At 72.1% G+C, this 57,671-nt stretch carries 42 protein-coding genes and 1 rRNA gene (1 of these 43 running past the window's edge); 29 read left to right on the top strand and 14 right to left on the bottom strand.

Features of this window, described 5'->3' with window-relative positions:
- Positions 1-413: the 3' portion of a proline--tRNA ligase gene (locus tag ACIPRD_RS00215; RefSeq protein WP_356410568.1), read on the top strand. 1,291 nt of this gene lie to the left of the window's left edge; only the last 413 of its 1,704 coding nucleotides appear in the window; the start codon falls outside the window, past its left edge; it ends in the stop codon at positions 411-413.
- A 127-nt stretch (positions 414-540) separates the two neighbouring features.
- Here the strand turns inward: ACIPRD_RS00215 and ACIPRD_RS00210 are convergent, their stop codons facing one another.
- The 3 genes from ACIPRD_RS00210 to ACIPRD_RS00200 all read right to left on the bottom strand — a co-directional run bounded on the left by ACIPRD_RS00210 (position 541) and on the right by ACIPRD_RS00200 (position 2,634).
- The gene (locus tag ACIPRD_RS00210) at positions 541-1,458 is read right to left on the bottom strand and encodes an aminoglycoside phosphotransferase family protein (protein ID WP_356410571.1); all 918 of its coding nucleotides are present in this window, start codon (positions 1,456-1,458) and stop codon (positions 541-543) included.
- A gap of 76 nt (positions 1,459-1,534) precedes the next feature.
- Positions 1,535-2,047, bottom strand: a complete 513-nt coding sequence (locus tag ACIPRD_RS00205; protein ID WP_356410574.1) for a ferritin-like domain-containing protein — start codon at positions 2,045-2,047, stop codon at positions 1,535-1,537.
- Positions 2,044-2,634 (bottom strand): hypothetical protein, encoded by a 591-nt coding sequence (locus ACIPRD_RS00200; RefSeq protein ID WP_356410577.1) that lies wholly within the window; start codon positions 2,632-2,634, stop codon positions 2,044-2,046. Before ACIPRD_RS00200 ends, ACIPRD_RS00205 begins: the two co-directional genes overlap by 4 nt.
- A gap of 341 nt (positions 2,635-2,975) precedes the next feature.
- Between ACIPRD_RS00200 and rimP the strand changes: the two genes are divergently transcribed.
- From rimP to truB, 7 genes are all read left to right on the top strand, one after another.
- The gene (gene rimP, locus ACIPRD_RS00195) at positions 2,976-3,485 is read left to right on the top strand and encodes a ribosome maturation factor RimP (RefSeq protein WP_356410581.1); all 510 of its coding nucleotides are present in this window, start codon (positions 2,976-2,978) and stop codon (positions 3,483-3,485) included.
- A gap of 2 nt (positions 3,486-3,487) precedes the next feature.
- Positions 3,488-4,474 (top strand): transcription termination factor NusA, encoded by a 987-nt coding sequence (gene nusA / locus ACIPRD_RS00190; RefSeq protein ID WP_356410584.1) that lies wholly within the window; start codon positions 3,488-3,490, stop codon positions 4,472-4,474.
- Positions 4,475-4,577: 103 nt separating this feature from the next.
- Positions 4,578-4,871 carry a YlxR family protein gene (locus ACIPRD_RS00185; protein ID WP_356410587.1) on the top strand — a complete coding sequence of 98 codons (294 nt, stop codon included), beginning with the start codon at positions 4,578-4,580 and terminating at the stop codon, positions 4,869-4,871.
- A 143-nt stretch (positions 4,872-5,014) separates the two neighbouring features.
- Positions 5,015-8,101, top strand: a complete 3,087-nt coding sequence (gene infB, locus ACIPRD_RS00180) for a translation initiation factor IF-2 (protein ID WP_401558672.1) — start codon at positions 5,015-5,017, stop codon at positions 8,099-8,101.
- Between the two features lie 258 nt (positions 8,102-8,359).
- On the top strand, positions 8,360-8,653 hold the full coding sequence (locus ACIPRD_RS00175) for a DUF503 domain-containing protein (RefSeq protein ID WP_356410592.1): 294 nt from the start codon (positions 8,360-8,362) through the stop codon (positions 8,651-8,653).
- 38 nt (positions 8,654-8,691) lie between these two features.
- Complete coding sequence (gene rbfA, locus ACIPRD_RS00170) at positions 8,692-9,141, top strand: 30S ribosome-binding factor RbfA (RefSeq protein ID WP_356410595.1); 450 nt, start codon at positions 8,692-8,694, stop codon at positions 9,139-9,141.
- The gene (gene truB / locus ACIPRD_RS00165; RefSeq protein WP_356410598.1) at positions 9,138-10,043 is read left to right on the top strand and encodes a tRNA pseudouridine(55) synthase TruB; all 906 of its coding nucleotides are present in this window, start codon (positions 9,138-9,140) and stop codon (positions 10,041-10,043) included. The genes rbfA and truB overlap by 4 nt, the downstream gene beginning before the upstream one ends.
- 3,797 nt (positions 10,044-13,840) lie before the next feature.
- Here the strand turns inward: truB and ACIPRD_RS00160 are convergent.
- Positions 13,841-14,797 (bottom strand): hypothetical protein, encoded by a 957-nt coding sequence (locus tag ACIPRD_RS00160; protein ID WP_401559972.1) that lies wholly within the window; start codon positions 14,795-14,797, stop codon positions 13,841-13,843.
- A 602-nt stretch (positions 14,798-15,399) separates the two neighbouring features.
- On the opposite strand from ACIPRD_RS00160, the gene ACIPRD_RS00155 reads away from it, so the two are divergent.
- Positions 15,400-16,347 (top strand): bifunctional riboflavin kinase/FAD synthetase, encoded by a 948-nt coding sequence (locus ACIPRD_RS00155; RefSeq protein WP_356410601.1) that lies wholly within the window; start codon positions 15,400-15,402, stop codon positions 16,345-16,347.
- A 102-nt stretch (positions 16,348-16,449) separates the two neighbouring features.
- Here ACIPRD_RS00155 and ACIPRD_RS00150 read toward each other — a convergent pair whose 3' ends face one another.
- From ACIPRD_RS00150 to eccE, 3 genes are all read right to left on the bottom strand, one after another.
- Positions 16,450-20,130, bottom strand: a complete 3,681-nt coding sequence (locus ACIPRD_RS00150) for an SCO5717 family growth-regulating ATPase (RefSeq protein ID WP_401558668.1) — start codon at positions 20,128-20,130, stop codon at positions 16,450-16,452.
- A 366-nt stretch (positions 20,131-20,496) separates the two neighbouring features.
- Positions 20,497-21,294, bottom strand: a complete 798-nt coding sequence (locus tag ACIPRD_RS00145) for a hypothetical protein (protein ID WP_401559970.1) — start codon at positions 21,292-21,294, stop codon at positions 20,497-20,499.
- Positions 21,295-21,296: 2 nt separating this feature from the next.
- Positions 21,297-22,634 carry a type VII secretion protein EccE gene (eccE, locus tag ACIPRD_RS00140; RefSeq protein ID WP_401558665.1) on the bottom strand — a complete coding sequence of 446 codons (1,338 nt, stop codon included), beginning with the start codon at positions 22,632-22,634 and terminating at the stop codon, positions 21,297-21,299.
- Positions 22,635-22,830: 196 nt separating this feature from the next.
- Here eccE and eccB point away from each other — a divergent pair, with 196 nt between their 5' ends.
- On the top strand, positions 22,831-24,360 hold the full coding sequence (eccB, locus tag ACIPRD_RS00135; RefSeq protein WP_356410611.1) for a type VII secretion protein EccB: 1,530 nt from the start codon (positions 22,831-22,833) through the stop codon (positions 24,358-24,360).
- An 11-nt stretch (positions 24,361-24,371) separates the two neighbouring features.
- A complete protein-coding gene (mycP, locus tag ACIPRD_RS00130) occupies positions 24,372-25,667 on the top strand; it encodes a type VII secretion-associated serine protease mycosin (protein WP_401558662.1) in 1,296 nt (431 codons plus the stop codon).
- A gap of 9 nt (positions 25,668-25,676) precedes the next feature.
- Here mycP and ACIPRD_RS00125 read toward each other — a convergent pair whose 3' ends face one another.
- From ACIPRD_RS00125 to ACIPRD_RS00115, 3 genes are all read right to left on the bottom strand, one after another.
- Positions 25,677-26,090, bottom strand: a complete 414-nt coding sequence (locus tag ACIPRD_RS00125; RefSeq protein ID WP_356410620.1) for a hypothetical protein — start codon at positions 26,088-26,090, stop codon at positions 25,677-25,679.
- A gap of 122 nt (positions 26,091-26,212) precedes the next feature.
- Positions 26,213-28,519: a hypothetical protein gene (locus ACIPRD_RS00120; protein WP_401558659.1), complete on the bottom strand. Its 2,307-nt coding sequence runs from the start codon at positions 28,517-28,519 to the stop codon at positions 26,213-26,215.
- A 9-nt stretch (positions 28,520-28,528) separates the two neighbouring features.
- Complete coding sequence (locus tag ACIPRD_RS00115) at positions 28,529-29,002, bottom strand: hypothetical protein (protein WP_401558657.1); 474 nt, start codon at positions 29,000-29,002, stop codon at positions 28,529-28,531.
- Positions 29,003-29,592: 590 nt separating this feature from the next.
- On the opposite strand from ACIPRD_RS00115, the gene ACIPRD_RS00110 reads away from it, so the two are divergent.
- The 8 genes from ACIPRD_RS00110 (at position 29,593) to ACIPRD_RS00075 (ending at position 39,654) form a co-directional block, all read left to right on the top strand.
- On the top strand, positions 29,593-30,072 hold the full coding sequence (locus ACIPRD_RS00110) for a hypothetical protein (RefSeq protein ID WP_401558654.1): 480 nt from the start codon (positions 29,593-29,595) through the stop codon (positions 30,070-30,072).
- Entirely contained in the window at positions 30,069-31,859 is a 1,791-nt protein-coding gene (locus ACIPRD_RS00105) for a hypothetical protein (RefSeq protein WP_401558652.1), read from the top strand. The genes ACIPRD_RS00110 and ACIPRD_RS00105 overlap by 4 nt, the downstream gene beginning before the upstream one ends.
- A gap of 23 nt (positions 31,860-31,882) precedes the next feature.
- Positions 31,883-33,151, top strand: coding sequence for a S8 family serine peptidase (locus tag ACIPRD_RS00100; RefSeq protein WP_401558649.1), 1,269 nt, complete (start codon positions 31,883-31,885; stop codon positions 33,149-33,151).
- 111 nt (positions 33,152-33,262) lie between these two features.
- Positions 33,263-33,601 carry a WXG100 family type VII secretion target gene (locus ACIPRD_RS00095; protein WP_356410692.1) on the top strand — a complete coding sequence of 113 codons (339 nt, stop codon included), beginning with the start codon at positions 33,263-33,265 and terminating at the stop codon, positions 33,599-33,601.
- A 38-nt stretch (positions 33,602-33,639) separates the two neighbouring features.
- Positions 33,640-33,942 (top strand): WXG100 family type VII secretion target, encoded by a 303-nt coding sequence (locus ACIPRD_RS00090; RefSeq protein ID WP_356410636.1) that lies wholly within the window; start codon positions 33,640-33,642, stop codon positions 33,940-33,942.
- 118 nt (positions 33,943-34,060) lie between these two features.
- Complete coding sequence (locus tag ACIPRD_RS00085) at positions 34,061-35,209, top strand: serine/threonine protein kinase (protein ID WP_401558647.1); 1,149 nt, start codon at positions 34,061-34,063, stop codon at positions 35,207-35,209.
- 14 nt (positions 35,210-35,223) lie between these two features.
- The gene (locus ACIPRD_RS00080; protein ID WP_401558644.1) at positions 35,224-37,440 is read left to right on the top strand and encodes a protein kinase; all 2,217 of its coding nucleotides are present in this window, start codon (positions 35,224-35,226) and stop codon (positions 37,438-37,440) included.
- A gap of 99 nt (positions 37,441-37,539) precedes the next feature.
- Entirely contained in the window at positions 37,540-39,654 is a 2,115-nt protein-coding gene (locus tag ACIPRD_RS00075) for a protein kinase (RefSeq protein WP_401558641.1), read from the top strand.
- A 198-nt stretch (positions 39,655-39,852) separates the two neighbouring features.
- Here ACIPRD_RS00075 and eccCa read toward each other — a convergent pair whose 3' ends face one another.
- Complete coding sequence (gene eccCa, locus ACIPRD_RS00070) at positions 39,853-43,818, bottom strand: type VII secretion protein EccCa (protein WP_401558639.1); 3,966 nt, start codon at positions 43,816-43,818, stop codon at positions 39,853-39,855.
- Positions 43,819-44,128: 310 nt separating this feature from the next.
- Here eccCa and eccD point away from each other — a divergent pair, with 310 nt between their 5' ends.
- Positions 44,129-45,628: a type VII secretion integral membrane protein EccD gene (gene eccD, locus ACIPRD_RS00065; protein WP_356410695.1), complete on the top strand. Its 1,500-nt coding sequence runs from the start codon at positions 44,129-44,131 to the stop codon at positions 45,626-45,628.
- Between the two features lie 131 nt (positions 45,629-45,759).
- Here eccD and ACIPRD_RS00060 read toward each other — a convergent pair whose 3' ends face one another.
- The gene (locus ACIPRD_RS00060; protein WP_356410652.1) at positions 45,760-46,056 is read right to left on the bottom strand and encodes a DUF397 domain-containing protein; all 297 of its coding nucleotides are present in this window, start codon (positions 46,054-46,056) and stop codon (positions 45,760-45,762) included.
- Between the two features lie 497 nt (positions 46,057-46,553).
- Between ACIPRD_RS00060 and rpsO the strand changes: the two genes are divergently transcribed.
- The 5 genes from rpsO to ACIPRD_RS00035 all read left to right on the top strand — a co-directional run bounded on the left by rpsO (position 46,554) and on the right by ACIPRD_RS00035 (position 51,988).
- The gene (gene rpsO, locus ACIPRD_RS00055; RefSeq protein WP_356410655.1) at positions 46,554-46,841 is read left to right on the top strand and encodes a 30S ribosomal protein S15; all 288 of its coding nucleotides are present in this window, start codon (positions 46,554-46,556) and stop codon (positions 46,839-46,841) included.
- A 298-nt stretch (positions 46,842-47,139) separates the two neighbouring features.
- Complete coding sequence (locus ACIPRD_RS00050; RefSeq protein ID WP_401558635.1) at positions 47,140-49,356, top strand: polyribonucleotide nucleotidyltransferase; 2,217 nt, start codon at positions 47,140-47,142, stop codon at positions 49,354-49,356.
- The gene (locus ACIPRD_RS00045) at positions 49,353-50,732 is read left to right on the top strand and encodes a pitrilysin family protein (protein ID WP_356410661.1); all 1,380 of its coding nucleotides are present in this window, start codon (positions 49,353-49,355) and stop codon (positions 50,730-50,732) included. Before ACIPRD_RS00050 ends, ACIPRD_RS00045 begins: the two co-directional genes overlap by 4 nt.
- A gap of 38 nt (positions 50,733-50,770) precedes the next feature.
- Positions 50,771-51,523 carry a 4-hydroxy-tetrahydrodipicolinate reductase gene (dapB, locus tag ACIPRD_RS00040; RefSeq protein ID WP_356410664.1) on the top strand — a complete coding sequence of 251 codons (753 nt, stop codon included), beginning with the start codon at positions 50,771-50,773 and terminating at the stop codon, positions 51,521-51,523.
- Positions 51,524-51,535: 12 nt separating this feature from the next.
- Positions 51,536-51,988, top strand: coding sequence for a hypothetical protein (locus ACIPRD_RS00035; protein ID WP_356410667.1), 453 nt, complete (start codon positions 51,536-51,538; stop codon positions 51,986-51,988).
- 72 nt (positions 51,989-52,060) lie between these two features.
- Here the strand turns inward: ACIPRD_RS00035 and ACIPRD_RS00030 are convergent, their stop codons facing one another.
- Both ACIPRD_RS00030 and ACIPRD_RS00025 read right to left on the bottom strand, forming a co-directional pair.
- Positions 52,061-52,615, bottom strand: a complete 555-nt coding sequence (locus ACIPRD_RS00030) for a hypothetical protein (protein ID WP_356410670.1) — start codon at positions 52,613-52,615, stop codon at positions 52,061-52,063.
- A gap of 123 nt (positions 52,616-52,738) precedes the next feature.
- Positions 52,739-52,975: a hypothetical protein gene (locus tag ACIPRD_RS00025; protein WP_356410673.1), complete on the bottom strand. Its 237-nt coding sequence runs from the start codon at positions 52,973-52,975 to the stop codon at positions 52,739-52,741.
- Between the two features lie 200 nt (positions 52,976-53,175).
- Here ACIPRD_RS00025 and thyX point away from each other — a divergent pair, with 200 nt between their 5' ends.
- From thyX to ACIPRD_RS00005, 4 genes are all read left to right on the top strand, one after another.
- Positions 53,176-53,916 carry an FAD-dependent thymidylate synthase gene (gene thyX, locus ACIPRD_RS00020; RefSeq protein WP_356410676.1) on the top strand — a complete coding sequence of 247 codons (741 nt, stop codon included), beginning with the start codon at positions 53,176-53,178 and terminating at the stop codon, positions 53,914-53,916.
- 230 nt (positions 53,917-54,146) lie between these two features.
- Positions 54,147-55,046, top strand: coding sequence for a 4-hydroxy-tetrahydrodipicolinate synthase (gene dapA, locus ACIPRD_RS00015; RefSeq protein ID WP_401558630.1), 900 nt, complete (start codon positions 54,147-54,149; stop codon positions 55,044-55,046).
- Between the two features lie 166 nt (positions 55,047-55,212).
- Entirely contained in the window at positions 55,213-56,898 is a 1,686-nt protein-coding gene (locus ACIPRD_RS00010) for a ribonuclease J (protein ID WP_356410682.1), read from the top strand.
- A 698-nt stretch (positions 56,899-57,596) separates the two neighbouring features.
- Positions 57,597-57,671, top strand: a 16S ribosomal RNA gene (locus tag ACIPRD_RS00005); the annotation flags it as partial.

Here is a 57,671-nt window from a genome sequence, read left to right as displayed (position 1 = left end):
TCCTCGGCCAGAACGGCAAGCCCGTCCGCGTCACCATGGGCTCCTACGGCATCGGCGTCTCCCGCGCCGTCGCCGCCCTCGCCGAGCAGACCGCCGACGACAAGGGCCTGTGCTGGCCCAAGGAGGTCGCCCCGGCCGACGTGCACGTCGTCGCCGCCGGCAAGGCCCTGCAGACCGAGGTCGCGCTCGACGTCTCCGCGAAGCTGGCCGCCGCGGGCGTCCGCGTCCTGGTGGACGACCGTGCCGGGGTCTCCCCGGGCGTGAAGTTCACCGACGCCGAGCTGATGGGTGTGCCGCAGATCCTGGTGGCCGGCCGCCGTGCCGGTGAGGGTGTGCTGGAGCTGAAGGACCGCCGGACCGGCGAGCGCGAGGAGCTGACGGTCGAGGAGGCCGTCGCCCGCCTCACCGCCTGATCCGTGAGGTGAGGCCCCCGCGCGGGGGCCTCACGACGACGCCGGGTGTGCTGGTCCGCGACCGGCACACCCGGCGTCGTCATGTCCGCTGCCGCCCGTCGCAGGCCCGTTCCGGCGGCCCCGCGGGCTACAGCCAGGTCGCGAACTCCAGCAGCAGCTCGGCGTCCTGTTCGCGGCCCACCCGGCGGGCCCGCACCCCGGACTCCACCGCGCGGAACAGGGTCCAGCCGCGCAGCCGCTCCTGGTCCACCTCCAGCGACTCCGCGAGCTTCTTGATCCGGCGCCGGGTGATGGACGGTCCCGAGGAGGTGGCGATCAGGTCCTCGACCCGGTCGCGCACCAGACGGGCCAGGTCGAAGGCGCACTCGCCGACCACCGGGTCCGGGCCCACCGCGAGCCACGGCAGACGCTCCCCGCGCAGCACCTTGCTCTGCCGGAGCGTGCCGTGCAGCAGCCGGTGCTCGGGCGGCGCGGCCAGCAGCTCCTCGCGGACCGCGAGCGCCGTGTCCACCAGCGGTCCCGCCTCGGCGTCGGTCCGGGCGCTCGCCCGCATCGCCGCGGCCTGCCGTCCGGTGCGCTCGGCGACCGTCTCGAAGACCTGGGCCGCCTCACCGGGCGGCGGCTCCACCCACAGGCGTCGCAGCGTGCCCGCGGCCTCCAGCAGGGCCTTGGCCTCGGGCAGCGAGCGCACCGACATGTCGGGGTGCAGCCGCTCCAGCAGCAGCACGCCCTCGGCGGTGTCCGCCGGATCCGTCTCCAGCAGCTGTACGGCGCCCAGGCCGCCCCAGTGCGCCAGTGCCGCCCGCTCGCTCTCGGGCCGGGCCCGGGCGGGGGCCAGCTTCAGCACCGCCGGGGTGCCGTCGTCGCGCCGTACCAGCATCACCAGGCTGCTGCGGCCGCCCGGGACCTGGATGCGCTCCACCGTCAACCCGCGCCGTGCCAGGGCCTGTTCGGCCGCTGCGGGCAGCCTCTGCAGCCACTCGTCCCCGGGCGGCGCCGTCTCACCGGTCGCCCGCACCAGGCGCTGCGGCGGTTCGAAAGCCATGCGCGAGTCGTTCCTTCCTGCTGGTCTGCTGCACGCGGGCCGCCGTACGGATGCCTGCGAGGTCACGCCGGCGGTGTCACGCCGACGGGGCCGCGGAACCGGGTGCCATGGTCGTTGCGGCCGCGTCCGTCGTGCCGGCCCGGCCGGCCGGGCCGCCGGCCCGCTCGGCGAGCCCAGGGAAGGCTACGCCGTCCCCGCTCCAGCGCACCGCCCGCACCGCTGCCTCGCGCAGCGCCGCCGCCGCGGCGCCGCGGCGCGCGCCGGACGTCGCCCGGACCAGGTCCGAGCAGACCCCGGCGATCCCTTCCTCCAGATGCGCGGCGAGCCGTACCGCGGAGGCCGGGTCGGTCACGGGGTAGGGCAGCGCGTACGCGGCGTTCGCGGCCACCGGCGCGGCGCCGAGGTCGCGCACCTGGCGGACCAGCGCGTCCCGGCGGGCCCGGTGGGCGTCGTACGCGGCCTGCGCCTCGGCTCGGCGCTTCCCGCCGATCCGGCCGCCCACCACGCCGTACCCGTACACGGCCGCGTGCTCGGCGGCCAGCGCCGCCTGGAACGCGGCCAGTTCGGCCTTCTTGGCCTCGTCGCTCACTGGTCCCCCTCGCCCGGCGCGGCCGGTGCGGTCAGCAGGTACGCGTGCACGGCTCCCGCGGCGGCCACGGAGGCCATCAGCCGGGCCAGCTCGGCGGGCATGTCCAGCAGGTCGTGCGTCCTGCGGTCGGCGAGCGCACGCTCGGCCGCGGCGAGCGAGGCGAGGGCCTCCTTCGCGGTGGTCGCGCCGGAGGGACCTGTGGTCCCCGTCGCCGAGGGGGTGGCCGGCGCGGACGCGCGGGCGGCCCGGGACGCCGTGGCGGACGGCGTGACCGAGGGGGAGGCGGACGCGGTGGCCTTGGCCTCCTTGCCGCCGAAGGCCTCCACGTGCGCCGCGACCTGGGCGCGCAGCGGGCCAAGCCGGTCCGCGAGCGCGGGGTGGCCGGCGAGCACGACGTCGTAGCGCGCCAGCAGGTCCACGCTGTCCCGGGCCGCACGCGCGCGTGCGCGGGCGAACGCGGACGGGCCGCCGTCCCCGGAACCGGGGCCGGCCGAGCAGCCGGCCAGCAGCAGGGTGGCCCCCGCGGCGGCGAGCAGGGATCTTCTGCGCGGCCCGGAGGGGGTGCGCGACGGTGGGAGGTACGGCACTGCAGACGTCCTCGGGGAACTCGTTGCGGAAGGAAGACCGGCGACCGGCGGCACGCCCGTGATCACGGTACCCGCGCGGGGGTCCAACCGACGTCACCGGCTCAGGGCCGCCCCGGCGGTGCCCGTCCGGGGGTGCGGCGAGCCGGGCGGCCGGGCGCGGGCGGCCCGCTTCCGCCGCGGACCGGGGCCGCCGTCCGGGTCCGCCTCCCGGGCCGGACCCGGACGGCCGGGCCGCACCGCCGCGGGGGTGCGTGGACGGCAACACTCCCCGCGACCGGATACCCTTTGACCTGACACGCGATCCATCCCACAACAGCACACGCGGCCGAGGAGTCACCCGGATGAGCACCACCCAGAGCGAGAGGCTGCGAGAGCTGCTGGAACCGCTCGTCACCTCGCAAGGGCTGGATCTCGAAGAGATCGCCGTGGACTCCGTGGGACGCAAGCGTGTACTGCGCGTGGTCGTCGACTCCGACAACGGAGCGGACCTGGACGCCATCGCCGATGTGAGCCGCGCGCTCTCGGCGAAGCTCGACGAGACCAACGCGATGGGCGACGACGCCTACGACCTGGAGGTCGGGACCCCGGGCGCCGAGCGCCTCCTGACCGAGCACCGGCACTTCGTGCGGGCCGTCGACCGGCTCGTGAAGTTCCAGCTGACCGAGGGCGGCGAGCTCGTCGCGCGGATCCTGGACGTGGACGACGAGGGCCTGGACGTCGAGGTGCCGGGGGTCAAGGGCCGCAAGGCCACGACCCGCAGGCTCGGCTTCCCGGAGATCGACCGGGCGCGGGTGCAGGTCGAGTTCAACCGCAAGGACAAGAAGGACATGAAGGAAGAGGAGGAGGCGTAGCCGTGGACATCGACATGAGCGCCCTGCGGGGCTTGGTCAGGGAGAAGGAGATCTCCTTCGACCTGCTGGTCGAGGCGATCGAGTCGGCCCTCCTCATCGCGTACCACCGCACCGAGGGAAGCCGCCGCCGCGCCCGCGTGGAGCTGAGCCGGGAGACCGGCCACGTGACCGTGTGGGCGAAGGAGGACCCCGAGGACCTCGAGGAGGGGCAGGAGGCCCGCGAGTTCGACGACACCCCCTCCGGGTTCGGCCGGATCGCCGCCACCACCGCCAAGCAGGTGATCCTCCAGCGTCTGCGTGACGCCGAGGACGACGCGACGCTCGGCGAGTACGCCGGCCGTGAGGGCGACATCGTCACCGGCGTGGTCCAGCAGGGCCGCGACCCGAAGAACGTGCTCGTGGACATCGGCAAGCTGGAGGCCATCCTGCCGGTGCAGGAGCAGGTCCCCGGTGAGACCTACGAGCACGGCCTGCGCCTGCGCTCGTACGTCGTGCGCGTGGCGAGGGGTGTGCGCGGTCCGTCCGTGACGCTGTCCCGCACGCACCCCAGCCTGGTGAAGAAGCTCTTCGCCCTGGAGGTGCCGGAGATCGCCGACGGTTCGGTCGAGATCGCGGCCATCGCCCGCGAGGCCGGTCACCGCACGAAGATCGCCGTGCGCTCGACCCGTTCGGGTCTGAACGCCAAGGGCGCCTGCATCGGCCCGATGGGCGCGCGGGTGCGCAACGTGATGGCCGAGCTGAACGGCGAGAAGATCGACATCGTCGACTGGTCGGACGACCCGGCCGAGATGGTGGCGAACGCCCTGTCACCCGCCCGGGTGAGCAAGGTGGAGGTCGTGGACTTCGGTTCCCGCTCCGCACGGGTGACCGTGCCCGACTACCAGCTGTCGCTGGCGATCGGCAAGGAGGGCCAGAACGCCCGCCTCGCCGCCCGCCTCACCGGCTGGCGCATCGACATCCGGCCCGACACCGAGCAGGCCGGGGAGTAGTTCCGGACCGCTGACCGGCCGGATCGCGGTAGATCGAAGCGTGGCAGCTGTTCGATCTTTCCCCTCGGAGGGGTGAGGTCGGTACGGGGAGGTAGACTTAACTGTGTCTGGCCGGACGCATGCCCGAGCATGCCCTGAACGCACCTGTGTGGGGTGCCGGGGGCGGGCGGCCAAGGACGATCTCCTGCGGATCGTGGCGATCGAGGACGCGTGCGTTCCCGATCCTCGCGGTACGCTGCCCGGCCGGGGTGCCTATGTGCACCCCGCCCTGGTCTGTCTCGATCAGGCGGTACGCCGCCGAGCGTTCACGAGGGCACTGCGCGCCCCGGGAGCGCTCGACACAAAGGCGTTGCGCCAGTACGTCGAGCAGACAACAGTTGCTGAGGCAACACCGTAAGAAGAGCCGCGCGGAACCCTGTGCGGCCTGGTACCTCGCGAGTCGAAAGCAGGTCGAGATTGCGATGAGCACTCGATGAGTACGCGATGAGTACGCCCATGAACTAGCGACGGTCCGGCTTCCCCGGACCTCAAAGGAGCGAAGTGGCTAAGGTCCGGGTATACGAACTCGCCAAGGAGTTCGGTGTAGAGAGCAAGGTCGTCATGGCCAAGCTCCAAGAACTCGGTGAATTCGTCCGTTCGGCGTCTTCGACCATCGAAGCGCCCGTAGTACGTAAGCTGACCGACGCCTTCCAGGCCGGCTCCGGCAAGTCCGCCGGCAAGCCTGCCCCGCGCAAGGCCGCCCCCAAGCCCGCCGCGCCCGCCCCGGCGCAGGCGGCACGTTCTGCTGCTCCGAAGCCGGGCGCTCCCCGCCCCGCGCCGGCGCAGCCCGCCGCCCCCGCGGCTCCCGCTGCCCCCGCGGCCTCCGCGCCGGCCTCGGGTCCGCGTCCGGTTCCGGGCCCCAAGCCCGCGCCGCGCCCGGCTCCCGCCGCCCCGGAGTTCACCGCTCCGCCGGCCGCTCCGGCCGCCCAGGCTCCGCAGGCCCCGCAGGCTCCGGCCGCCCAGGGTCCGCGTCCCGGTGGCGCCCGTCCCGGCGCGCCGAAGCCCGGTGGCCGTCCGGCCGCTTCCGGTCAGGGCCAGTCCGCCCGTCCGGGCCAGGGTGCTCCGCGCCCCGGTGGCCAGGGTGCGCGTCCCGGTGCCCGTCCGGCCGGTCCGCGTCCGGGCAACAACCCCTTCACCTCCGGTGGCTCCACCGGCATGGCCCGCCCGCAGGCGCCCCGCCCGCAGGGTGGTCCGCGTCCGGCCGGCGGTCCCGGTGCCCCCGGCGCCGGTCCCCGTCCGCAGGCGCCCGGCGCCCAGGGCGGCGGTCCGCGTCCGCAGGCTCCCGGCGGCTCCCGTCCGTCCCCGGCCGGCATGCCCCGTCCGCAGGGTGCGGCCGGTGGCGGCCCGCGTCCCGGCGGCGGTCCCCGTCCGAACCCCGGCATGATGCCGCAGCGTCCCGCTGCCGGCCCCCGCCCCGGTGGCGGTGGCCCCGGCGGTCGTGGTCCCGGTGCGGGCGGTCGTCCCGGTGGCGGCGGCGGTCGTCCGGGTGGCGGCGGCTTCGCCGGCCGTCCGGGTGGCGGTGGCGGCGGCTTCGCCGGTCGTCCCGCGGGTCCCGGTGGCGGTGGCGGCGGCTTCGCCGGCCGTCCCGGTGGTCCGGGTGCCGGCGGCGGTGGCCGTCCCGGCTTCGGTGGTCGTCCCGGTGGTCCGGGTGCCCGTGGTGGCACGCAGGGCGCCTTCGGCCGTCCCGGTGGTCCCGCGCGTCGCGGTCGCAAGTCGAAGCGTCAGAGGCGCCAGGAGTACGAGGCCATGCAGGCCCCGTCGGTCGGCGGCGTGATGCTGCCTCGCGGCAACGGCGAGAGCATTCGCCTGTCGCGCGGTGCGTCCCTCACCGACTTCGCCGAGAAGATCAACGCCAACCCGGCGTCGCTCGTCGCGGTCATGATGAACCTCGGCGAGATGGTCACGGCCACGCAGTCCGTCTCCGACGAGACCCTGCTGCTCCTGGCCGGCGAGATGAACTACACGGTTCAGATCGTCAGCCCGGAGGAGGAGGACCGCGAGCTGCTCGAGTCCTTCGACATCGAGTTCGGCGAGGACGAGGGCGACGAGGAGGACCTGGTGGTCCGTCCGCCGGTCGTCACCGTCATGGGTCACGTCGACCACGGTAAGACCCGACTGCTCGACGCCATCCGCAAGACGAACGTCATCGCGGGCGAGGCCGGCGGCATCACCCAGCACATCGGTGCCTACCAGGTCGCGACCGAGGTCAACGGCGAAGACCGCAAGATCACCTTCATCGACACCCCGGGTCACGAGGCGTTCACCGCCATGCGTGCCCGTGGTGCGAAGTCGACCGACATCGCGATCCTCGTGGTGGCGGCCAACGACGGTGTCATGCCGCAGACGGTCGAGGCCCTGAACCACGCCAAGGCGGCCGGTGTGCCGATCGTGGTCGCGGTCAACAAGATCGACGTCGAGGGTGCCGACCCGACCAAGGTGCGCGGTCAGCTGACCGAGTACGGCCTGGTGGCCGAGGAGTACGGCGGCGACACCATGTTCGTCGACATCTCCGCCAAGCAGGGTCTGCACATCGACAGCCTGCTGGAAGCGGTCGTCCTGACCGCGGACGCCTCGCTCGACCTGCGGGCCAACCCGAACCAGGACGCGCAGGGCATCTCGATCGAGTCCCGTCTCGACCGCGGCCGCGGTGCCGTGTCGACGGTCCTCGTCCAGCGAGGCACCCTGCGGGTCGGCGACACGATGGTCGTGGGCGACGCCTACGGCCGAGTGCGCGCCATGCTCGACGACAACGGCAACAACGTCGCCGAGGCGGGCCCGTCGACGCCGGTCCAGGTCCTGGGCCTGACCAACGTCCCGGGTGCGGGCGACAACTTCCTCGTGGTCGACGAGGACCGTACGGCCCGTCAGATCGCGGAGAAGCGCGCCGCTCGTGAGCGCAACGCCGCGTTCGCCAAGCGCACGCGCCGCGTGTCGCTGGAGGACCTGGACAAGGTGCTCAAGGCCGGCGAGATCCAGCAGCTGAACCTGATCATCAAGGGTGACGCGTCTGGTTCCGTCGAGGCCCTCGAGTCCTCCCTGCTCCAGCTGGACGTCGGCGAAGAGGTCGACATCCGCGTCCTGCACCGCGGTGTCGGTGCGGTCACGGAGTCCGACATCGACCTGGCGATGGGTTCCGACGCCATCGTGATCGGCTTCAACGTCCGTGCGGCCGGCCGTGCCGCGCAGATGGCCGAGCGCGAGGGTGTGGACGTCCGGTACTACTCGGTCATCTACCAGGCGATCGAGGAGATCGAGGCGGCCCTCAAGGGCATGCTCAAGCCGGAGTACGAAGAGGTCGAGCTCGGTACGGCGGAGATCCGCGAGGTCTTCAAGTCGTCCAAGCTGGGCAACATCGCCGGTGTCCTGGTCCGGTCGGGCGAGGTCAAGCGCAACACCAAGGCGCGCCTCATCCGCGACGGCAAGGTCGTCGCGGAGAACCTCACCATCTCCGGTCTGCGCCGCTTCAAGGACGACGTCACCGAGATCCGCGAAGGCTTCGAGGGCGGTATCAACCTCGGAAACTTCAACGACATCAAGATCGACGACGTCATCGCGACGTACGAGATGCGCGAGAAGCCGCGGGTGTAAGGCCTGCGCTTCGCCGCTGGCCGGCGGGACCCTCGGGTTCCGCCGGCCAGCGCGCCGTTCCTGGGGGCTCCGCCCCCGGACTCCCGGTCCACGCGACCGGAGGTCCGGGGGCGGAGCCCCCAGGTGGGGTGGCGCGACGGACGGCACCGCGGAAACCCTGTCGAGCCACCGGCGGGTACGCGGTACCGTTCTTGGTGTCCCCGGCCATACGGCCCCGGGGCCACCGATCCCGTACCGGCGGGTGAACCGGCAACACACATGTACGTGGGGACTCTGTCCTTCGACCTCCTCCTCGGCGACGTCCACTCGCTGAAGGAGAAGCGCTCCGTGGTCCGCCCGATCGTCGCCGAACTCCAGCGGAAGTACGCGGTGAGCGCGGCCGAGGTGGACCACATGGACCTCCACCGGCGGGCGGTCATCGGCCTCGCCGCGGTATCCGGAGACGCGTCACACCTCACCGACGTACTGGACCGGTGCGAACGGCTGGTCGCCGGGCGCCCCGAGGTGGAGCTGCTGTCCGTGCGACGGCGGCTGCACGGCGACGACGACTGACCCACAGAACAGATCAGGAAAGAACGGGAGACGGACCAGTGGCCGACAACGCGCGGGCGAAAAAGCTGGCGGACCTCATCCGAGAGGTGGTGGCCCAGAAGCTGCAGCGCGGGATCAAGGACCCGCGGCTCGGCACCCACGTCACCATCACGGACACCCGTGTCACGGGTGATCTGCGGGAGGCGACCGTCTTCTACACGGTCTACGGCGACGACGAGGAGCGGAAGGCGGCGGCCGCCGGCCTGGAGAGCGCCAAGGGCATCCTGCGCTCCGAGGTCGGCCGCGCGGCCGGCATCAAGTTCACGCCGACCCTGGCCTTCGTCGCGGACGCCCTGCCGGACACCGCCCGGAACATCGAGGACCTCCTCGACCGGGCCCGGCAGTCCGACGCGAAGGTCCGGGAGACCTCGGCCGGCGCCACGTACGCTGGCGAGGCCGACCCGTACCGGAAGCCGGGCGAGGACGAGACGGACGACAGCGCCGAATGACAGCCAAGCCCACCCCGCCCGACGGCCTGGTCATCGTCGACAAGCCGTCGGGCTTCACCTCGCACGACGTGGTCGCCAAGATGCGCGGGATCGCCCGGACCCGCCGCGTCGGCCACGCCGGCACCCTCGACCCCATGGCCACCGGCGTCCTCGTCCTCGGCCTGGAGCGTGCCACCAAGCTCCTCGGGCATCTCGCCCTCACCGAGAAGGAGTACCTGGGCACCGTCCGCCTGGGCCAGAACACCCTCACCGACGACGCCGAGGGGGAGATCACCTCTTCCACCGACGCCTCCAAGGTGACCCGCGACGCCATCGACGCCGGCGTCGCCAAGCTGACCGGTGCCATCATGCAGGTGCCGTCCAAGGTCAGCGCCATCAAGATCGACGGCGTGCGGTCGTACAAGCGGGCCCGCGAGGGCGAGGAGTTCGAGATCCCCGCCCGCCCGGTGACCGTCTCGTCCTTCACGGTGTACGACGTCCGGGACGCCGTCGCCGAGGACGGCACCCCGGTGCTCGACCTCGTCGTCTCCGTGGTCTGCTCCTCCGGCACCTACATCCGCGCCCTCGCCCGTGACCTGGGTGCCGACCTGGGCGTCGGCGGCCACCTCACCGCGCTGCGCAGGACGCGCGTCGGGCCGTACAAGCTCGACGCGGCGAAGACGCTCGACCAGCTCCAGGCGGAGCTGACCGTGATGCCGGTCGCCGACGCGGCGACGGCCGCGTTCCCCCGCTGGGACGTGGACGCCAAGCGTGCCAAGCTGCTCACCAACGGTGTCCGGCTGGAGATGCCCGACCAGTACGCGGGCGTCGGAGCCGTCGCGGTGTTCGACCCCGAGGGCCGTTTCCTCGTGCTCGTCGAGGAGCACAAGGGCAAGGCGAAGAGCCTGGCCGTCTTCGGCTGACCCGGATCCGCCCACGGAAGCCGGCCCGGTTCGTCCGGGCCGGCTTCGGCGTTTCTCCGGGCCCGGCCGGTCCGGCCCCCGGGCCCCGCCCTCTGGCCGGCTCCCGGGCCCGGTCGGTCCTGCGCCTCCCGTGGAGCGGCGGGCACGGGGTGCGTGCCACTGCCCGCCGCTCCGCGGTCCCCCCTCGGTTCCCCCACCCCTAGGGTTATCCAGCCACTCCCGCCTATTCACCCGTCCGGGCAGGCGCTCGGAGTGAACAGGGGGAGCGGAAGGGGGCGCTTTCGCATCGTGAGCTGTCCCGCCGATCAGCGCGCACCTACCGTCGAGCACGGACGAGGACGGACGAGGGTGCGGGCGGCGACGCGGGTGCGGGTGCGCGGGCGGGAAGGTACGGCGATGACGGGACGGTACGCCGACCGCGCGGGGGGCATCGGGAGCGCGGGGCGCGCCGAGGGTGCCGGTCACATCGGGGGCGCGGGGCGTGCCGGGGGCATCGGCAGCGCTGGTCGCGTCGACGGCGCCGGTCGCGATGGTCGCGCAGAGGGCATCGGTCGTACCGAGGGCATCGGCCGCGTTGGTCTCGCCGGAGCCGGTGGCGGTGTGCGTGGCGATGGCGGTGCCGGTGTGCGTGGCGATGCCCCTGCCGATTCCGGGGACCGGGCCGCCGGTGTCCTCGAACCTCCCGTCGCGGCCCTCGTGCGGATCCGGGACCTGGCCGGCCGCCCCCGCGGCGTCGGCTTCCTCGCCGATCACCATGGCACGCTCCTCACCAGCCACGAGGCCGTCGACGGCCTCGCCCGGTTCGTGCTGCGCGCCCCCGGCGGCCGGACCCGCGTCATCGACGCCCGCGCCGCCGGAGCGGTCCTCCCGCTGCCCGGACTCGGCCTGGCAATCGTCCGCACCGAGGGCCTGGAGGCCGACCCCCTGCCGCTGACCGCGCGGGAGCGGATCGACGCCGGCACGTACGTCATGGTCGCCGCGGGCCGCTGGCGGGAGGCACGGGTGCTGGCCTCGGCGCAGGTGACGTACACCGCCACGGAGGGCTGCCACCTCCTGGACGACGTCATCGAGCTGGCGATCGGCACGGCCGGCCGCGACGCGCTCCGGCCGGGCGGCGGCGCGGCCGGCGGGCCCGTGCTCGACGCACGGACCGGGGCCGTGCTCGGCGTCCTCGGCACCGCGCTGCGCTCCGGGCGGCGCGACGACTGCTTCGCCGTACCGCTGCGCACCCCGGCCCACGCGGACGGGCACGTGGACGAGCACGCGCACGGACACGCGGACGGGGCGGGCGGCCACGAGGACGGACCCGAGAACCAGGGCGGCGACGAGGACGGCCGCGAGGACGGGCCCGAGGGTCAGGACGGCGACGGGCACGGCGGCGGATGCGCGGGCCACCATGCGGAGGACTCCGCCGCCCGCGCGGCGCTCGACCGGCTCCTCGCCCGCAACGCGGCCACCGTGCCCGCCTACGGCGCCGACCTCAACCTGGCCGCGGTCCTGGAACTGACCGCGACCTCGGTGGGCCAGGACGGCCCGCCGAGCTCCCCGGGCGCCGGCACCGCCCCGGACGGCCACGCGCCGCCCGCTCCCGTGCGGCCGGTCGAGCGGCCCCATGTGACCAGGGAACTGGCCGTCTTCACCCAGGGCCCCCGCTCGGTGCTCGGCCTCGTCGGTCCGCCCGGCAGCGGCCGTACGACCGAACTCGCCGCCCTCGCCGCCCGCCGCGGCCGGGACGACCGGCCGGTCGCGGCCCTGTGGCTGCGCGGCGCCGATCTGCGCGGGGACGACGCCTGCGTGGCCGACGCCGCGCGGCGCGCGCTGGAGCGCGCCGCCAGGATCGTCGCGGCCTCCCGAGGCGTCACCGCAGGCGCTCTCGGCGACCTCGCCCCCGAACGCCTGGCCGGGATCGCCGCCCGCTCCGGCCGTCCGCTGCTGCTCCTCCTCGACGGCCCCGAGGAGATGCCGCCCCTCCTCGCCCACCGGCAGACCGAGTGGACCGGGGCGACGGCCGCGTGGCTGCGCGCGACCGGGGTGCAGCTGGTGGTGGCCTGCCGGGAGGAGTACTGGGAACACGCCGGCGCCGTGTTCCCCGCGGACCTCCTGCACTCCCCGGCGGACCCGCCCGGCCCCCTTCCGCCCTGCGTCCGTCTGACCGGCCTCACCTCCGGCGAGGCCCGCCTGGCCCGCGCCCGCCACGGCGTCCCCGACGGCGCCCTCACCGGCCGTGACGCCCGGCACCCGCTCGCCCTGCGGCTCCTCGGCGAGGTCCGCTCGGCTCTCCCCTCCGCCCCGCCCGCTGTTCCCGTGGACCGGCACGACCTCTTCGCGGCCCACCTCGACCTCATGTGCCTGCGCGTCGCGGTCCGCCTCGCCGCCGCCAACGGCGTGCGCGGCACGGCCGTACGACGCCTCGCCACCCGCGTCGCCGGGCAGGTGCACGAGGCCGCCCGGCGCAGCCTGGGGCCCGGCCAGGGCGCGGTCGACCGGGCCTCCTTCGAGGCCGTGTTCCCCTGGGGGACCGCCCCGGCCCGGCTCGGCGGCGGCACCGGCTGGGCCTCCGCCGTCCTCGCCGAGGGCCTCCTGGTCCCGGCAGGTGACGGTTACCGCTTCGCGCACGAGGAACTGGCCGACTGGCTCCAGGGCACGCACCTCGACCTGGAGGAGGCCCTGCACGCCCTGGTGCACCGTCCCCGCACCCCGGGGGGAGCGCATCCCCTGCCCGTGCCGCACCACCGCGTCGGCCCGGTGGCGCAGGCCCTGCTCCTGTACGGCCGCCAGTACGGCCCCCGGCAACTCTCCTTCCGGCTGCGCGAGTTGGCCGACGCCCTGGACCTGGTCCCGACGTCCTGGTGGGCCGCCCGGCTGCTGGCCCACACCCTCGGACGCGTTCCGGACGCCACCCCGTACCGCGAGGTGCTGCGCCTGCTCGCCGAGCGGGTCGTCGCCTGGCGCCGGGACCACCGCCCGGTCCCCGCCGAGTTCGCCCCCGCCTTCTGGACCGACCTGCCACTCGCCCACCCCGACCGCCTCGAACTCCTGCGGCACCTGGTCCTGGCGGACGGGGCGCGGGAGCCGGGTGACGAGGTGCCGGGGGACGAGGTGCCAGGTGACGAGGTACCGGGGGACAGGGAGCATCGGGAGGCGGGAGGTGCCGGGACGGAGCGGGACGCGCGGATCAACGCCGGAACGGAGTGGGGGCCGGCCGACGGGAACGGCGGCGAACGGTATCTCGACGCGGTCGCCCGGCTGCTCGCCGCCGAGCCCACCGCCGTACAGCCCTGCCTCACGCACTGGTTCGACGACGAACGGCCGCTGCCCGCCGCCCCGCACGCCACGGTGGCGACCGCCGCGCAGGCGCTGCTGCACACGCACCGGCACGGGGCCCTCGACGACCTGACCGAGGCGCTGGCGGAACGCGCCCATCCCCGGGCCGACGAGCTGCTCGCCGTCCTCGCCGAGGAGGAGCCCTCGGCGGTGTGCCGCGCGGTGGACCGCTGGGCGCGCGACGGGCGTCCCGGCCGCCGGGACGCGGCGATGGCGCTGGCCCCCCGCGCGGCCCGCCACGCCCGCTCCACCGCCGACCGCGCGCTGCTGCGCCACGCGGCGGAGACGGTCCTGGAGGCCGCCGCCTGCTGCCCGGACTGCGGCGAGGAGGCGGGTACGGCTGCCGGGGCGGCGCGGGGGGACGCCGGGCTGCACGGAACTCCGCACGGCGACGGTCCGCGGCGGGGCGCCGCTCGGGACAGCGTCCCGTACGACGCCGCTCCGCGGGAGCGTGCCGGTCGGAGCGGTGCCGTTCACGGTGGCGTTCCGCGACAGGGTGGTGGCCGGAGCGGTGCCGCGTACGACGGCGTCCCGGAGACTGGTGATGGCCGGGGCGGTGCCCTGTACGGCGGTGTTCCAGGGGAGGGGGCCGGTCGGGGCGGTGTCCCGCACGACGGCGTTTCGCGGGCCGGTGCCGGCCAGGGTGGTGCTCCGTACGGCGGCGCCCTCGTGATTCTGGTGCTCGACCCGGACACACGCGACCGGTATCTGCCGCGAGCTCTGCGCCACTGCGCCGACGGCGATCCCCGTGTCCCGGCCGCCGCGCTCGTCCCGGCTCTCGCCACCCACCCCGGTCCGGTTCTGGACGCCTTCCGCACCCGCCTGCGGGGCGCCCCCGACACCGGGGAGACGTTCCAAGCACTCGCCGGCGTCACCTCCTCCGCGCTCGCCCGCCGGGTCGCCGTCCTCGTCCGGGAGACCGCCGCCCGGCGCCCGGACACCGCCGAGCACGTGGCCGCGTACGTCGGCCGATGGCTGGACCGGGGTCCCACCGCCCGTTCCGTCCTGCTGCCCCTCGTCTCCGGTCTCCTCGGTGACGCCGCCACCCAGGTCCGCACCGCCCTCGCCGGCGTGCTGGGAGGCCACGGCACCCCGTCCTCCCACCCCCTGCGCCGCGAACTGCTGGACCTCCTGCTCGCCCGGGAGGAGGATCCGGCCGTCCTGTTCACCGTGCTGCGCACGGCGGCCCAGGACCTGGGGGAGCGCGACCGGCCGGAACCGTCCGGTGGGGACGCCGCTCGGGCCCACGACCCTGCCACGGGCGGCCACGCGCAGTCGTCCGGCGGGGCCACCGTGCCGGGTGACGGGCCCACGCCGGGCGACCGAGTGGACTCGCCCAGCAGGGACACGGCCCCCAGCGACGGACAGGCGTCGGCCGGGCACACGCTGGCCGGGCACGCGCTGGAGGGGCACACGTCGGCCGGGCACACGCTGGACGGACACACGTCGGCCGGGCACACGTCGGCCGGGCACGCGTCGTACGAACACGCGCCGGAAGGCCACGCGGGCGGGGCCTTCCGGGACGACGAGGTGCGCGGGCTCGTGCATCGCACCGGCCTCCTGCTCGGCCGCACTCCCGAAGGCGCCGCCCGCTTCGACGCGGGCCTCGTCGACCTGGCCCGGCACGTGCCGGGCTTCGCCGCGCGGATGGCCCGCTGGACGGCCGACGGCCCGGACGACTGGACGGCGGTCGTAGGCCCCGGCACCCGTCGCCTGATCGAGGTCCTGGCACGGGTGCGCGTACCGGCGTGACCGACGGGCCCGCCGGTCGGGACTTGCCGGGCCCACCGGTCGTGAGGGCAGCGCGCACCGGTCGTGACCCACCGGCCCACGGCCGTGACGACAGCTCACGCCGGTGGTGACCGTCACACGCACCCGGCACGGCCGTTCCCGCGCCCGTCACCGGCCCTTCCCGAACGTGCGCCCGGTCACAGCCACGATGCCGATGCGGGGCCGAGGCGGCGGGCATGGCACCCTTAGACCTGCACAAGAGTCAAGGTAGACACGGACACGGGTTCGAGGAGCGGTCACAGTGCAGCGCTGGCGTGGCTTGGAGGACATCCCCCAGGACTGGGGGCGCAGCGTCGTCACCATCGGTTCCTACGACGGCGTGCACCGCGGCCACCAGCTGATCATCAAGCACGCCGTGGACCGCGCCCGGGAGCTGGGCGTCCCGGCGGTCGTCGTCACCTTCGACCCGCACCCCAGCGAGGTCGTGCGCCCCGGTAGCCACCCGCCGCTGCTCGCCGCGCACCACCGCCGTGCCGAGCTGATGGCGGAACTGGGCGTCGACGCCGTTCTCGTGCTGCCCTTCACCACCGAGTTCTCGAAGCTGTCGCCGGCCGAGTTCGTGGTCAAGGTCCTGGTGGACAAGCTGCACGCCAGGGCCGTCGTCGAGGGCCCGAACTTCCGCTTCGGCCACCGCGCCGCCGGGAACGTGGACTTCCTCGCCGAGCAGGGCAAGGTCTACGACTTCGAGGTCGAGATCGTCGACCTGTACGTCTCCGGAGAGGCGGGCGGCGGCGAGCCGTTCTCCTCGACCCTGACCCGCCGCCTGATCGCCGAGGGCGAGCTGACCGGCGCCCGGGAGATCCTGGGCCGCCCGCACCGCGTCGAAGGCGTCGTCGTGCGCGGCGCCCAGCGCGGCCGCGAGCTCGGCTTCCCCACGGCGAACGTGGAGACCCTGCCGCACACCTGCGTCCCCGCCGACGGCGTCTACGCCGGTTACCTGCACGTCGAGGGCGAGGCCATGCCGGCCGCGATCTCCGTGGGCACGAACCCGCAGTTCGACGGGACCGAGCGCACGGTGGAGGCGTACGCCATCGACCGCGTCGGCCTCGACCTGTACGGCCTGCACGTCGCCGTGGACTTCCTCGCGTTCGTGCGCGGCCAGGCGAAGTTCGAGTCCCTCGACGCCCTGCTGGAGCAGATGGCCGAGGACGTCGAGCGCTGCCGGCGGATCGTGGCCGCGGAGGCGTAGTCCCGCTCCCGGGCTTACGGGCCCCGCCCCACGAACGGAACACACGAAAGGGCGGCCGGTGCACTTCGCACCGGCCGCCCTTTCGTCGTACCGCCCCCGCTGTTACTGCTGCTGCGGCGGGCTCTGCTGCGGCTGCTCCTGCGCGGGCTGCGCCGGGGGCTGTCCGGGCTGCTGCGGGTATCCGTACTGCGCCGGATACGGCTGCTGCCCGGGGGCAGGCTGCGCATAAGGCTGCGGCTGCTGCTGTCCCGGACCGGCCGGCGGATACGGCTGCTGCCCCTGCTGCGGGAACGGCTGACCGGGCTGGCCCTGCTGAGGGTACGGCTGTCCGGGCTGCCCCTGCTGCGGGAACGGCGGTGCCGCCGGCTGTCCCTGCGGCGGCGCGTAGGGCTGCTGACCGGGGGCGGGCTGCTGGCCGTACGGGCTCGGGTAGGGCTGTCCGGGCCCGGGCTGCCCCGGAATCTGCTGCCCCGGAATCTGCTGCCCCGGCCCGGGCTGACCGGGCATGGGCTGACCGGGCATCGGCTGACCGGGGACGGGCTGTCCCGGCATCGGCTGGCCGGGCATCTGCTGTCCCGGCATCGCGTAGCCCGGCATGGGCGGAGCGGCGACCGGCGGCGGGTTCCCGTCGCTGGTCCACAGCCCGTGCGCCTGCTGGTGGCGTACGAAGTCCTCGGCGATCAGGGCCGAGAGGTTGAAGTACGCCTCCCGCACCTTCGGCCGCATCATGTCGAGGTCGACCTCGGCACCGGCGGCCAGATGCTCGTCGAAGGGCACCACGACCACGCCGCGGCAGCGCGTCTCGAAGTGGGCCACGATATCCTCGACCTTGATCATCTTTCCGGTCTCGCGGACCCCGGAGATCACGGTGAGGGACCGGGAGACGAGGTCGGCGTACCCGTGCGCGGACAGCCAGTCCAGCGTCGTGCTGGCACTGCTCGCACCGTCGACCGACGGCGTGGAGACGATGATCAGCTGGTCGGCGAGGTCCAGCACACCGCGCATCGCGCTGTACAGCAGACCGGTGCCCGAGTCGGTGAGGATGACCGGGTACTGCTTGCCGAGCACGTCGATCGCGCGCCGGTAGTCCTCGTCGTTGAACGTGGTGGAGACGGCCGGGTCCACGTCGTTGGCGATGATCTCCAGACCGGAGGGCGCCTGCGAGGTGAAGCGGCGGATGTCCATGTACGAGTTGAGGTACGGGATCGCCTGGACCAGGTCGCGGATGGTCGCCCCGGTCTCGCGGCGCACGCGGCGGCCGAGCGTGCCGGCGTCCGGGTTGGCGTCGATGGCGAGGATCTTGTCCTGGCGCTCGGAGGCGAGGGTGGCGCCCAGCGCGGTGGTCGTGGTCGTCTTGCCCACACCGCCCTTGAGGCTGATGACCGCGATCCGGTAGCAGGACAGCACCGGCGTGCGGATCAGCTCCAGCTTGCGCTGCCGCTCGGCCTCCTCCTTCTTCCCGCCCAGCTTGAACCGGGACGCGGCCGCCGCGGGCCGCCCGCTCTTCGCCTTCTGCCGCTTGTTGTTGAGCAGCCGGTCCGAGGACAGCTCCACGGCCGCGGTGTAACCGAGCGGCGCGGCACCGGGGTTGGTCGGCTGCCGCTGGTCGTGCTGGACGGGCTGCGGCCATGCGGCACCGGCACGGGGGTCGGCCGGGACGCCCTCGGGCCCCTGGCCCTGCGGCCCCTGCGGGAAGCCGTAGGCGCTCTGCGGAACCTGGGGGGCGGGAGGTGCGGCCGGCGGGAAGCCGTAACCGGCGGTGGCGCCGGGGTTGTTCGGGTCGGGCTGCGGCGGGAAGCCGTAACCACCGGGTTGCGCGGGCGGGTTGGGGACACCGGGGTGCGGGAAGCCGTAACCGGCTGCGGGAGAGGGCCCGTTCGGTCCCGGCTGAGGGAAGGCGTAACCGCTCGACGGCGCGTGACCGGCGGGGTTCTGCTGCGGTGCCGGGGGAGCGGGGGTCCCCGCGGCGGCGGGCACGCCGGGTACACCGGGCGTCCCGGGGGTGTGAGGCGCGGGCGGCACGGACGGCGCGTACGGCTGACCGGGCTGCGGCGCGGGCGGCACGGGCCCGGCGGAGGGGTTCCACGCGGCGGGCGCGGGCTGCGGCGCCTGCGGCTGGAACGGCGGCTGCTGACCCGGCGCGTCCCCGGATCCCGCCGGCTGCGGCTGACCGGACGCCGGGCCCGGCTGCTGCTGCGCGGGCTGTGCCTGGGCTGCCTGTGCCTGTGCCTGTGCGGGCTGTGCGGGCTGTGCGGGCCACTGGGCCGCCGGGGCGGGCGCCGCGGGCTGGTACGACGGCGGAAGCGGCGGCACTCCGCTCTGCGGCGCGGGCGGCGGCGTCCAGGCCGACGGCACACCGGGCATCGGGGGCGCCGTCGGGGGCGCCACCGGAGCGGGGCTCTGAGGGTCGGTCGGCGCGGAGGGGACGACGGGAGCGGTCGGGGCCGCTGCCTGAGGGCCTCCGGCCTGCTCGTGCGCCTGCGGCGCCCCGGCCGGGCCGGTCACGTCGGTCGCGTCGGTCGCGTCGGCAGGAACCCCGGCGGCCGAGGCGGCCGAGGCGGCAGCGCCGGTCGCGTCGGACGTGGTGCCGGTGGAGTCCGAGCCGTCCTGTGCGGGGACGTCACCGGACGCGTCGGCGTCGGCCTCACCCTCGGCGCCCCCGTCACCGGCCTCACGCGTGGCCAGGCCGGCAGCTGCGGCGGAGTCGCCGGAATCTTCGGAGCTGTCGGACGAGTCGGACGCCTCCGGCTCAGGGGAGGGGGTGGCCGCGGAAGCCGTGGGGGAGTCGGAAGGATCCGAGGAGCCGTTGCCGGACGTGGGGTCACCATCCGCCTCGGAGGCACTTTCGGAGCCGGCCGCGGCGGATCCCTCCACCGGCGAACCCTCGCTCCCGTCTTGGGCAGCGGCGTCCGCACCGGCCCTCGTAGCCTCACCCGCACCGGCGCCCGTACCGCCGCCCGCGGCGGCATCCGTACCGGCTGCGGCCGCTTCCTCGGCCCCGGTGCCGGCGTCGGCCTGACCGCTCCCGGTGGGCCCCGCGTGGCTTTCGCCGCCCTCGGAGCTCTCACCGTTCACGGCGGAACCGGCGTCACCCGAGACCGAACCCTCGTCCGCCGTCCCGGCTTCCTGGGCCTCCTGGGCTCCCTGGACGTCGGCGGCCGAGGCGCGTTCCGCGATCTCGGCCATCTCACGCTTCAGCGCGGAGGCGGAGAACCGCATGGTCGCACCGCTCTCCAGATCCCCGTTGTCCGGCTCGGGCACGGCCGGGACCGGCGGAGGCGGAGTCTGCGACGGGTTCTGCGGCGAAGGGTTCTGCGGCGAAGGAGGAGGCGTCTGCTGCGACCGGTGCGGCTCGTACCCGGTGGGCAGGCCCGGCACTGGAGCCGGGTTCACGGCCGGAGGCACGGGCGCGGCGGCGTACGGCACGGCGGGACCGGCGGCGGGCGGCGGAGCGGGAGCCGCGAACGGCACACCGGGGACGCCCGGAGCCGGCGCGGGAGGCGCCGCCGGGGGCGGCGGGGTGAACGACGGGAACGGTGCCGCGCCCGAACCGCCCGACCCGCCCTGGACGTCACCCGTCCCCGGACCGGCGAAACCACCCGCTCCGGACGCGGGCGCACCCGCGGCGGTCCCGGACGTCCCGGCCGCGTTCTGCGTGTACCAGGCGGGCGGGGCGTAGTCGATGGTGAACTCGCCGGTGGTCTCGAACGCCGACTCCGCGTCGGGCTGGTCATCGTCGGGTGTGGCCCAGCCCCCGCGGATCCCGTCCCGATCGCTGCTCACAGTTCCTCCTGGTGTGGTCGAGCACCCTCATGGCGTGCCGGGGCGACCAAGTCGTGTCGTTCAAGTCGTCCGTGGTCGTTCGGGGCAGTCCGGTTCCCCCGGCCCTCCCCTGCGACGGGGCCCGGTCCACGGGTTCCGGCATCGCGCCCGCTCCCAGCCTAATCACCGCGGGGCGTACGACGGCAGGCCCGCCCACCACTCGGCACGCGGCCACCCGCCCATGGCACACCCGTACACGCCGTCGCCCGACCGCCACTCTGTCACGGCAATCAGGGAGAAAACAGCGGACAAAGGACGAACGGACGACGCACCCGAAGCGCATCGACACCGCGCACGCGGCGAACAAACCGGACGATGAAGGCCAGTTCAGTCCATTCGGCGCGGGGTGCCCAACAATCCGATCTCGGCATCGGTGGGTTGGGTCAGCACATACTGCCGGTCACGGTCGGTGCACCACAGGGTGACACCGTCGGGCAGCGCGGGCAGGGACTCCACCTCGGTGCGGGACAGCCCCATCGTGCGCCCCAGTTCCGCCGCCTCGTCGGGCGAGACCCGCTGGATGCCCGCGAGCCGCGCCTGCCGCAGCAGACGGGGGGCGACCGGGCTGAGATACGGCAGCAGGGTCAGCACCGACTGCCACGGTCCGCCGACCACCCGGCCGCGCGGCGGCCGCATACCGCAGTCCCGGACGACCAGCACGGGCGTTCCGGCCGACGCTCCCTGCGGCGGCACCCGCCCCACGTCGAACACCGACAGCCCGTTCTGGCCGCCGCCCATGGCATGCACCATCTGCATCCACGCCTGCGGCCGCCCGGTCTCCACGGCCACCCGCGCACCGGTCGCGGCCGTCCGCAGCGCCAGCACCTGCGCGGTCCACAGACCACCGATCAGCACGACGTCGTACGGCGTGGGCCGGTTGATCCCCAGCACCGCCGGCTGCCCCTCGGCATCCACCCCCGCCACCACACCGTCGTCACCGATCGGCAGCGCGAGCGTGTCGAGTTGATCCGCGGGCAGCGAGTGCCGCGTGTGCCGGGGGCCGATCAGCCCGAGCCCGCGACGCAGCCGCTCACCGGCCCGCTCCAGTGCGGACGGCGCACCGGCGCCACCCGCACCGACCGAAGAAGCCGGCCCGCCCGTCCGGTTCACCGGGGTCGTCGGAATCGTCACCGCGCACCTCCAAGGGGCAACGTGGCCAGCATGCCCGGCAGTTGTTCACGGTCCAGCCGGGCCAGCCCCGCACCGGCCTGGCGTGCCGCGCCCTCCAGCGCCTGGCGCGCGGACACGAGTTCGTCGTCACCGCGCCCGGTCACCCGGAGATGACCGCACAGCGAGACCTCCTGACGCTCACCGCGCGCCAGCGTCATGCTGAAGGTCGTGGCCAGCGCCGGTATCGCCGTCACACGGGCGACGAACTGGGGCAGCGACTCGCCCCGGGCGCCGCCCAGCTGGGGCCAGCGCCTGATCCAGTACGTCGTGTGCCGCCGGTTGTCGCAGCGCCAGCTGCGCCCGGACTCCTCCGTACGCCGCTCACGCGTCTCGCTGCGTCCCGCCTCGGCGGTGACCAGGGGGTTGGCGCAGGCCGAGGTGGCGAGTGCGGAGACCAGTTCCTCCTCGTCGAGCACACTGGCCCGGAACCCCGCGCCGGTCAGCCGGCTCGCGAGATGGTCCGCGACCCGCACCACGCACTTCTGTGCCCCGGTGAGGCCGCCGCCGCGCGCGGCGACCGCCTCCGCGCACAGTTCGGGGTCGAGCTTCAGCGCGATCCACGTGATGCGCACCGCCGGAGCGCCCGTCTGCTCCTGGAGCGGCTGGTAGTTGGCGACGGCCACCGACTGCTGCGGCAGGTGCAGCGCGGGCGCCGGCTGCGTGTGCAGCACGACCTGTGCCGACTCCAGCCGGATCCCGTCGACCTCCAGCGCGTCACGCACCAGCCCCAGCGGCAGCGGCTGCCGGTTCCGCTCGGCCCGCAGCGCCGTCGTGTCCGCCTCGACCTGGAGGACGGCGGTCAGGAACGTGCCGTCGCCGGCCATGCCGACCGGACGGCGGTCGCGGCCGCCGTAGGAGTACGTGCGCAGCGCGGGTTCGCACTCGAGCGCGGGCACCAGTGCCGGCTCCGTGCCCGGCGGCACCGGGGTGGCGGCGGCTCGCCGCCTGCGCGCCTTCAGCTCGCGCGCCGTGGCGAGCCACTCCGGGAGCGAGCGGCCTCTGCGCCGTGCGAAGGCCAGCGTGACCAGGGCCAGAGCGACGACCGCGGCCGGTACCAGCGCCATGGTGCCGACGACCCAGCCCACGACGAGGACGGCCACGGCGATCTCGACCAGGACGAGTCGTTGCAGACGAAACGAACCTGCCTGGCCCGGCCGGTGTCCGGAGCCGAGCGTGACCGCCTGCCGCGGTGCGCCGGACTGGCCGGACGCCTCTCGTGGATCCGGCGCCTGCGCAGCCGTACGGCCACGGGCCGCCAGCCGGCCGCGCGAACGCGTCCGCGTTCCGGAAGTCATCACTCCATCCCCCCGTTTTGCTCACAACCCATGGGAACCAGGCGAACGCACAGGCCCCTTGAGGGCCCAGGTACCCTACCCGCTCCGCAGGACGCGTCCCGCACCAGGCATAGTAGGGGCCGGGTCCGACAGCGGAGGGCGGGGGAGCGAGGTCCCCCGGCGCGCTCCGCGTGAGACACGGGGAGAAACAGCACAGATGGCATCTCGGCGGGACCAACTCAACGCCTACACCTTCGCGAAGCGCCGCATGCTCGCGTCGTTCGTGCAGTCGTCACCGGATGCCTCCGACGAGGGGGCTCCGCGGCCGCTGCGCGCCGTGCTGCCCGGCGCGATCGTCGGCGCGGTCGTCCTGGCGGCCTTCGGCGCCTGGGGCATGTTCCGCCCGACGGCCCCCGAGGGCTGGGCCGATCCGGGCAAGAAGGTGATCATCGCCAGCAAGTCGACCACCCGGTACGTGGTGCTGAAGACCGCCGGCAAGGTCCAGCTCCACCCCGTGCTCAACATGGCCTCCGCCAAGCTCGTCCTCGGCTCCGAGGACGACGTGGACGTCGTCACCGTCGACGAGTCGATCCTCGACAACGGCAAGATCCCGCACGGCGTCACCATCGGCATCCCCTACGCCCCCGACCGGCTGCCCTCCGACAAGGAGGCGGGAGCCGCGAAGCGCTGGGCCGTGTGCGAACGCCCCAGCGGCAGCGGCGACTCGATCCAGAAGGCCGAGTTCGTGCTCGCGCAGCGCGACCTCGGCAGGACCGAGGGAACCCGGCAGAAACTGCACGGCGGCGAACTGCTCTACGTCACCACCCCGGACAGCGCGCGGTACATCGTGGACGCCCGCGGCTGGGCGTACAAGGTGAACAGCGCGGACTCGCTCCTGCTGCAGACCCTCGTGGGCGCCAACCGCAAACCCCAGCACGTCACCAAGGAGTGGATCGACACCCTGCACCCGGGCGATCCCGTCGACTTCCCGAAGATCGACGGCACACCGGGCTCGCCGGCGCACGCTCCCGGAGAGCTGGACACGCGGGCCAACCGTGTCGGCATGGTGCTGAGAGCGCCCGTCAACGGCAGCGAGCAGTACTTCGTCGTCCTGCCGGGCCGCGTCGCCCCCATCTCCGACTTCGTCGCGCAGCTGCTGCTGGCCAGTACGGATCTCGTCCACGTCGACCAGAACGGCCACGCACAGGAGGTCAGCCCGGGAGCCATCGTCCGGGGAGCACCCTTCGGCGCCGAGCACACCTGGCCCACCGAGGCGCCCAGCGCGGTCAACGAGGACTCCACCGCCGCGGGCAGCCGCAACACCGTCTGCACCGTCCTGCGCCACGTCGACCCGAAGAACGGCGCCACGACACTGAGCACCTGGGCGGGCACCGAATTCCCCGCGGTCCTCGCCACCGGTTCGTCGAGCGCGTATGTCACCGCGGGCTCCGGCCAGCTCTACCGCCAGTTCCAGGGCACCGAGCCCGGCGCGGGCCCGGTCTTCCTCGTCACCGACACCGGCCTGCGCTACGCGCTCCAGTCCAACGACGACAGCGAGACGGACAGCGCGGGCATCGGCACCACCGCCAAGCAGCGTGAGGCGCTCCAGCGGGAGGCCCAGCTGGCGCAGCGGCACCTCGGCTACGCCGGCGTCCGTCCCGCGCCGGTCCCCGCGGCCTGGTCGAAGTTCCTGCCGACGGGCCCCCGCCTGTCCACGGCGGACGCCCGCCAGCCGCAGGGTTCGTGAGGAGCGCGCCGATGACCTCCAGCCGCGACGCCTCCGGCCGCCTCACCCCGGCGCCCCCGTCCCGCCCCCGCCTCCGCACCGGTACGACGTTCGCGGCGGCCCTGCTCACGGCCGCCGTCGGCACCCTGCTGACGGCACCCGTCGCAGCCGCCGACTCCGGGTCCGACCAGTGCACGTTCTCCGCGACGAACCACAAGTACGCCGGGACGCCCTGGGCCCTCCAACGGGTCATGCTCGACGAGCTGTGGAGCCAGTCGAAGGGTAGGAACGTCAAGGTCGCCGTCATCGACACCGGCGTCGACACCGCCAACCCGCAGCTCACCCACGCGGTGGACGGCGCCCTGGGCGTCAACCTGCTGCCCGCCAAGGACGACAAGGGCCAGCCGGTCGACGGCGCCAAGTCCAAGCCCACCACGGACACCGTCGGCCACGGCACCCGCGTGGCCGGCATCATCGCCGCCCGCCCCATGAAGGGCACCGGCTTCACCGGCCTGGCACCCGAGGCCACGATCGTCCCGATCAAGCAGAACGACGCGGACGGCCACGGCACCGCGGACACCCTCGCCGCCGCCGTCCGGCACGCGATCAAGGCGAAGGTCCAGGTCATCAACATCTCCCAGGACACCGCGAACGCCGCGGCACCGACGGAGAACCTGCACCGGGCGATCGACGAGGCCCTCGCCCAGCAGATCGTCGTCGTCGCCTCCGCGGGCAACGACGGCCTCGGCGGCAACGACAAGAAGACCTACCCGGCGTCGTACCCCGGCGTGCTCGCCGTGGCGGCCTCCGACCGCAACAACGAGCGGGCGGCGTTCTCCCAGTCGGGCGACTTCGTGGGCGTCGCCGCCCCCGGCGTCGACATGATCTCCACCGTCCCCAAGGGTGGCCACTGCTCCGACAACGGCACGAGTTTCTCCGCCCCGTACGTGGCGGGCGTCGCCGCGCTCATCAAGGCCAAACACTCCGACTGGACCGCCCGCGAGGTCGTCGCCCAGATCGAGCAGACCGCGGAGCGCTCCATCACCGGGCACGACCGCCTCGTCGGCTGGGGCGTGGTGGACCCGGTCCGCGCCCTCACCGAGGACGATCACCCGATCGAGTCACCCCACCCCGACGCGGGCCTCACCCACGCGGAGGCCCCCACCGCGGCGAAACTCACCCTCGGCGAGACCCCGGAGGAACGCGACGCCCGCCTCGCCACCTACGTCGCCATCGGCGTCGCCGTCCTGGTCGCCGGCCTGGCGGGAACCGCGATCACCCTCCGCGACGCCCGCAGAAGAAACCCCACCCCGAAACCCCGCGGCTGACCGGGGGTGTCAGGATGCGGGGCGGCAGGGGTGCTGGTTCTTCAGTGAGGTCGTGTAGCCGTGGATCAGGGTGCTGACGGCTGAGTCGTTCCGGTGGGCCGGGTCCAGGAGTCTGAGGAGCACGCTGATGTCCTCCTCCTGCACATCGGCGCCGCGGCATTTCAGCAGCGACACCGCCGCGGAGTCGGTGTAGGCGACGGCGCCGTCGTCCGCGGACTTCTGCTGCGATGCCGAGAGGCGGCTCAGGAGGATGTGGCGGGCCGAGTCACCGGCGTCGATCCGCTCGGTGCTGACCGTCAGCACCGAGTCGCCGTCCACCTTGACGTCACAGAGCGCGGAGCCGTCGGTCAGGCTGCCGGTGGAACGGACCGTGAGTCGCCGGCCGGACTCCGGCAGGACACGGGAGAGCGCATCGGCCGGCACGCGTGCTCCGCACAGCGACCGAGGGACCTTGAACTCTCTCTTCGGCGGCTCCGTGGAGCACCCGGCCACCACCAGTGCGGTGACCACGAGACACACACCGCGCAGGGTCAGGGACGCGGACTTCAATTCTTGCCACTCTCCGATTTCCACTGGGCCCCGTCGGAGTGACTGTGGCCGGCGGACGTGCGTGCGGCTCTCCGTAGATCCTCGGCCGTGTCGGCGTCGATGGTGCCGTTGTTCAGCAGAGCGTGATCGACGGCGGCCCTGGCCGAATCGAGGGCCGCCTCCCTGCCCGCCGTGTACTCCGTACCGGCCTGCGCCTGCGCCTCGTCCGACGTGTCCTTCTCGATGCTCTTCATCACGGACTCCTGGATGTCCTCCGAGGCCCATTCCAGGGGAGCGCCGGCGATCGGCACCCGTTCCGCCGCCTTCTCCAGGCCCATGCCCAGAACGCGGTTCACCCACTTCTGCTTCTCGGCGGCGGCTTCGTTGAACTCCGTGTCCGAGGCGGCGTGATAGTGGTGGATCGCCTGGGCCCTGGCGTCGCTCATGATGCCGGCGATCGCCGAACCCGGGGCCACCGCCGCACCCACCCGCCCGTCCAGGGAGGCCGTCGAATGGCTCGGGTCGTTGATGACGTGGTTCACGACGTCGCTCGTGTAGGCCTGCTGCGCTGTCGTGATGGCCGAGTAGGCATCGGGGTCCTGGCCCACCTCGCCCAGGAAGCGGCTGGCGTGGTTCGCGTCGAGGTCGGCGGCCGCGCCGAACGACGGGAAGAGGTCGCTGTCCGAGTCCTCCTGGTACATGGCCTGCTGGAAGTCGCCCATGTACTCGGCGGTGATGTCACCGAGGCTCCCGCGAAGAGCGGACAGCGGACCGCTCTCCTCGTCCAGATCCCCGTTCTCGTTGTGTCTGATCAGTTCGGGGTGTTCGCCGAACTTGTCGACGATCTCGCTCACCAGATGCGCGCGCGCCTCCGTGTGCCTGACGGCGTCGGCCGTCGCGTCGCTGTCGTAGGGGCGTCCGGTGGTCGCCGACTCCAGGGCGTGGCCGAGCGCCTGGGGGCCGAAGCCGAGGGCCGTCCTCGTCTTGTCCTCGTCGGCGAGGACGTTCACGTCGTTGGTGTCGACCGTCCACTCGAAGTCCTTGTCGGTGAACACGTCGAGATACGAGGAGAACCCGGGGTCACCCCCCTTCTTTACCGTGCCGTCTTCGTTGTACGCGGTCGGCGGCTGGGTGAAGAACTTCTCCGAGGCCTCCGGGCTGTGCCCCAGCGCCTCCAGGACGCTGTTCAGCGGATCGTTGCCGGTGCCGAGCCTGCCGGACGGGTTGAAGCCGTAGAGGTCCGGGACGCCCCGCGCGTTGTTCGAGAGGAAGAAGAAGGGGTCCTTCCGGTGCAGCTGGGTGACGTGCTCGGCGATCGGCGTGAGGAACCGCGGGTCGTAGTCGCCGTAGCGGAGCAGACCGCCGAGCACCTGGTAGCCGTACGGCTGGTTCACCTGGCCCCGCTCCCAGCCGATCGGCCGGGTCCCGAGACGCCGGAACTCCGCGCCCCAGCTGTCGGGCAGGTGATGGGCGTGGTCCGGGTCCGTCGCGTCGGCGAGCGTGTAGCCCATGTACTTCTGCAGGTCCCGCACCTCGTCGAGACGCAGCGTGGACGCCTGGCCGCCGGTGCCGTCGAGGGACATCCGGCCGTAGAACTTCAGCGCCTGCTCGGGGCCACCGAGACCCTGGTAGAACTCGGTCGCGAACTGGCCGTCCTTCTCTGCGGAGTTGAAGCGCAGAAGCTGGTTGAGCTCACGCAGCTCCGCGTCGGACATCTTGTCGCCCTTGCGTGCCAGCTCGATGGCCCGCTCGGCCTCGGCGTCGTTCAGGGAGCCGTACACACTGTGCCCGGCGTCATGGCGGTCGTTGCCGTGGATCTTCGCCAGCGCGCGGGCCACCGAGGCGTCGATCTCCTCCGCGTGGGCGACGATCCGGTTGATCCGGTCCTCCAGCTCCCGCCGCGCGTCGAGCTGCTCCTGGGTGCGCTCGTCGGTGTCGCCGCGGACATGCGGGAAGAAGCAGCGGGCCCTGCCGCCGCCGGTGTCCTCGACCCGGATTCCCAGGTGCGGGGCGTCGACCCCGACCGCCTGCCTGATCTGCTTCTGCAGGGCCTCCAACTCGGTGTGTCCGTCGTCGAGCACCTGGTAGACGCTGTTCGCCTCGTCGTGGAGGTCCGAGACCTCCTTGGCCGTCTTGGCGATGAACTCCCGGGACACCGTGGCGTTGACACCGGCCCAGTGGGCCGAGTCCGACTTCGCCCACATCCCCGTGCGGGCCTTCCCGGCGGACTTCGCGAGACCGTCGACGGTCTTCTTCCAGTCCGCCACCGCGGCGGCGAGTCCGCCCAGGTCGACCTCGACGAGGTCCGTGAACGTGAGAGCCACTGGGTCCCCCTACTTGAAGTACTCGTCGAGCTGGGACACCGACACGGTGGAGCCGTCAGCGCCCCGCAGGACGGTCCCGATCCTCGCGTCGTCCTCCGCGTGCAGCTTCTTCGTGTAGTCGAGATGGTCGGAGATGTGCGCACAGGCCTGCAGGACGGACTTGACCTGGGACGTCCAGATCTCGACGGTGGTGTCCAGGGCTCCGCCCAGCTGGAAGCCGTGCGACTTCAAGGCGGAGGCCGCGCGTGCCGTCGATCCGGTGCCCGAACCGTCTGCCCCGGCCGCGCCGATGTCGGCCTGGCCGCGGATGTCGTCGTACAGGAGACGGGCCTCGTGTCCGACCGCGCCCAGGTCGTTCTGGTGGACCACGAGGTCTCCGGTCCCGCCGCCCCCGCCGTCGGGTGCCAGCTGGTTGAGGCGCGTGTGGGTCGACGGCCGCTCGGCGGCCTGCGCCTTGAGCTGCTCCCACTCGTCCCATGCCATCGGTCGGACCCCTTCCCTCTGCGGTCCCGCCGGTCCTCCCGTCGGGAGACGCGGGCGGTGCCGACGTTCCGGTGCGCCCGTCAAGTTAGCAACGGGGTCCGTGGGACGCCCGCGTCGTCGCCGAGCTGTGACGTCCGCCGCATGTGAACATCCCGGGGAGACACCCGCCGCCCGTGGCTGCGGAAGCTCGGGACGCCTTCGCGTCGGCCCCGAGGGGCTTCGCCGTCCCCCTCCGTTCGCCCGGTTCTGACCTGGCCGAACTGTTCGGCAACGCGGCGTGTTCTTCGCGTGGGTGAGGTTTTGTGGTTGCAAAGTTCACCCCCTGAAGGGATCGGGAGCGTCCCCCGACGAGACAGATGTGAATCTTCTGCGGTGATGTCGGGATCCCCCTGCCCGTTCCATCCCGCTTGCGACTTTTGGGGTCTTGTGACCGCGGCCTTCGGGGCGCCGTTGCAACTGAACCGTCGCAGAGTTCAGTTGGCCGCGATTTACACAGTGACTACAGTGGTCGATGAAGGTACGGGTGTGCGCTTGAGTGTTACCTGGACCGTCAAAAGTTGTACAAACGGGGACACGGGGAAGGGGTCGCGATGGGTGACGGCGGCGGCTCGGATGTGCGGCGCGGAATCGACGCGTTGTCGGCGTTCAGGGATCAGATCTCCAGGGCGCTGGGCAACTTCGAGGGATCTCCTGGAAGCCCGTCCAAGCTTGAGGATCAGGCGCTGGCCCGGCCTTCGTTCGGCGGTACGGGTGCCAAGTTCGACGAGGCGGACAACCTCCACGCGAAGTACGGCGAGGTGCACACGCGCCTGGTTCATTTCTCCAAGGTTCTGAACCTGCAGATCGAGGCACTGAAGCTCGCCACGCATGCCGCCGACGTCACCTACGACGGCACCGAGGAAGAGGTGCGGCGCCGGTTCTGGCAGATCCAGCAGCAGCTCAACGACGAGTACGAGCGAGCCTCGAAGGAGAAGCAGGCGGAGGACGAGGCGGCCAAGAAGGCCGGTCAGGCCGGTAAGCAGGCTCCGAAAGAAGTCCACAAGTCTACGGGGGGATCGGAGCGGGGATGAGCGACGACTGGAAGAAGCAGGCCCAGTACAAGCCCGACGTGCAGCAGGTCGACAAAGAGGTCGCCGGCAAGGTCGCGCCCATCACCAGCGTCCAGGGCCTACTGGCACACATGCCGCTGTTCGGCGGCGTCCGGGTCAACGCCCTCGGCTCGACGAACTTCGAGAAGCACGATCTCAACCAGATGATCGATCTGGTCGAGCACGCCAACCCCGAGCACCTCGAGCTGACCGGCAAGTCCCTGTGGGACGCCGGACATGCCATCCGTGACGCCGCGACGGATCTCGAGAAGCACCTCGGCGTCGACTGGGAGGGCGAGGGTGCCACGGCATTCCACGACTGGACCCAGAACCTTCTGAAGTACACCCACCAGCTCGCCGGTTACGCCGACAATGCCGCGACCCAGTTGTCCGTGGCCGCCACTGGGCTGGCGTCGGTACGCAGCGCCATGCCGCCTCGAGACACTCGGCCGCACGCCGACCAGAAGCTTCCGACCGAACTGCCCAAGGCCAAGCAGGTCGACCACAACCCTGACTACGTGGCCGCCGTGAAGGTCGAGAAGAACCGGCAAGAAGCGGTCAATCAGATGAACCGTCTGGCGTCGTTCTACGAAGTGTCGGCGAACGAACTGCACGGAGTCCCGCCGGAGCCTTTGAAGGCGATGCCGAATGTCGGGGTGCCGAAGGCAACGGGCAGCTTCAGAGATGCCGGCAGCCAACGGTTCCACGAGGGCTCGGCATCGAGTTCGGTGTCCAGCGTCGGGCGGGATCCGGTGGCCGCACACCACGCTGTGGCCGTCCCGAACGGAACCGACGTCAGTGGACACACAGTCCCCGTCCATGAGGTGCACGAACCCGCCACGCGCCCTGGCGACGATGTCGGCACGAAGATCGACACGGTGGACACGCTTCCCCCTCAGGCGCCCGCGCAGCACGGCGCACCGCTGCCGACTCTGCCCAGCACAGGCGGTGGAGGTGGGCAGACGCCTCCCCTGATCACCGGCCCGTCGGCTCCACCCATGGCCCCGCCCGTCGGGCGTTCCGGCGGGTACGGTCCGGTCGGTCGGCTCCCCCTGTCCCCGCAAGGTCGTCCTGGCCGGCCTGCCACAGCGGGTGGCCGGGTCGTGCAGGAGCCCGAAGGGCAGGTCGGGCGTGCCACGGCCGGCGGTCGCGCCACGCAAGGCCCCCTGGGGCAGGCGGGGCGGACCATGGGGCGTGCCACGCCGAGCGGCCAGTCGGCCATGCGAGGGTCCGCGGAAGCGAGCCGCTCGCCCATGGGCCGCGCTGTCACCGGCGGTACGCCGAGGCCGGCCACCTCGCCCGCCGGGCGCACCGGAGCCGGCGCCCCGGGCGGTCCTGTGCGCAACGGTGTGGTGGGCGGCAAGCCGGTCGCCGGGCGAACCGGCGGCACCGGCTCCAACCCGCGCATGCCGCGCGGCACAGTCGTCGGCGCCGGGGAACCGGCTTCCTCCACCCCGGCGAAGGGCGCTCTCGGGCAGCGTGGCGTCGTGGGCGCCCCCGCTGCCGAGACCGAGCCGGGCGCCGCGCGACAGGTCCTGCGCTCGGCCGCCAACCCGGAGGGCGTCGTGGGCGCGCCTCGCGGCAGGAACGGCGCCGCTTCGTCCTCCGAAGGCCCGGAGGGTGCGGGTGGCCGCGGGCTGGGCCGTGGTGCCGTCGGTGAGCGTCAGGTTCCGGAAGGCGGCAATGGCCGCGCCAGCGGGGCATCCAGGAAGGATCAGCCCCGTTCGTCCCGCAAGCAGCGGCGTGACACGCCTCAGAAGAACGACTGAAGACCGACGAGGATGACACAGGCATGAATCCAGGGATTCGCCGACGCGGCGCGACTATCGGCAGTCCGACGCGGCGTGACGTGAGGCGTCTGGGTGCCGTGTGTGCGGCTTTGGGCGCGTTGGCCGCCACTTCGGTGACGCTGGCCCCGGGTGCCGCTGCCGTCGATATCAGGTCGAGGCAGTGGTACCTGGACGATATGCGCATTCCGGAGGCGTGGAAGGTCAGCACCGGGAAGGGGGTAAAGGTCGCGGTGATCGACAGTGGGGTCAACCCGGCCACCTCGTCCCTCAAGGGGCAGGTGTTGGTCGACGGGGTGTCGGGCGCCGCCGCTTACCACTCCACCCGTGACAACACGGGGCATGGCACCAGCATGGCCGAGATCATTGCGGGTACCGGAGCGGGCAACGGCATCCGGGGGGTGGCCCCAGGGGCGAAGATCATCCCCATCCGTATCGCCGCGGGAAGCCCGGACGGCGCCGAAGCAAAGAAGGCGCCTACGGATGGTCAGGCGATTCGGGCCGCAGCCGACAGTGACGCAAAGATCATCAATATGTCCTTCGGTGGCGCTGATCCTGATTCGGAGATGGAGGATGCCATGAAATATGCGGCATCCAAAGGCAAGTTGATGTTCGTCTCCGCTGGCAACAGTGGCGAAAAGGGGAATAAGTTCGACTATCCGGTGCGCTATCGGTTCGCCATTGGTGTGGCCGCGTACGACAAGTCCGGAACCGCAGCGAAGTTCTCCACGCACGGCGACTATGTGGATCTGTCGGCTCCCGGCGTCGACATTCCCTCCTGGTGCGACGGTAAGTTCACCGAATATTGCAACACTTGGGGAACCAGCCCCTCCGCCGCCATCGCCTCCGCCTCCGCCGCCCTGGTCTGGTCCGCGCACCCCAACTGGACGGGCAACCAGGTTCTGAGGACCCTCATCGACACCGCGGGCCGTTCCTGGTCGAAGAACGAGGTCAGCAGCTACCTCGGTTACGGCTTCGTCCGCCCCCGTCGCGTCCTCATCGCCAAGGACATCAACCCCGGGCCGCCGAACGAGGATCCGCTCGCCTACCAGAACTACGACCCGGATGCGCCCACCTCGGCCCCGCCGAGCAGTGCCTCGCCCGGTCACCCGGCGAAGAAGGCCGGCGCCCCGGGCAGCAGCGCCGCTCCCGTCGCCGCCGAGAAAACCAGCGGCGGCAACACCCAGACGTGGGCGATCATCGGCGTCGCGGCGGCCGTACTGGTCGTCGGTGGCGCGGGCTTCGCCGTGCTGCGCGCACGCCGTAACGCCTGAGAGCTTTCCCCAGCCCCGCTCGCTCGCCGAGTGCGCGGGGGTCCGCTTGCCGCCGGTGCCGACGTCAGACTCGGGGCCCGGCAAGGTCAGTTCACGAAGAGAGGCATGGAAATGGCGCAGCGCCAGAAGGTAAGTGACAAAGACATTGTCATCCTCGAAAAGGAGCTTCTGCACCGTTTCGAGGGCATCAAGGGTCAGCTGAAGGAACTCCAGGCCATCATCGACAGCCTCGAGGGCCACTGGAAGGGCATCGGCGCCGGTGCGTTCAACACCAAGCAGACCGAGATCAACGAGCGCATGGTCCGCATCGGCAACATCCTGGCCAAGTTCATCGAGGCCATGACCAACACCCGGAAGATCAAGGACGGCACGGAGGACGAGGTCCGCGCCCAGGTCCAGGGCATCGACGTCGACCTCGGTGGGTCGCACTCGGCGCTCTCCAGCTACTGATCCCCGCCAGGCCACCACTTCTCAGCAACGGAGCAATCATGGGCGTCAACAACAGCGGCGAGCTCGAAGTCACTTACAGCGGTCTCGACGAGACCGCCACCCAGCTCGCGAACCACGCCAAGCGGCTCGAGGAGAGCCTCGAGGCCATCAAGCAGAAGGTCGCCGGCGTCGCCAGCATGTGGGAGGGCGAGGCCCACAGCGCCTACGCCGAGCAGCAGGCCGCCTGGGACCGTGAGGCCAAGGGCATCCACGAGGCCCTCATGGCCATCGGCAAGGTCGTGCACGCGGCCGGTGGCGACTACCAGGGCGGCGACCGCAAGGCTGCCAGCTACTACATGTAGGACCGCGCAGGCGGAACTCGCCGGCAGGACGGCGGCAGCGGGGTGGGCACGCACGGGAGGTGCCCACCCTCTGTCATGCCGGGAATCGGGACAGGACGACGACGGATCGGGACAGGGAATGCACGCCACAGACGGTGGCCCGGAGGCGGCCACGGGGGAAGCACCGGGCAGAGTCGACGGCGCGCGGCGGCGGGTGGGGCCGTACACCCTCATCACCGGGCTCGACGGCCCCCGCTCCAGGACCCCGGTCCCGGAGCGGCGGTACATCGCGCGCGGCGCGAACGGGCAGGAGACCGTCCTGCTCTCCCTGCCGCTGCCCGGGTCCGACGTCGCACGGTTCATGGCGGAGGCGGAGGCCTCCCGGTACCTGCTCGGCTCCTGTGCCGCCCCGGTCACGGCCCTGGCCGCGCCGGGCGAGGCCGCCTGGTGCGCCCGTCCGTACCTGCCCGTCCTGCCGCTGCCGACCGCCCTCGCCGTGCACGGCGGTCCGCTGCCCGAGCCGACGGTACGCGCGCTCGGCGTGGCCCTCGCGGAGACCCTCGCCGTCCTCCACGGGCAGGGCCTGACGTACGCCGGTGTGTCCCCGGCCGCCGTTCTGCTCTCCGCCGACGGCCCTCGCCTCTCCTGCTTCGGCGCCGTACGCGTGGCCGCGCCCGACGGCACCCCACGCTCCGGACTGCCGGGGCTGGACTCCGGCAGCCTGCCCCCGGAGCAGGCCTCCGGCGGCCGCCCGCGCCCCCTCGGCGACGTGTACGCCCTCGGCGCGACGCTCGCCTACGCGGCGACCGGGTACACGGCACCGGAACGCGACGAACTCCCGGCCTCCCTGCGCACGGTCATCACCCGATGCCTCTCGCGGGATCCGGGCAACCGCCCTCAACTCGCCGAGCTGACCGCCCTGCTGAGCGAGGGCACCTCTCCCGCCGGCCTCCTCTCCACCGAGGCACCCGCACCCGGCCTGCCCTCCGCCGCAGCTTCCTCGCCCGGCGCCCCCGGCCCCGCCCTCCCTGCCTCCGGTGCCCCCGCCCCCGGCCTCCCCGTCGCGCCCCCGGCATTCGCCCCAGGCCTCCTCCCCGGCCGCGTGATCGCCGCCCTCGCCCATCAGTCGGCAGCCGTCCTCATGGCCGAGATCCCCGTCGGACCCGCGCCCGCGTCCGCGCCCGGACCCGAGCCTGCGCCCGCGCCCGGACCCGCGCACTCCGCCCCACCCCCACCCCCGCCCGGACCCCTGTCCGCCCCCGCCCACCCCTCCCTCCGCCGGAACTGACGACGACCCCACCCATGCCTTCCCCACTCACTCACGACGACCCCCAGGCGATCGGCCCCTACCGGCCCGTCGCCCGCCTCGGCAGCGGAGGCATGGGCACCGTCTACCTCGCCCGCACGGCGGGCGGCCGTACCGTCGCGCTGAAGACGATGCACGCCCGCATCGCCTCCGACCCCGCGTCCCGCACCCGTTTCCGGCTGGAGACCGACGCGGCGCGCGTCGTGGGGGAGCGGTTCGGCGCGGGCGTCGTGGACGCGGATCCGCGGGCCGAGACGCCCTGGTTCGCCACGGAGTACGTGCTCGGACCGCCGCTCGACGACGCCGTCGAACAGGGCGGACCGCTCCCCGAGGAGACCGTACGGGTGCTCGGCGCGGCGCTGTGCGGAGCGCTCGGCCAGCTGCACGGGTCCGACGTCGTCCACCGCGACCTCAAGCCGTCCAACATCCTCGTCACCGCCTACGGGCCCAAGGTCATCGACTTCGGCATCGCCCGGGCGGCCGGCGACGACCGTCTCACCCGTGTCGGGGTCGCCGTCGGCACCCCCGCCTTCATGTCGCCCGAGCAGGCGAGCGGACAGGAACACAGCGCGTCCGGCGATGTCTTCGCCCTCGCCGGCGTGCTCGTGTTCGCCGCGACCGGACATCCGCCGTTCGGCCACGGGCAGGCGGCCGACCTGCTGTACCGCGTGCGGTACACCGAACCCGACCTGAGCGGCGTACCCGAGGGGCTGCGTCCCGTCCTCGCCCGGTGCCTGGACAAGAACCCCTTCCTGCGGCCCACGACCGGTGAACTGGCCGCGCAACTGCACGACGGATCGGGGGAGTTCGCCGATCACCTGCCGGCCGCGCTCCTGGCTGACATCGGGCGGCGGGCGACCGAGGTGTGGCAGACCGTGCCGCGGCGGCTGCCGGCTCCGCCCGACGAGCCCGAGGCGGCGCCGGCGGCGTCCACGGCATCCACGGCGTGGTCGCGGCGGCGGGTGCTGCTCACCGCCTCGGGCGCGGCCCTCGGAGCGGCCGCCGCCGGGGCCGGGGTGTGGACCGTGACCGCGGGAGCCGGGGGCGACTCCCCGCAGCCGACGCCCGGACCCAGCAACAGCCTGCTGGCGAAGCCCGAACTGGACTCCCTCTGGCAGATCCAGATCGGCGAACAGGACAGCTTCGAGAGCAGCATGCCCTCGCACCCGCATGTCCTGGGGAACCTGGTGACGACCGCGACCGGCAACCTCACCGGGGTCATGGCGGCGACGGGGCAGCGCGCCTGGGTGGTCCCCGACATGGACATGGCCTGGCAGATCGCTTCCGACGGCCGGCGTCTCGTCGCCATCAACAGCATGAGCGGCCCGGAGAACATGGGCAACGCCGGCGGGTTCGCGCTGTTCCTGGCCTCGCTCGACACCCGCACGGGCGAGATGCGGGAACCCTTCGCCCGCCTGGACGACTTCAACGGCGAGCTCTTCCCGGACCAGATGGTGTGCACCGGCGACGGCGTCGCCTACGTGGTGGCCGGCCGCGGGCGGTACGTCCACAACACCTACTCGGCCGCCCAGACCTGGTACCTGCTCGCCGTCGACATCGGGACGGGCAAGGAACTGTGGAAGACGCCGCTGCCCGCGCGCCGCCCCGGAACCGAGCGGTTCTACTTCCTCTCCGCCGGCGTCGTGGGACGCCGCCTCGTGGCGCTGCAGGAGGCTGATGACGGCACGGTGCACGCGATCGTGCGCGACACCCGCACCGGCGCCGTCCGCTGGGACCGTCCGCTCGACGACATCAAGGCCGACCAGGTGCGGCTGCCCCTGACCACCGACGCGGAGCACCTGTACACCGGCACCGGCCGGCTGCGCGCCCTGCGGCTCGACGACGGAACGGTGACGTGGGACTCCGGCTCGGCCCGGCCGGGCCGGACCTACGGACCTCCGGCGGTCAAGGGCGGCACCGTCTACGCGGTGGAGAAGGGACTCGGCCTCGTCGTCCTCGACGCGGCGAGCGGCCGGATCGCCTGGGAGGAGAAGGGCGGCCAGGGCACGCACGCACACCTGGACTGCGCGCCTGTCATCGGCACCGGTTACGCCTACAGCCGGCGCGGATCGAAACTCTGGGCCGTCTCCCTGTCCGACCGCACCCCGGACCACTCCTACAGAACCACCGGTGACCGCTTCATCGCCCATGAGACCGCCCGCACGGTCGTCGCGCAGGGCGGCGGCTTCCTGGCGGCCTTCCCCCTGCGATGAGCCACCCGTGAGACCCGGAACCCCCGCGGCGGACCGCCCGGAGGCCGCCCGCGCACGACCCGGAGCCGACCCGGTGACGAGAAGAGAAGGCGAACAGCGATGAGACCCCTGGAGACCGGCGACCCGATCCGCCTCGGCCCCTACCGGCTGCTCGGCGTGCTCGGCGAGGGCGGCATGGGCAAGGTGTACGTCGGCCAGGACCACGCGGGCACCGTCGCCGCGGTCAAGGTGCTCCGGCCCGAACTCGCCCACGACACCGGCCTCGCCCAGCGTTTCGTGCGCGAGGCGCTGGCCGCCCAGGCCGTGCGCAGCCCCGGTGTCGCGGCGGTGCTGGGCGCGCAGACCGAGGGCGGACGGCCCTGGATCGCCACGGAGTTCCTCTCCGGACCGACCCTGGACCAGATCGTCGACGGACACGGCCCGCTCGACGACGCGAGGCTGCGCGCCCTGGCCGAGTCCCTCGCGCGCACCCTCCAGGACATCCACGCGGCCGGGTTCGTCCACCGTGACCTCAAGCCGCCGAACATCGTGCTCACCTCCGACGGCCCGCGGATCATCGACTTCGGCATCGCCCGCCCCGAGCACGGCCTGACGCTCACCACCACCGGACAGATCCCGGTCACCCCCGGATACGGTGCCCCCGAACAGGTGATGGGCCACCGGGTCGGCACCGCCGCCGACGTCTTCTCCCTCGGCGCCGTCCTCGTCTACGCGGCCACCGCCCGCCGGGCGTTCGACGGCACGCACGTGGCCGCCGTCCAGTACGAGGTCGTGCACGGCGAACCGCGCTGGCACGGCATGCCACCCCAGCAGCACGCGCTGATCGCGCCCTGCCTGGCCAAGGACCCGGCCGCGCGGCCCACGCCCGACCGGATCGCCGCCGCGTTCGCCCCACCGAAGAAGAACGGCAAGGTGTGGAGGAGCGGCCCGGTCGCCGACGCGATCAGACAGCGCGAGCAGGACGTACGCGCCCTCACCGCCCCGCTCCTGGCCACGGTCGAGACGCAGGCGGGGCCCAGCAGGCGGCGTCTGCTCACCGGGTTCGCGGCCGGCGGCGCCGTACTCGCCGCGGGCGGCACGGGCACCGGCTGGTGGCTGCTGCGGAACAACAAGGACGACGCGCGGAAGGAGTTGTTCAGCTACCCGCCCGCGGTGCGGACGCCCACGGCGCGGCTGCTCTCCGCCGACGACGGCGACTACATCATCGGGGGTTCCCCCAAGCCGCTGTGGACCGTGTCCGACGCGACGGACGTCGGGGCTCCGGCGCCGCTGCCCGTCCGTGACGTCGTCATCGTCGGCCACATCCTCAGAGGCGTCGTGGCGCTCAACGTCGTCGACGGCAAGGTCCGCTGGAAGGCTCCGGCGATGACCATGGGCGCCCGGTTCCTCTCCCTCTCCGACCGGCTGGTGGCCGCCGCCGACGACGACGGCGTCCTGCACACCTTCGTGCCCTCCACCGGGGAACCCAGGTGGACCGTGCGGGCGGACGCCGGGACGCTGCTCGTCGCGGACGCTGACTCGGTCTACCTGCAGACCAAGGACCGGCGCCTGCGGGCCGTGAACCGCGCCGACGCGAGCATCCGCTGGACGGTGCGGCTGCCGGAGGACTTCCGCAAGACGCTCCTCCCCAGGCCCGTCGCCCACCAGGGTCGGCTGGTCCTCACCACCGAGACCGGCCACGCCCTGGCCGTGGACACGAAGAGCGGCCGTACCGTATGGACCGCCCGTGACCTGGCGGAGGAACGAGTGCTCCTCCCGGCCGCCGCGAACGGTGTCGTCCACCTCAACGGCAAGACGCTCTCGGCGCGCCGGATCTCCGACGGCAAGGAGCTCTGGAAGCAAACGGAGAAGCACTACTACGACGACAAGGACTACGAGTGGTCCCGGCCCACCGTCCACGGTGACCTCGTGTACTCCTGCGCCTCCGACAGAGACTCCGGCATGCCCTACGGATTCGATGTCCGGACCGGCAAGAGAAGCTGGGACGGGGGCATCGCCTCGCAGACCGGCGACTACCCGGTCCTCCTTCAGGGCAACGGCGTGTGGATCATGGACGACGGCTCCCGCCCCACGCTGAGGACGATGAGCACGGCGCCGCAGGCGCGCGAGATCTGGTCCTACGAACTCTCCGGCGGGGAGACGGCCTTCGCCGCCGACGGCAACCGTGTCTTCGCGAGGTGCGACGCCGCCCTGTGGGCGCTGCCGGTGTTCTGACCGCTCAGCGTCCCGGACCGGCCGGGTGAACGTTGCGACGGTTCACCGGACCCACCCGGCCCGGTGAACCGGAGGCGGCACCCCCCGGCCCCGGATGGCGGGACGCATGCCGGGGCCGGACGCACGCCGGGTCCGGCGGGCGAGGCTCACCGGACCCGGTCGAAGCGGCCGCGCCGCGCCCGCCGCGGCGGGCGCCCGTCAGTACTCGACGTCCACCAGACCCGTCTGGACCAGCGGCTTGCCCCGCTTGCGGGACACGAAGACGCCACGCCCCGCCGGCATCGCGCGCGGCCGGACACCGCCCAGGATGTCGCCCTCCGCCGGGTCGCCGGCCATGATGAGGCCCTGGGCGCCCAGTTCCTTCATCCGCTGGACGAACGGTTCGTACGCGGCACGGCCCGCGCCCGCGGAGGAGCGGGCGATGATGAAGCGGACGCCCACGTCCCGCGCGAACGGGAGCATCTCCGTGAGGCCGCTCAGCGGGTTGCCGCTGGACGTCGACACGAGGTCGTAGTCGTCGATGACCACGAACACCTGCGGGCCGCGCCACCAGCTGCGCTCACGCAACTGCTGTGCGGTGACCTCGGCGGTCGGCGTCCGCCGCTGCATCAGGTCGGCCAGCGCGGTCATGTGGTGGTCCATCTGGCTCGACATCGGGATGTACTCCGCCAGATGCGAGGCCGGGGTGATGTCCAGCAGGGACCGCCGGTTGTCGACCACGAAGAACTTGGCCTCGTCGCCGCTGTACTGCAGCGTCAGCTGCTTGATCAGCAGCCGCAGCAGGTTGGACTTGCCGGACTCGCTCTCGCCGAAGACGAGGAAGAACGGATCCTGGTCGAAGTCGAGGAACACCGGCTCCAGGTTGTCCTCGTCGAGCGCGAAGGCGACACCCCGCTTCGGGAAACGGTCGCCCGGCGGCAGCTGGACCGCTTCGAGCTGACGCGGCAGCAGGCGGACCTGCGGCGCGCCCGGCGCCTGCCAGTGCCGCCCGACCTCCGCGGTCAGCGCGGCCGTCGCCTCGGCGAGGTCGGTGTCCGAGGTCAGGCCGTCGATCCGCGGCACCGCCGCCATGAAGTGCAGCTTCTGCGGGGACAGACCACGGCCGGGGACGCCCGCGGGGACGTTCACCGCGACCTTGCGGTCGATCTCGGAGTCCATGACGTCACCCAGGCGCAGCTCCAGGCGGTTCATCAGGTGGTCCTTCATGTTCGCCCGGACCTCCATCGAGCGCGACGCCGTGATGACCACGTGGATGCCGTAACCGAGACCTCGCGCCGCCATGTCCAGCACGGCCGGCTCCAGGCCCTCGTAGTCCGTACGGAAGTTGCCCCAGCCGTCGACGACCAGGAACACGTCACCCCAGGGCTGGTCGGTGACGGAGATGTCCCCGCGCGCCCGCCGGGCCCGGAAGTCGGCGATGGAGGCGATGCCGGTCGAGCGGAAGTACTCCTCGCGGCGCGTCATCACGCCGTACACCTCGGAGACCGTACGGCGCACCCGCTCGGGGTCCAGGCGGGAGGCGATCCCGCCGACGTGCGGCAGGTCGGCCACCGCGGCCATGCCGCCGCCACCGAAGTCGAGGCCGTAGAACTGCACCTCGTGGGGGGTGTGGGTGAGCGCGAAGGAGCAGATCAGGCTGCGCAGCAGCGTCGACTTGCCGGACTGCGGACCACCGATGATCTGCATGTGGCCGGCCGCGCCCGAGAAGTCGAGCAGCAGCCGGTCGCGGCGCTGCTCGTACGGCTTGTCGACCAGACCGACCGGGACGACCAGACGGCCCGCGGCCTCGTAGTCGGGCTGGGTGAGACCGCGTCCCTGCACCGCCGCCAGACCGGGCAGCAGCGCGTCGAGCGACGGTGGGCTCTCCAGCGGCGGCAGCCACACCTGGTGCGCCGAGGGCCCCTGCGCCTCCAGCCGGCGCACGATCACGTCCAGGACCGTGTCGGCCAGCGCGTCGTCCACGTCCGGCGCGGCCTCGGTGCGCTGCTTCGGCACGGGGGTGTACTGCACCGGCACCTCCGTCGCCGTGAACAGCACCGGACGCCGGTCCACCGGCAGCGGGCCGCCCGGGAGCGCCGCCCGCTGACTGCCCGTGCGGTACGTCCCGGAGACGTAGGCCGCCTTGAAGCGCACCATCTCGTCCGTGCCGAACTTCAGGAAGCCGGAACCGGGGACGTTGGGCAGCTCGTAGGCGTCGGGGACGCCGAGCGCGGCACGCGACTCGGCCGCGGAGAACGTCCGCAGACCGATCCGGTACGACAGATACGTCTCCAGGCCGCGCAGCCGGCCCTCCTCCAGGCGCTGCGAGGCCAGCAGCAGGTGCACACCCAGCGAACGGCCGATGCGGCCGATCTGCACGAACATCTCGATGAAGTCCGGCTTGGCGGTCAGCAGCTCGCTGAACTCGTCGATCACCAGGACGAGGGACGGGATCGGCTGGAGCGGGGCGCCGGCCGCGCGCGCCTTCTCGTAGTCGTGGATGTTCGCGTAGTTGCCCGCGTCGCGCAGCATCTCCTGGCGCCGGTTCAGCTCACCGCGGATCGAGTCGCCCATGCGGTCGACGAGGGTCAGGTCGTCCGCGAGGTTGGTGATGACGGCGGCCACGTGCGGCATCTGGGCCATGCCGGCGAAGGTGGCACCGCCCTTGAAGTCGGCGAGGACGAAGTTCAGGGTCTCGGAGGAGTGCGTGACCGCGAGGCCCAGCACCAGCGTGCGCAGCAGCTCCGACTTGCCGGAACCGGTGGCGCCCACGCACAGGCCGTGCGGGCCCATGCCCTCCTGCGCGGCCTCCTTGAGGTCCAGCATGACCGGGCGGCCGTCCTCGCCGAGACCGATCGGCACCCGCAGGCGCTCGGCCAGGGCGCGCGGACGCCAGGTCCGCTTGGTGTCGACGGAGGCCGCGTCACCGAGTCCCAGCAGGTCGGTGAACTCCAGGTTGGCGAGCAGCGGTTCGTCGTCGTCGCCACCCGACACCATGCGCATCGGCGCCAGCTGCCGGGCCAGCGCCTCGGCCGACTCCTGCGACAGGGTGTCGGGGACACCCTCGTACACCATGCCGTGCCCGGACTCCAGGCGCAGCAGGCCGGGCTGCACGACGACCGACAGATCGCCCCCCGCGCCCGACGGTTCGCCGGCGACGACCTCGATGACGGTGACGCCCTGGAGACCCTCCGGGGAGGCGAGGACCGAGTCGGGCAGCAGGGACAGATCGTCGAGCACGATCACGATGTGCGGTTCTTCGGGCAGCGGCGTCGCGTCCGGGTGGAAGCGGGGGCGTCCGGTCAGCCGGTCCGCCAGCAGGTCCTCCAGCTCGCGGGTGTCGGCGCCGATGAGCCGCCTGCTGCCCGCGCCGTCCACCGCGCCGGGCGCCTGCACGTGCGGCAGCCACTTCGCCCAGTCCCAGTGCGGCAGCGCCTCACGGCCCGCCGCCACCGCGATGACCAGGTCCTCGGGGGAGTGCAGCGAGGCGAGCGAGCCGACCAGGGCGCGGGCGCAGCCGCGCACGGACTCCGGCTCACCGCTCACCGTGACGTGGTAGAAGGCGCGCAGCGAGACCGCCATCGGCAGCCCGGTGAGCGTGCCGTGCAGCGCGAGGAAGCGCTGCATCGCGCCCGCGGTCAGCGGCTCCAACTGCTCGACCGGACCCGTCTCCGGGGCCAGCAGCGGGGTCGCCAGCGGCTGCGGGCCCAGACCGACGCGCACGTGCGAGAAGTCCTCGTCGCCCGGCCGCCGTTCCCAGACCCGGCTGCCCTCGGCGACGAGCGCCCACAACTGTTCGGGAGAGGGGTGCAGGTAGTACTGGGCGTCCCGCTGCGTCCTCGCCGTCTCGACGGCGGCCTTGCGGGTCTGCGACAGATAACTGAGGTAGTCGCGGCGCATGTCGGCCAGCTGGCCCTGGGAACCGCGGCGGAAGCGGACCACCATCGCGACGGACATCGCCACCGTCGAAGCGATCATGATCATGCCCATGATCTTCATGAACGGCTGGCCGTTCGTGAAGAAGAACACCACGGAGCCACCCATGCCCAGCGTGGGCAGCAACTGCATCAGCACGCTCTCCTGGGCGCCTCGCGGCAGCTCAGGCGGCGGCTGGACAGCGACCTCTTCCGTGGGCACTTCGGACGGAAGCGCCCGAGGGGGGCGCTTTACGACAATCTGGCTCACTGCTCACCAATTCCCTTGCCCGACCCAGGCTTTCCGCCCACCGCCCCGTGTCGGCGGACGCAGGCCGCCGCGCGATCCTACTGAGTTCACGGAACACGGGTGAGCGGTAGGGTGCCGAATGTTCGCGTGAGCACATGCCGGTACGGTCGAGGAAACCGGGACAACCCACCTTATCCGGGTGGGGGAAAGCCCCGGACCGAGGTCCCGCGGCACCCGCGCCACCGCCTGCGCGGAAGGCGCGGGAGCGATCGGCACACGACCTTCACGACGTAGACGCACCACCACCACTGAGGGGGAGCAGCAGGTGAGCATGACGGCCGCCGCCACCGGCGGACCCGGGACGGGAGCCCCCGCGGGAACCGGCACAGGACTCGGTTTCTGCCGGGTGACCATCGTCGCGCCGGACAGCCGCATCGACGTGGCACTGCCCGACGACGTGCCGGTCGCGGACCTCTACCCGGAGATCCTCCGGCTGTCCCGGCAGAGCCCCGAGGCCGGCGCCCCGGTCGGTTACCACCTCGTCCGTACCGACGGCACCGTGCTGGACAGTTCCCGGTCCTTCGCCGCTCAGCGCATTCTCGACGGCGAACTCCTCACGCTGCGGCCCTTCGCCGACTCCCTGCCGCCGGCCGTCTTCGACGACGTCTCCGAGGCCGTCGCGTCCGCCGTCACCAAGCAGCACACGCTGTGGACCGGCGACCTCACCCGGGCCGCGGGCCTCGTCGGCGCCGGTGTGCTGCCGGCGTTGCTCGCGTTCGTCGCGTGGACCGCCGACCCGCGCCACGACATGCACGGCCTGGCCGGCATCCTCGCCGCCGTCACCGGCGTCCTGCTGGTGGTGCTGTCCGCCGCGCGCGCCCGGGTCTACGACGACCGCGCCTCGGCCGTCGCGCTCGGCCTCGGCGCACTGCCCAACATCGGCGTCGCGGGCAGCGGACTGCTGCCCCTGACCGACGGACAGGGCATCGGCAGGCTCCAGTTCCTGCTGGCGTGCGCGGCCGTGCTGGTCGCCGCCCTCGTCCTCTCCCTCACCTCCCCGCACGGAGACGGCCCCTTCGTCGCCTTCGTGTTCGCCTCCGCCGTCGCCCTGCTCGTCGTGTTCGCCGCGACCCTGCTCGACTGGGCCCCCACCGAGACGGCCGGCCTGTGCGCGCCGGTCGCCGTGGGCGCGCTCGCCTTCCTGCCGGGCATGTCGATGCGCTTCGCCCGGCTGCCGATCGGCTTCGAACCCCCGAGCGCCGCGACCCGCTCCGCCTACGGCACCGAGACCCACACCCCGGAGTCCGTGGACACCGAGCGCGTCGAGGCGCAGGCCCGCCGCGGTCACGAACTGCTCGTCGGTCTGGTCGGCGGCTGCGCGCTGCTCGCCGTCGGCGCCTCGTCGGTGCTCGGCTTCTCCAGCGACATCTGGGCCCAGCTGCTCGCGCTCGCCACCGGTGTGGCGATGCTGATGCGCGCCCACCTCTTCCGCTACACCGCCCAGGTCGCCCCGGTCCTCGCCGCGGGTCTCGGCTCCCTGGTGCTGCTCGGCCTCGGCCTCGCGCTCAACCCGCCCCCGTCGGTGATGCGCGAGGCGCTGGAAGGGCACCGCACCGACCTCGACATCCGCACGGTCTGGCTGATCGCGGTCATCGCCGCCGCCACCGCGCTGATCACGGCGCTGGGCCTGATCCTGCCGCGCGGCGGCCTGACCCCCTTCTGGGGCCGCTTTCTGGAGATCTCCGAGGGCTTCGTCCTGCTGACGCTGATCCCGCTGACCCTGGCGGTGTTCGACGTCTACGCGAAGGCCCGCGCGATGACCAGCAAATAAGGCCAAGGCCTCCGGGAGCTCGGGCTGCGTCCCGCGGCGGAACGGAGCGGTACGGCAAAGGGCGGCACATCGCGTGCCGCCCTTTCCCGCACCCCGGGCATCCCGCCCCGAGCCTCATCCCGATCCGGTCCTCATCCCGCCCCGGGACCGTCCTCGCCCCGCGCCGGCTCCAGATCGAACTCCCCGTCCCGTGCGCCCAGCACGAAGGCCCGCCACTCCGCCTCCGTGTACCGCAGCACCGTGCCGGGGTCGAGGGAGGACCGCATGCCCACCGCGCCGCCGGGCAGGTGGGCGATCTCCACGCGCTCCTCGTGGTGCTCGGTCCCCGGGGCGCAGGTCCACTCCGCGCCCGAGATGTCGAGCGCGTACAGCTCGTCCCGCTCCCGTTCCTTGCGTGCTTTGATTTCCCTGTCGTCGGCGTCGGTCATCGCAGCCGCAGTCCTTCCTCGAGAGCCGGCGGTCGGTTCACCCTACTGGCCGGGGTTCTGCCTGGTCAGCGGTTCGCGGAGATGGCCACCGTGACGGGACGTGACCACCGCGTCACAGCAGGCCGCGGACCGTGAGCGCACCCGGACCGATGCCGTGAGCGCACCCCACACCGATGCCGTGAGCGCACCCGGCACCGGCGCCGGGAAAGCACCCGGCACCCGCCCCGTGAACGCACGCCGCACCCGGCACCCGGACGGCGCCCGGAGGCATCCCGCCCCGCACCCGAAAGGCATCCAGGCAAGGCCCGGCGAGGGCCGCCCCGTGACCCTGATACCCTGGCTGGCGACCGTCCGTGTACGCACCCCCGGAGCACGCAGGCACGACCTGCCGCCCCGAGGACCGCGACCGGCGGATCCCGCCTTCCGAGTAACGGAAGCTCCCCCGAGATGCAGACCGGGGGCGCTCGGAGGGCCACTCAGACCCATGAGGAGTAAGCGTGTCGCTCGACGCCGCTACGAAGAAGCAGATCATCGCCGAGTTCGGCCAGAAGGAGGGCGACACCGGCTCCCCCGAGGTCCAGGTCGCCATGCTCTCGCGTCGGATCTCCGACCTGACGGAGCACCTCAAGGCCCACAAGCACGACCACCACTCCCGCCGTGGTCTGCTGATCCTGGTCGGCCAGCGTCGCCGCCTGCTGCAGTACCTGGCCAAGAAGGACATCCAGCGCTTCCGTACGCTGGTCGACCGCCTCGGCATCCGCCGCGGTGCGGCCGGCGCCAAGTAAGTCGCCGTGAGGGGAGCGGTCCCGGCGTGATCCGGGGCCGCTCCCTTTGCTGTACGTGCGGAAACGTGCGGAGTGTCACCCACGCTTTGTAGTGTGGTAGCAGAACGCATCACGCACGACACAGAACGAGGGAGAAGAAGCGCACCTCGCCGCCGCCGGTCCTCGGTAGTGGCCCCCGGGGGAAGCGAGCCCCGGGTGCTTCGATCGAAGACCGGCCCGCACCAGTCGGCGCGCTTCTCCCACCACCGTCCCCCCGCCACACGGGCGAGCGTGGACGAAAGACGAGGAGAAAACGCTAGTGGAGAACGAGACCCACTACGCCGAGGCCGTCATCGACAACGGCTCCTTCGGCACCCGCACGATCCGTTTCGAGACGGGCCGTCTGGCCAAGCAGGCCGCCGGTTCCGCCGTGGCGTACCTGGACGACGACACGATGGTGATGTCGGCCACCACCGCCTCCAAGGCCCCCAAGGACCAGCTCGACTTCTTCCCCCTGACGGTGGACGTCGAGGAGCGGATGTACTCCGCCGGCAAGATCCCCGGCAGCTTCTTCCGCCGTGAGGGCCGCCCCTCCGAGGACGCGATCCTCACCTGCCGCCTGATCGACCGCCCGCTGCGCCCGTCCTTCAAGAAGGGCCTGCGCAACGAGATCCAGGTCGTCGCCACGATCATGGCGCTCAACCCCGACCACCTGTACGACGTCGTCGCGATCAACGCCGCGTCCGCGTCCACCCAGCTGGCCGGCCTGCCCTTCTCCGGCCCGATCGGCGGCGTCCGCGTCGCGCTGATCCGCGGCCAGTGGGTCGCGTTCCCGACGCACACCGAGCTCGAGGACGCCGTCTTCGACATGGTCGTCGCGGGCCGTGTCCTGGAGGACGGCGACGTCGCGATCATGATGGTCGAGGCCGAGGCCACCGACCAGACGATCAAGCTGGTCGAGGGCGGCGCCGAGGCGCCGACCGAGGAGGTCGTCGCCGCCGGTCTCGAGGCCGCGAAGCCCTTCATCAAGGTCCTGTGCCGCGCGCAGGCCGACCTCGCCTCCAAGGCCGCCAAGCCGACCGGCGAGTTCCCGATCTTCCTGGAGTACCAGGACGACGTCTTCAAGGCGCTGACCGCCGCCGTCAAGCCCGAGCTGGCCCAGGCGCTCACCATCGCCGGCAAGCAGGACCGCGAGGCCGAGCTGGACCGCGTCAAGGCGCTCGCCGCCGAGAAGCTCCTGCCGGAGTTCGAGGGCCGCGAGAAGGAGATCTCCGCCGCGTACCGCGCGCTGACCAAGAAGCTGGTCCGCGAGCGCGTCATCAAGGAGAAGACCCGGATCGACGGCCGCGGTGTCACCGACATCCGCACCCTGGCCGCCGAGGTCGAGGCCATCCCGCGCGTGCACGGCTCCGCGCTGTTCGAGCGTGGCGAGACCCAGATCCTGGGCGTCACCACCCTCAACATGCTCCGCATGGAGCAGCAGCTGGACACCCTCTCCCCGGTGACCCGCAAGCGCTACATGCACAACTACAACTTCCCGCCGTACTCCGTCGGTGAGACCGGCCGCGTGGGCTCGCCCAAGCGCCGCGAGATCGGCCACGGCGCGCTCGCCGAGCGCGCGATCGTGCCGGTGCTGCCGACGCGCGAGGAGTTCCCCTACGCGATCCGCCAGGTGTCCGAGGCTCTCGGCTCCAACGGCTCGACGTCCATGGGCTCGGTCTGCGCCTCCACCATGTCGCTGCTGAACGCCGGTGTGCCGCTGAAGGCCCCCGTCGCCGGTATCGCCATGGGCCTCATCTCCGAGGACGTCGACGGCGACACGCACTACGTCGCCCTGACCGACATCCTCGGTGCCGAGGACGCCTTCGGTGACATGGACTTCAAGGTCGCCGGCACGAAGGAGTTCGTGACCGCCCTCCAGCTCGACACCAAGCTGGACGGCATCCCGGCCTCCGTCCTGGCCGCGGCCCTCAAGCAGGCCCGCGACGCCCGTCTCCACATCCTCGACGTGATGATGGAGGCCATCGACCGTCCGGACGAGATGTCCCCGAACGCCCCGCGGATCATCACCGTCAAGATCCCGGTGGACAAGATCGGTGAGGTCATCGGCCCCAAGGGCAAGATGATCAACCAGATCCAGGAGGACACCGGCGCCGACATCACGATCGAGGACGACGGCACGATCTACATCGGCGCGGTCGACGGACCGTCCGCCGAGGCCGCCCGCGCCACGATCAACAGCATCGCCAACCCGACGATGCCCGAGGTCGGCGAGCGCTACCTGGGTACGGTCGTGAAGACGACCACCTTCGGCGCGTTCGTCTCGCTGATGCCCGGCAAGGACGGTCTGCTGCACATCTCGCAGATCCGCAAGCTCGCCGGCGGCAAGCGCGTGGAGAACGTCGAGGACGTCCTCGGTGTGGGCCAGAAGGTCCAGGTCGAGATCGCCGAGATCGACTCCCGCGGCAAGCTCTCCCTCATCCCCGTGATCGAGGGCGAGGACGACGAGACCAAGAAGGACGACGCCGACCAGTGACGTCCCGTAGTTTCAAGGCGACGGCCCGCACCTCCTCGGAGGCGCGGGCCGTCGCCCGTACCCAAACCCTCGTCAAGGGCGCGAACGGCATCGGCACGGTCCGCAAGACCACCCTCCCGGGCGGCCTGCGCATCGTCACCGAGACGCTGCCCTCCGTGCGCTCGGCCACCTTCGGCATCTGGGCGCACGTCGGCTCGCGCGACGAGACCCCGTCCCTGAACGGCGCCACCCACTACCTGGAGCACCTGCTCTTCAAGGGCACCGCCCGCAGGTCGGCGCTGGACATCTCCGCCACCCTCGACGCGGTCGGCGGCGAGATGAACGCGTTCACGGCGAAGGAGTACACGTGCTACTACGCACGCGTGCTCGACACCGACCTGCCGCTCGCCATCGACGTCGTCTGCGACATGCTGACCGGCTCGCTCATCCGCGAGGAGGACGTCGACGTCGAGCGCGGCGCGATCCTCGAGGAGATCGCGATGACCGAGGACGACCCGGGCGACTGCGTGCACGACCTGTTCGCGCACACGATGTTCGGTGACAACGCCCTCGGCCGCCCCGTCCTCGGCACGGTCGACACGGTCAACGCGCTCAGCGCCGACCGCATCCGCCGCTTCTACAAGAAGCACTACGACCCGACCCACCTCGTGGTCGCCTGTGCGGGCAACATCGACCACAACAAGGTCGTACGACAGGTCCGCGCGGCCTTCGAGAAGGCGGGCGCCTTCAAGAACGCGGACGCCGCGCCCATCGCCCCGCGCGACGGCAGCCGCACGATCCGCACGGCCGGCAAGGTCGAGCTGATCGGCCGCAAGACCGAGCAGGCGCACGTCGTCCTCGGCATGCCGGGCCTCGCCCGCACCGACGAGCGCCGCTGGGCCATGGGCGTCCTCAACACCGCCCTCGGCGGTGGCATGTCGTCCAAGCTGTTCCAGGAGGTCCGCGAGAAGCGCGGCCTCGCCTACAGCGTGTACTCGTACACCTCCGGCTTCGCCGACTGCGGCCTGTTCGGCGTGTACGCCGGCTGCCGTCCGAGCCAGGTGCACGACGTGCTGAAGATCTGCCGCGACGAACTCGACCAGGTCGCCGCGAACGGTCTGACCGACGACGAGATCGCCCGCGCCATCGGCCAGCTCCAGGGCTCCACCGTGCTCGGCCTGGAGGACACCGGCGCGCTGATGAACCGGATCGGCAAGAGCGAGCTGTGCTGGGGCGAGCAGATGTCGGTCGACGACATGCTGGCCCGGATCGCCTCGGTCACCCCGGACGAGGTCCGCTCGGTCGCCCGCGACATCCTCGGACAGCGCCCGTCGCTGTCGGTCATCGGCCCGCTGAAGGACAAGCAGGCCGCGCGGCTGCACGACGCGGTCGCCTGATCACCCCGCTCCCCACCCTGCGGTAAGGAAAGCAACAGATGAGCAAGCTGCGCGTGGCGGTCCTCGGTGCCAAGGGCCGCATCGGGGCCGAGGCGGTCAAGGCCGTCGAGGCCGCCGAGGACATGGAGCTGGTGGCCGCCCTCGGCCGCGGCGACAGGCTGGAGACGCTCGCGGAGACCGGTGCCCAGGTCGCCGTGGAACTCACCACCCCGGCGTCGGTCATGGGCAACCTCGACTTCTGCCTGCGGCACGGCATCAACGCCGTCGTCGGTACGACGGGCTGGACCGAGGAACGCCTCGCGCAGCTCCGGGGCTGGCTCGACCTGTCCCCGGAGACCGGTGTGCTGATCGCGCCGAACTTCTCCATCGGGGCCGTCCTGACCATGAAGTTCGCCGAGATCGCCGCGCCGTACTTCGAATCGGTCGAGGTCGTCGAGCTGCACCACCCGAACAAGGTGGACGCCCCCTCCGGCACCGCCGCGCGCACCGCCCAGCTCATCGCCGAGGCCCGCCGCAAGGCGGGCACCGCCCCCGCCCCGGACGCCACGGTCACCGCCCTGGACGGAGCGCGCGGCGCCGACGTGGACGGCGTCCCGGTCCACTCGGTCCGCCTGCGGGGCCTCCTGGCCCACCAGGAGGTGCTGCTCGGCGCCGAGGGCGAGACCCTCACCCTGCGCCACGACTCGCTCCACCACAGCAGCTTCATGCCGGGCATCCTGCTCGGCGTGCGCCGCGTCATGACCACCCCGGGCCTCACCTTCGGCCTGGAAAACTTCCTCGACCTGGGCTGATCCGGAACACTCATGCGCGCGAAGATCACCTACCTCGTCACGGCCGCCGTCCTGCTCTTCTACTTCGTGCTGGTCGGCAGCCGCGGCGTGATGCTCATCCAGTCCGGCACGCTCCTCACCGTCACCTTCGGCGTGGCCGTGCTGATCCTGCCGGTCATCGGCCTGTGGTTCCTGTGGAAGAACACGCAGTTCGTCCGCCGGGCCAACGCCCTCGCCGCCGAGCTGGACGCCGAGGGCGCCCTGCCCGTCGACGAGCTCAGGCGGACCGCCGGAGGCCGGATCGACCGCGACTCGGCCGACGAGGTCTTCGCCCGGCGCAAGGCCGAGACCGAGGACGCCCCCGACGACTGGCGCAGCTGGTTCCGGCTCGCCGTCGCCTATCACGACGCCCGGGACACCCCGCGCGCCCGCAAGGCCATGCAGCGCGCCATCGCCCTGCACGACGGACGCCCCGTCCAGGCCTGACCGGGGCACACACACGGCTGGGGCCGGTCCGCACCGTCGCGGACCGGCCCCAGCCGTATGACCTGCCTGCTGTCAGCCGCGCCCGTACTCCGCGGCCCAGGCCTCCACGGTGTCCGCCGCCCGGTCGAAGGCGGCGGGACGGTTCACGAAGTCCAGGCTGTGCGTGGTGAGCAGCGGGGAGGTGTCCTCGGGCGAGCCGTCCCGGCGCACACAGGTCAGCGCCTGCCCCTGCACCGTGCGGGGCAGCCCCAGCCAGCGCACCGGCTGCTGGGCCGTGCGTACGGCCGCCACGCGCTGCCAGGGCACCGTACGCGTGAACAGGAACGACACCTGGCGCAGCCCGTGCGCGCTCACCCACGCGCCCATGCGGAGCATCCGCAGCGCCGAGGCGAGGATCGCCAGCGCGAGGCCGAGGACCACTCCGGTGGAGGCGGTGGAGCCCGTAAGGGCCAGGGCGACGCCGGCGAACATGACGAACGAGGAGAGCAGCAGCACCAGCGCCGCACCGCCCACCCGCCACGGGCCGGGGCGGTAGGGGCGCCGCCAGCGGTCACGGTCGTCGTACGGAAGCGAGCTCTCGGCCGTCGCCTCGAAACTGCGGTCGGCCGTCAGGAAGGGCAGGGGCACGGCTGGTCCTCACTCGGTCCTCGCGTGGGCTGTGCCCGGTGAGGCTATCCGGCCGTGTTCCGGCCCACCACTTGTGGGCGGCCGGAAGGGTGCGTGCCCCCGCCCGGCCGGGGAACCGGACGGTCAGTGCCCCTGTTCCGCCTGGGAGTGCTGGTCCGGGGTGCCGGACGGCGTGGACATCGCCGGAGCGCCGAGAACGAGCGCACCGACGAGCCCGGCCACGATGGTCAGCCCGAGCAGCCAGCGGCCGGCCAGCTCCCCGGCGGTGGCGCGCCGGCGGGGCGGGGGAGTGACGTCACCGCGGAATCTGTCGGCCTCGGCGACGAAGGCGAAGGGCACGGGCTCACGCCGACGGAACATCGCGGCTGCCCCCTCTCAACTGGTCGAACGCATGTCTCTCATAGGGACAGACGAGCGTATACCGAGGAAGGTGCCCACTTTCACCGAATTCGTTGACCTTCAGCAAAAATGTGCCGACCTGGCGACGATCGCTCCGGTGTCGGTGGCGGCCCGTAGAGTGGGCGCCGCCCGACAGAAGTGATGGAAGGACCCCGCGAGCCGTGACCGACACCCCCGCCGACGCCGTAGAACCGACTTTCCGCGGTGACGTGACCGTCGAACTGGTCAAACACGACGCGTCCGACGCCGACGTACTGTTCGCGGCCCGCGTCTCCACGGTCGGCGAGCAGTCGCTGGACGAGCTGAACAAGGACCCCGAGCGTTCCAAGGGTCTGATCAACTACCTGATGCGGGACCGCCACGGCAGCCCGTTCGAGCACAACTCGATGACCTTCTTCATCAGCGCCCCGATCTTCGTCTTCCGCGAGTTCATGCGGCACCGGGTCGGCTGGTCCTACAACGAGGAATCGGGCCGCTACCGGGAGCTCCAGCCGGTCTTCTACGTTCCCGACGCGTCCCGCAAGCTGGTCCAGCAGGGCCGTCCGGGCAAGTACGTCTTCGTCGAGGGCACCGAGACCCAGCAGGAGCTGGTCGGCCGCACCATGGAGGACTCCTACCGGCAGGCCTACGAGGCCTACCAGGAGATGCTCGCCGCCGGCGTCGCCCGCGAGGTCGCCCGCGCGGTGCTCCCGGTCGGGCTGTTCTCCTCGATGTACGCCACGTGCAACGCGCGCTCCCTGATGCACTTCCTCGGCCTGCGCACCCAGCACGAGCTGGCGAAGGTGCCCTCGTTCCCCCAGCGGGAGATCGAGATGGTCGGCGAGAAGATGGAAGCCGAGTGGGCCAAGCTCATGCCGCTCACGTACGCCGCCTTCAACACGAACGGCCGCGTGGCCCCCTGACGCCCGCCGGGCCCGGTGGCGAAGGCCTGTTCCCCCCTGCGGAACGGATGTACGGATCAGCCAGGCGAAGTGTCCGTATTGCGGCATTTAGAGAAGTTCATCTAGCCTGATCAAACGGACCCGGCACTGCTTGAACCCCCGAGCAGGCAGTGCCGGGATCCATATTTGTCCTGACTTTCCCCGTACCCCACGGGCAGACCAGGGATGGGGCACCGAGTAGCGTGTCACCCATGGCTCCGACCTCCACTCCGCAGACCCCCTTCGGGCGGGTCCTCACCGCCATGGTCACGCCCTTCGCGGCGGACGGCGCACTCGACCTCGACGGCGCGCAGCGGCTCGCCGCCCACCTGGTGGACGCAGGCAACGACGGCCTCATCGTCAACGGCACCACCGGCGAGTCCCCCACCACCAGCGACGCGGAGAAATCGGACCTCGTACGGGCCGTCGTGGAAGCCGTCGGCGACCGCGCCCACGTCGTCGCCGGAGTCGGCACCAACGACACCCGCCACACCCTGGAGCTCGCCCGCGCGGCCGAGCGCGACGGAGCCGACGGCCTGCTGGTCGTCACGCCGTACTACAACAAGCCGCCGCAGGAGGGCCTGTACCGGCACTTCACGGCCGTGGCCGACGCCACCGGTTTGCCGGTCATGCTCTACGACATCCCGGGCCGCAGCGGCGTGCCCATCAGCACCGAGACGCTGGTCCGCCTCGCCGAGCACCCGCGGATCGTCGCCAACAAGGACGCCAAGGGCGACCTCGGCCGCGCCGGCTGGGCCATCGCCCGGTCCGGCCTCGCCTGGTACTCCGGCGACGACATGCTGAACCTGCCGCTCCTGTCCGTCGGAGCCGTCGGCTTCGTCTCGGTTGTCGGCCACCTGGTCGCCCCCGAGCTGCGCGCCCTGGTCGACGCCTACACCTCGGGCGACGTGGTCAAGGCCACCGAGATCCACCAGAAGCTGCTCCCGGTCTACACCGGCATGTTCCGCACGCAGGGCGTCATGACCACCAAGGCCGCGCTCGCCCTCAAGGGCCTGCCCGCCGGACCGCTGCGCGCCCCCATGGTCGAGTGCTCGCCGGAGGAGATCGCCCAGCTCAAGATCGATCTTGCTGCCGGCGGGGTACAGCTCTGACATCGGACTTTGCACCACACAGGCTTCACAACTGAATCCACAACCGAAGAACACAACTGAACACAGGCGGGCCACCGGTGCCCGCGAACATGACAATTTCAACCGCACGATCGTCACGCGCGCCACGTGCCCACCGGTACGTGGCGTGTGTGGTCAGGAGAGTCTTTTGAGCCATCCGCATCCTGAACTCGCCCCGCCGCCGCCGCTCGCCAAGGGCGGCATGCGGGTCACCCCGCTCGGCGGTCTCGGTGAGATCGGCCGCAACATGACGGTCTTCGAGTACGACGGCCGCCTGCTGATCGTCGACTGCGGAGTGCTCTTCCCCGAGGAGGAGCAGCCCGGAGTCGACCTGATCCTGCCGGACTTCTCGTCCATCCGGGACCGCCTCGACGACATCGACGGCATCGTGCTCACGCACGGCCACGAGGACCACATCGGTGGCGTCCCGTACCTGCTCCGCGAGAAGCCGGACATCCCGCTGATCGGCTCCAAGCTGACCCTCGCGCTGATCGAGGCCAAGCTCCAGGAGCACCGGATCCGCCCGTACACCCTGGAGGTGGAGGCGGGCGACCGTGAGCAGATCGGCCCCTTCGACCTCGAGTTCGTCGCGGTCAACCACTCCATCCCGGACGCCCTCGCGGTCGCCATCCGCACCCCGGCCGGCATGGTCGTGCACACCGGCGACTTCAAGATGGACCAGCTCCCGCTGGACGGCCGTCTCACGGACCTGCACGCCTTCGCGCGTCTGAGCGAGGAGGGCATCGACCTCCTCCTCTCGGACTCCACGAACGCCGAGGTCCCGGGCTTCGTCCCGCCCGAGCGCGACATCGCGAACGTGCTGGACAACGTCTTCGCGGGCGCGCACAGCCGCATCATCGTGGCGAGCTTCGCCAGCCACGTGCACCGCATCCAGCAGATCCTGGACACCGCCCAGAAGTACGGCCGCAAGGTCGCCTTCGTCGGCCGCTCCATGGTCCGCAACATGGGCATCGCCCGGGATCTCGGTTATCTGAAGGTCCCGCCGGGCCTGGTCGTCGACGTCAAGCAGCTCGACGACCTGCCGGCCGACAAGGTCGTCCTGGTCTGCACGGGTTCTCAGGGCGAGCCGATGGCGGCCCTGTCCCGCATGGCCAACCGGGACCACCAGATCCGCATCGTCGAGGGCGACACGGTCATCCTGGCCTCGTCGCTGATCCCCGGCAACGAGAACGCGGTCTACCGCGTGATCAACGGTCTGACCCGCTGGGGCGCCAACGTCGTCCACAAGGGCAACGCCAAGGTCCACGTCTCCGGACACGCCTCGGCCGGCGAGCTGCTGTACTTCTACAACATCTGCCGTCCGAAGAACCTGATGCCCGTCCACGGCGAATGGCGTCACCTGCGTGCCAACGCCGAGCTGGGTGCAGCGACCGGCGTCCCGCACGACCGGATCGTCATCGCCGAGGACGGCGTGGCCGTCGACCTCGTCGAGGGCAAGGCGAAGATCGCCGGCAAGGTCCAGGCCGGTTACGTCTACGTCGACGGCCTCTCCGTCGGTGAGGTCGGCGAGCCGGCGCTGAAGGACCGCAAGATCCTCGGCGACGAGGGCATCCTGTCGGTCTTCGTGGTCATGGACTCGACCACCGGCAAGATCACGGGCGGCCCGCACATCCAGGCCCGCGGCTCCGGTATCGACGACGCGGCCTTCGCGGACGTCCTGCCGAAGATCACGGAGACGCTGGAGCGGTCGGCGCAGGACGGCGTGGTGGAGCCCCACCAGCTCCAGCAGCTGATCCGTCGCGTGCTCGGCAAGTGGGTGTCCGACACCTACCGCCGGCGCCCGATGATCCTCCCGGTCGTCGTCGAGGTCTGACCTACGACGCGCTGACCTGCAGTGGGGCCCCTCGGCACTGTGCCGAGGGGCCCCATCGCGCTACCTGCCGAAAAAAATCTTGACAGCGGAGGTTGACGCAGCTCCGGTGGATCCGTAATGTTCTCTGTCTGCCCCGGAGCCGTACGGTTCTGTGGTGGCACCTCCGCTGCGAAAGCAGCACCCCAACCAGCACGATCTCCCGATCGGGATGTCATTCGGTATGCCCGAATGTATTTCCATCGGAACTGTGCGGCCCGATTAGGAGCCGCCGGGAAGATCCGCTAAGGTTTGGGACGTCGGAACGGCCGCAGGGCCGGGAAGACAAACCCGCTGACTGGGAATCAGACGCCGAAAGGATCTGATAGAGTCGGAACCGCCGGAAAGGGAAACGCGAGAGCGAAGACCTGGAAAGCACCGAGGAAATCGGATCGGAAAACGATCTGATAGAGTCGGAAACGCAAGACCGAAGGGAAGCGCCCGGAGGAAAGCCCGAGAGGGTGAGTACAAAGGAAGCGTCCGTTCCTTGAGAACTCAACAGCGTGCCAAAAATCAACGCCAGATATGTTGATACCCCGTCTCCGGTCATCATGACTGGGACGAGGTTCCTTTGAAAAAACACAGCGAGGACGCTGTGCGCGAGAGGACTATTCCTCCTCTCGCGCCGCTCTCGTGATGTGTCACCGGATTACCGGTAAACATTCACGGAGAGTTTGATCCTGGCTCAGGACGAACGCTGGCGGCGTGCTTAACACATGCAAGTCGAACGATGAAGC

This window comes from Streptomyces sp. NPDC090108 (assembly GCF_044747185.1).
Lineage (GTDB): Bacteria > Actinomycetota > Actinomycetes > Streptomycetales > Streptomycetaceae > Streptomyces.
The sequence above is the reverse complement of the archived record's forward strand: the minus strand, read 5'-3'. Positions and strand labels throughout refer to the sequence as shown.

Bases quoted from the DNA above. Each gene is read 5' to 3' on its own strand.
- ACIPRD_RS00105 (WP_401558652.1), top strand. From the start codon at position 30,069: ATGAGCGACGACTGGAAGAAGCAGGCCCAGTACAAGCCCGACGTGCAG.
- eccE (WP_401558665.1), bottom strand. From the start codon at position 22,634: ATGACTTCCGGAACGCGGACGCGTTCGCGCGGCCGGCTGGCGGCCCGT.
- ACIPRD_RS00115 (WP_401558657.1), bottom strand. From the start codon at position 29,002: ATGGCATGGGACGAGTGGGAGCAGCTCAAGGCGCAGGCCGCCGAGCGG.
- ACIPRD_RS00090 (WP_356410636.1), top strand. From the start codon at position 33,640: ATGGGCGTCAACAACAGCGGCGAGCTCGAAGTCACTTACAGCGGTCTC.
- rimP (WP_356410581.1), top strand. From the start codon at position 2,976: ATGAGCACCACCCAGAGCGAGAGGCTGCGAGAGCTGCTGGAACCGCTC.
- dapB (WP_356410664.1), top strand. From the start codon at position 50,771: ATGAGCAAGCTGCGCGTGGCGGTCCTCGGTGCCAAGGGCCGCATCGGG.
- eccB (WP_356410611.1), top strand. From the start codon at position 22,831: ATGGCATCTCGGCGGGACCAACTCAACGCCTACACCTTCGCGAAGCGC.
- mycP (WP_401558662.1), top strand. From the start codon at position 24,372: ATGACCTCCAGCCGCGACGCCTCCGGCCGCCTCACCCCGGCGCCCCCG.
- ACIPRD_RS00075 (WP_401558641.1), top strand. From the start codon at position 37,540: ATGAGACCCCTGGAGACCGGCGACCCGATCCGCCTCGGCCCCTACCGG.
- ACIPRD_RS00085 (WP_401558647.1), top strand. From the start codon at position 34,061: ATGCACGCCACAGACGGTGGCCCGGAGGCGGCCACGGGGGAAGCACCG.
- dapA (WP_401558630.1), top strand. From the start codon at position 54,147: ATGGCTCCGACCTCCACTCCGCAGACCCCCTTCGGGCGGGTCCTCACC.
- truB (WP_356410598.1), top strand. From the start codon at position 9,138: ATGACAGCCAAGCCCACCCCGCCCGACGGCCTGGTCATCGTCGACAAG.
- ACIPRD_RS00025 (WP_356410673.1), bottom strand. From the start codon at position 52,975: ATGTTCCGTCGGCGTGAGCCCGTGCCCTTCGCCTTCGTCGCCGAGGCC.
- ACIPRD_RS00080 (WP_401558644.1), top strand. From the start codon at position 35,224: ATGCCTTCCCCACTCACTCACGACGACCCCCAGGCGATCGGCCCCTAC.
- ACIPRD_RS00175 (WP_356410592.1), top strand. From the start codon at position 8,360: ATGTACGTGGGGACTCTGTCCTTCGACCTCCTCCTCGGCGACGTCCAC.
- ACIPRD_RS00095 (WP_356410692.1), top strand. From the start codon at position 33,263: ATGGCGCAGCGCCAGAAGGTAAGTGACAAAGACATTGTCATCCTCGAA.
- ACIPRD_RS00110 (WP_401558654.1), top strand. From the start codon at position 29,593: ATGGGTGACGGCGGCGGCTCGGATGTGCGGCGCGGAATCGACGCGTTG.
- ACIPRD_RS00060 (WP_356410652.1), bottom strand. From the start codon at position 46,056: ATGACCGACGCCGACGACAGGGAAATCAAAGCACGCAAGGAACGGGAG.
- ACIPRD_RS00210 (WP_356410571.1), bottom strand. From the start codon at position 1,458: ATGGCTTTCGAACCGCCGCAGCGCCTGGTGCGGGCGACCGGTGAGACG.
- ACIPRD_RS00100 (WP_401558649.1), top strand. From the start codon at position 31,883: ATGAATCCAGGGATTCGCCGACGCGGCGCGACTATCGGCAGTCCGACG.
- eccD (WP_356410695.1), top strand. From the start codon at position 44,129: ATGACGGCCGCCGCCACCGGCGGACCCGGGACGGGAGCCCCCGCGGGA.
- ACIPRD_RS00035 (WP_356410667.1), top strand. From the start codon at position 51,536: ATGCGCGCGAAGATCACCTACCTCGTCACGGCCGCCGTCCTGCTCTTC.